The organism is Streptomyces sp. NPDC003038 (assembly GCF_040611115.1).
GTDB lineage: Bacteria > Actinomycetota > Actinomycetes > Streptomycetales > Streptomycetaceae > Streptomyces.
The window spans coordinates 1-52080 of the sequence record NZ_JBEXNN010000040.1 but is presented as its reverse complement, the minus strand read 5'-3'; the positions used below and the strand labels follow the sequence as shown (position 1 = coordinate 52080).

General features: G+C 69.0%; 35 protein-coding genes and 2 pseudogenes. 20 read left to right on the top strand and 17 right to left on the bottom strand.

Annotation, left to right across the window (positions count from 1 at the left end):
- Positions 1–615: 615 nt before the first annotated feature.
- Positions 616–960 (top strand): annotated as a pseudogene (locus tag ABZX75_RS30710) (transposase); the annotation flags it as partial.
- An 84-nt stretch (positions 961–1044) separates the two neighbouring features.
- Complete coding sequence (locus tag ABZX75_RS30705; RefSeq protein ID WP_355416265.1) at positions 1045–2037, top strand: immunity 49 family protein; 993 nt, start codon at positions 1045–1047, stop codon at positions 2035–2037.
- A gap of 512 nt (positions 2038–2549) precedes the next feature.
- On the opposite strand, the gene ABZX75_RS30700 is transcribed toward ABZX75_RS30705, so the two are convergent.
- Positions 2550–3215: a hypothetical protein gene (locus ABZX75_RS30700; protein WP_355416264.1), complete on the bottom strand. Its 666-nt coding sequence runs from the start codon at positions 3213–3215 to the stop codon at positions 2550–2552.
- A gap of 298 nt (positions 3216–3513) precedes the next feature.
- Between ABZX75_RS30700 and ABZX75_RS30695 the strand changes: the two genes are divergently transcribed.
- The 3 genes and pseudogenes from ABZX75_RS30695 to ABZX75_RS30685 all read left to right on the top strand — a co-directional run.
- Positions 3514–4722: a cytochrome P450 gene (locus ABZX75_RS30695; protein WP_355416262.1), complete on the top strand. Its 1209-nt coding sequence runs from the start codon at positions 3514–3516 to the stop codon at positions 4720–4722.
- 58 nt (positions 4723–4780) lie between these two features.
- Positions 4781–4993 (top strand): enoyl-CoA hydratase-related protein, encoded by a 213-nt coding sequence (locus ABZX75_RS30690; protein WP_355416260.1) that lies wholly within the window; start codon positions 4781–4783, stop codon positions 4991–4993.
- Positions 4933–5187: pseudogene (locus ABZX75_RS30685) on the top strand (IS5/IS1182 family transposase); the annotation flags it as partial. The gene ABZX75_RS30690 and the pseudogene ABZX75_RS30685, both read left to right, overlap by 61 nt.
- On the opposite strand, the gene ABZX75_RS30680 reads toward ABZX75_RS30685, so the two are convergent.
- The gene (locus ABZX75_RS30680) at positions 5157–5399 is read right to left on the bottom strand and encodes a hypothetical protein (RefSeq protein WP_355416258.1); all 243 of its coding nucleotides are present in this window, start codon (positions 5397–5399) and stop codon (positions 5157–5159) included. The pseudogene ABZX75_RS30685 and the gene ABZX75_RS30680 sit on opposite strands and share 31 nt — an antisense overlap.
- A gap of 174 nt (positions 5400–5573) precedes the next feature.
- Positions 5574–5810, bottom strand: a complete 237-nt coding sequence (locus ABZX75_RS30675; RefSeq protein WP_355416256.1) for an SMI1/KNR4 family protein — start codon at positions 5808–5810, stop codon at positions 5574–5576.
- 319 nt (positions 5811–6129) lie between these two features.
- Between ABZX75_RS30675 and ABZX75_RS30670 the strand changes: the two genes are divergently transcribed.
- The 4 genes from ABZX75_RS30670 (at position 6130) to ABZX75_RS30655 (ending at position 9018) form a co-directional block, all read left to right on the top strand.
- Positions 6130–6660 carry an EF-hand domain-containing protein gene (locus ABZX75_RS30670; protein WP_355416254.1) on the top strand — a complete coding sequence of 177 codons (531 nt, stop codon included), beginning with the start codon at positions 6130–6132 and terminating at the stop codon, positions 6658–6660.
- A gap of 7 nt (positions 6661–6667) precedes the next feature.
- Complete coding sequence (locus ABZX75_RS30665) at positions 6668–7285, top strand: DUF6875 domain-containing protein (RefSeq protein WP_355416252.1); 618 nt, start codon at positions 6668–6670, stop codon at positions 7283–7285.
- 78 nt (positions 7286–7363) lie between these two features.
- Complete coding sequence (locus ABZX75_RS30660) at positions 7364–8728, top strand: aminotransferase class I/II-fold pyridoxal phosphate-dependent enzyme (RefSeq protein ID WP_355416250.1); 1365 nt, start codon at positions 7364–7366, stop codon at positions 8726–8728.
- A gap of 134 nt (positions 8729–8862) precedes the next feature.
- On the top strand, positions 8863–9018 hold the full coding sequence (locus ABZX75_RS30655) for a hypothetical protein (protein ID WP_355416248.1): 156 nt from the start codon (positions 8863–8865) through the stop codon (positions 9016–9018).
- 1091 nt (positions 9019–10109) lie between these two features.
- Here the strand turns inward: ABZX75_RS30655 and ABZX75_RS30650 are convergent.
- On the bottom strand, positions 10110–10667 hold the full coding sequence (locus tag ABZX75_RS30650) for an XRE family transcriptional regulator (RefSeq protein ID WP_355416246.1): 558 nt from the start codon (positions 10665–10667) through the stop codon (positions 10110–10112).
- 455 nt (positions 10668–11122) lie between these two features.
- Here ABZX75_RS30650 and ABZX75_RS30645 point away from each other — a divergent pair, with 455 nt between their 5' ends.
- Complete coding sequence (locus tag ABZX75_RS30645) at positions 11123–14290, top strand: hypothetical protein (RefSeq protein ID WP_355416244.1); 3168 nt, start codon at positions 11123–11125, stop codon at positions 14288–14290.
- A gap of 400 nt (positions 14291–14690) precedes the next feature.
- Here ABZX75_RS30645 and ABZX75_RS30640 read toward each other — a convergent pair whose 3' ends face one another.
- From ABZX75_RS30640 to ABZX75_RS30625, 4 genes are all read right to left on the bottom strand, one after another.
- Positions 14691–15935 carry a hypothetical protein gene (locus ABZX75_RS30640; protein ID WP_355416242.1) on the bottom strand — a complete coding sequence of 415 codons (1245 nt, stop codon included), beginning with the start codon at positions 15933–15935 and terminating at the stop codon, positions 14691–14693.
- 1451 nt (positions 15936–17386) lie between these two features.
- Positions 17387–17731, bottom strand: coding sequence for a hypothetical protein (locus ABZX75_RS30635; RefSeq protein WP_355416240.1), 345 nt, complete (start codon positions 17729–17731; stop codon positions 17387–17389).
- 602 nt (positions 17732–18333) lie between these two features.
- Positions 18334–18681 carry a hypothetical protein gene (locus ABZX75_RS30630; protein ID WP_355416238.1) on the bottom strand — a complete coding sequence of 116 codons (348 nt, stop codon included), beginning with the start codon at positions 18679–18681 and terminating at the stop codon, positions 18334–18336.
- Positions 18682–19392: 711 nt separating this feature from the next.
- On the bottom strand, positions 19393–22479 hold the full coding sequence (locus ABZX75_RS30625) for a DNRLRE domain-containing protein (RefSeq protein WP_355416236.1): 3087 nt from the start codon (positions 22477–22479) through the stop codon (positions 19393–19395).
- 603 nt (positions 22480–23082) lie between these two features.
- On the opposite strand from ABZX75_RS30625, the gene ABZX75_RS30620 reads away from it, so the two are divergent.
- Positions 23083–30561: a ricin-type beta-trefoil lectin domain protein gene (locus ABZX75_RS30620; protein WP_355416235.1), complete on the top strand. Its 7479-nt coding sequence runs from the start codon at positions 23083–23085 to the stop codon at positions 30559–30561.
- A 70-nt stretch (positions 30562–30631) separates the two neighbouring features.
- Entirely contained in the window at positions 30632–31159 is a 528-nt protein-coding gene (locus ABZX75_RS30615; RefSeq protein WP_355416233.1) for a hypothetical protein, read from the top strand.
- 63 nt (positions 31160–31222) lie between these two features.
- On the opposite strand, the gene ABZX75_RS30610 is transcribed toward ABZX75_RS30615, so the two are convergent.
- The 5 genes from ABZX75_RS30610 to ABZX75_RS30590 all read right to left on the bottom strand — a co-directional run bounded on the left by ABZX75_RS30610 (position 31223) and on the right by ABZX75_RS30590 (position 36691).
- Positions 31223–31783, bottom strand: coding sequence for a DUF4913 domain-containing protein (locus ABZX75_RS30610; protein WP_355416231.1), 561 nt, complete (start codon positions 31781–31783; stop codon positions 31223–31225).
- Positions 31773–33506, bottom strand: coding sequence for a TraM recognition domain-containing protein (locus ABZX75_RS30605; protein WP_355416229.1), 1734 nt, complete (start codon positions 33504–33506; stop codon positions 31773–31775). Before ABZX75_RS30605 ends, ABZX75_RS30610 begins: the two co-directional genes overlap by 11 nt.
- A complete protein-coding gene (locus ABZX75_RS30600; protein WP_355416227.1) occupies positions 33506–34717 on the bottom strand; it encodes an ATP-binding protein in 1212 nt (403 codons plus the stop codon). The genes ABZX75_RS30605 and ABZX75_RS30600 overlap by 1 nt, the downstream gene beginning before the upstream one ends.
- Before the next feature lie 241 nt (positions 34718–34958).
- Complete coding sequence (locus ABZX75_RS30595; RefSeq protein ID WP_355416225.1) at positions 34959–35492, bottom strand: non-ribosomal peptide synthetase; 534 nt, start codon at positions 35490–35492, stop codon at positions 34959–34961.
- Between the two features lie 566 nt (positions 35493–36058).
- Positions 36059–36691 (bottom strand): SMI1/KNR4 family protein, encoded by a 633-nt coding sequence (locus tag ABZX75_RS30590; protein ID WP_355416223.1) that lies wholly within the window; start codon positions 36689–36691, stop codon positions 36059–36061.
- A gap of 93 nt (positions 36692–36784) precedes the next feature.
- Between ABZX75_RS30590 and ABZX75_RS30585 the strand changes: the two genes are divergently transcribed.
- The 4 genes from ABZX75_RS30585 to ABZX75_RS30570 all read left to right on the top strand — a co-directional run bounded on the left by ABZX75_RS30585 (position 36785) and on the right by ABZX75_RS30570 (position 45202).
- Positions 36785–37578 (top strand): IS5 family transposase gene (locus tag ABZX75_RS30585; RefSeq protein ID WP_355416266.1). Its coding sequence is split into 2 segments (ribosomal slippage): positions 36785–37117 and positions 37120–37578, totalling 792 coding nucleotides; the frame shifts between segments, so codons are not numbered across the junction.
- 312 nt (positions 37579–37890) lie between these two features.
- Positions 37891–39084 (top strand): hypothetical protein, encoded by a 1194-nt coding sequence (locus ABZX75_RS30580; protein ID WP_355416221.1) that lies wholly within the window; start codon positions 37891–37893, stop codon positions 39082–39084.
- Positions 39081–42449: a hypothetical protein gene (locus ABZX75_RS30575; RefSeq protein ID WP_355416219.1), complete on the top strand. Its 3369-nt coding sequence runs from the start codon at positions 39081–39083 to the stop codon at positions 42447–42449. The genes ABZX75_RS30580 and ABZX75_RS30575 overlap by 4 nt, the downstream gene beginning before the upstream one ends.
- Positions 42446–45202 (top strand): RNAseH domain-containing protein, encoded by a 2757-nt coding sequence (locus ABZX75_RS30570; protein WP_355416217.1) that lies wholly within the window; start codon positions 42446–42448, stop codon positions 45200–45202. Before ABZX75_RS30575 ends, ABZX75_RS30570 begins: the two co-directional genes overlap by 4 nt.
- Before the next feature lie 379 nt (positions 45203–45581).
- Here ABZX75_RS30570 and ABZX75_RS30565 read toward each other — a convergent pair whose 3' ends face one another.
- Positions 45582–45884, bottom strand: coding sequence for a hypothetical protein (locus tag ABZX75_RS30565; RefSeq protein WP_355416215.1), 303 nt, complete (start codon positions 45882–45884; stop codon positions 45582–45584).
- Positions 45885–46071: 187 nt separating this feature from the next.
- Entirely contained in the window at positions 46072–46194 is a 123-nt protein-coding gene (locus ABZX75_RS30560) for a hypothetical protein (protein ID WP_355416213.1), read from the bottom strand.
- A gap of 164 nt (positions 46195–46358) precedes the next feature.
- On the opposite strand from ABZX75_RS30560, the gene ABZX75_RS30555 reads away from it, so the two are divergent.
- On the top strand, positions 46359–49334 hold the full coding sequence (locus ABZX75_RS30555) for a hypothetical protein (RefSeq protein WP_355416211.1): 2976 nt from the start codon (positions 46359–46361) through the stop codon (positions 49332–49334).
- On the opposite strand, the gene ABZX75_RS30550 is transcribed toward ABZX75_RS30555, so the two are convergent.
- Positions 49308–49496 carry a hypothetical protein gene (locus ABZX75_RS30550; RefSeq protein WP_355416209.1) on the bottom strand — a complete coding sequence of 63 codons (189 nt, stop codon included), beginning with the start codon at positions 49494–49496 and terminating at the stop codon, positions 49308–49310. The genes ABZX75_RS30555 and ABZX75_RS30550 overlap by 27 nt on opposite strands.
- A gap of 189 nt (positions 49497–49685) precedes the next feature.
- Between ABZX75_RS30550 and ABZX75_RS30545 the strand changes: the two genes are divergently transcribed.
- The 3 genes from ABZX75_RS30545 (at position 49686) to ABZX75_RS30535 (ending at position 51407) form a co-directional block, all read left to right on the top strand.
- A complete protein-coding gene (locus ABZX75_RS30545) occupies positions 49686–50201 on the top strand; it encodes a transposase family protein (protein WP_355416207.1) in 516 nt (171 codons plus the stop codon).
- 147 nt (positions 50202–50348) lie between these two features.
- On the top strand, positions 50349–50942 hold the full coding sequence (locus ABZX75_RS30540) for a hypothetical protein (RefSeq protein ID WP_355416205.1): 594 nt from the start codon (positions 50349–50351) through the stop codon (positions 50940–50942).
- A 63-nt stretch (positions 50943–51005) separates the two neighbouring features.
- A complete protein-coding gene (locus ABZX75_RS30535; protein WP_355416203.1) occupies positions 51006–51407 on the top strand; it encodes a DUF4259 domain-containing protein in 402 nt (133 codons plus the stop codon).
- A gap of 9 nt (positions 51408–51416) precedes the next feature.
- On the opposite strand, the gene ABZX75_RS30530 is transcribed toward ABZX75_RS30535, so the two are convergent.
- Positions 51417–51776, bottom strand: coding sequence for a hypothetical protein (locus ABZX75_RS30530; RefSeq protein WP_355416201.1), 360 nt, complete (start codon positions 51774–51776; stop codon positions 51417–51419).
- Positions 51777–52080: the final 304 nt, after the last annotated feature.

Genomic DNA, 52080 nt, shown 5'->3' with positions numbered 1-52080 from the left:
AACACCCCAGGCCCTTCGTCTGGACGAAGACCGCCGACGAGATCCTCGACAAGGTCGCCGCTTACTGCCGACGAATCTCCGACTCAGGACACTAGATGCCGATAGTGGACGCGCGAACCCGGCGCGGGCACGGCCCGGAGACCAGCCCTCCGGGCCGTGCTGATAATGCGAAAGTTCAGGAGCGGGTCCGGCGATCCAGGGCGGCACCAAGGGCCCCGCTGATGGGCGGGCGGGTGAAGCCGAGGCGGATCAGTGCGATCTCTCGCTTTCGTGTCAGCACGTGACCTGCACGTCTCTCACTCCACGACAGTGGATAGACCTCGATCTCTCACCTCCATGACAGTGACCCCACTCCCTGAAACAGCCCCCCACCAGCAGCAACGCGCCAAGGCACACTGTCTCTCACACCACTGTCACCAAACCGAGAGATCGCAGACGGTGTTGCGCTGTTTGTAGGGCGGGCGGCCTGCCGCCTCGGCTGCCGCGGCGTTTGCGGTTGGCCGCCTGGGTCGACGGGGGATCTCCATCTGTCCATACGGCAGGTCGACGATCTCCAGGGAGCCACCGCAGGAGACGAGCGGGGCGCCGGGCTCGCGGTGCACCACCACAGGGTCGTTACGGGTACCGAGGCCCATCGGCCGCCCCAGGACTACGCCGGACGCGGTCCTGGCCGACAAGGCCTATTCGTCCCGCGCGATCCGCACCCATCTCCGCCAGCCCGGGATCCGGGCGGTGATCCCCCAACCCTCCGACCAGATCGCCAAGCGCAAGAAGCGAGGCCGATCCGGCGGTCGCCCACCGGCCTTCGACCGCGAGACGTACAAGCAGCGCAACGCCGTTGAGCGATGCATCAACAAGCTCAAGCAATGGCGCGGTCTGGCCACTCGATACGACAAGACCGCCGCCATCTACCTCGCCGGACTCCAGATCGCCGCCATCTTCATCTGGTCGGCGAGGTGATCCGAAAGAAAACGCTCTAGTGCTGTCAGTGCCTGTTGATAACGTGCTTCGTCCAGTCGTGGAGTTCATGAAGGGACGGGTCACATGCGGGAAGTGGCATGCCATCAGGTCGGCGAGCAGCGGTTGGCCGAGGCGCTCGACGACATCGACGGGCGGGCCTACACGCGGTGGCACTCGCTGCGGTACGGCAGCATCTCGCCGACGCTGATCCGGGCCATGGCGGACGAACTGCTCGACCATGTCGCCGCGCGAACGGTGATGGAGCCGGGGCTCGACGCCGCGGCCGGCACGGTCGCCGTCACCGCCGCGGAGTGTGTGCAGGGAGTGCTGAGCATCATGTGCTTCCCGGACGGGGACCAGGAACTCCGGTTCCCCCTCGTCGGGGAGCGGATCAGCACGGACCCGGACGACGACGAGTTCGGGGACGGGCCCATCACCTTCCGGGACGTCGTCAGGGAGGCGCCCACCGCGCGGACCTGGCTCGACATGTTCGAGATGTGTGTCGTCAGCGGGCATGTGTGGGACTGGGAGCGGGTCACCGGGCTGCTGCTGCGCGGCGACTACGCGCCCGCCATCCGTGACGGCGTGCCCTACAACCGGTACACCTCCGTCTCCAACCCCGCCGATCTCGCCGCCATGGACGCCCTGTGCCCCTATCTCACCGAGGCGGCCGGGCATCTGCCCCGCGACTGGCCGACGGTTCCGCTGCGCAAGCCCGACGCCGGGGAGCGCGCGGAGGCCGCCCGGCGGCTCGACGAGGTCGGCGACGCGCTGAGCGCGGACCAGCAGCTGCTCCGCGTACTCCTCGACGACGACCAGCACGCCTTCGAGGACGCCCTCGTCGCCCGGCTGGTCGCGTACCGGGAGAGCGTCGAGGTCGATGCCGGTGATCCCGCGCCCCGGTCCCTCCTCCCCCTCGGCACCCTCGCCCTGGCCTGCCTCGCCGTCCAGGTCCATGGGTGGGAACTCGGTGTCCGGTCCGGGTATCTGCCGTACGGTCTGCTGGGATCGCCGGACGCGACGCGCCGGGCGGCGGAGGGGAACCGGAACAACTTGGGTTACTGGGCCGCCAAGTAGGCCACCCGGGGGGCGGGGCATGGGTGTGACAGCCAAGGACGGAAGACCACCCTGCCCCACGTCGGCGACCGCCATCTGCCGGATCTCCACGCCCTGCGACCCCGGTAGCCCCGCCAGCGCCGAGCCTCAGTCCGTGTCTTTCGTGATGATCCGAAAGAGACGGCCTAGCGTTGCCCGGCCGGGGCAGCTCGGCCTACTAGGCGTAGCCGAGCTTGCGTACGGCGGAGATCTGCACGTTAACCCCAAACCGGGGGGTGCACCGTCCTGGGGCGAGGTGCTGGACTTGCCACCGGTTCGCGGCGGTGTCGATGTCGGGCAGGCCAGCACCGCTCGCCCAGAGGCACGACACCGGCCCAGCAGCGCTCGGTCGTGCGGACAGGCCGCCGTGATCCTGATGCCGCAGCTGGTGGCCGGCCTCTGTCCGCCGGCCACCAGGACCTGTTGCACCCACGCCATCGGTCGACTCCGTTACATCCGACCGGACTCCCCTTCGTCGGCCCGGGATGCGGGTGTCAGTACAGCTGGGCGGCCGAGGGCGTGAGGGCCTGCTGCCGGTCGGGGGTGGTGTAAGCGAAGTTCGCCACCGTACGGCGCATGCCCGGACGGTTGAGGGGGGTGACACGGTGGGCGGTGGTGTCGCTGCGCAGCAGGTAGCCGTCGCCCGGCCGGTGGTGGGCGCGGCGGGCGGTGCCCGTGTCGAGGGTGGTCAGGTCGGTGGTGTGGGGGGTGTATTCAAGGAGTCCGCCGTGGGCGGGGTCGTGGGGGGCTTCGATGAACAGGACTAGGGCGAGGGGGTAGTCGTCGGTGTGGGCGCCGTGGGTGTCGCCCGGCTGGTGGAGGGTGTTGAGGACGTGCCGTTCCAGCGGATCCCTGACGGCGACCGCGAGCAGGCCGGCGATCCGGCTGACCAAGGAGAGCAGGACTTCGTCGTGGTAGAGCCGCGGGATGAGTTCTGATTCGCGGACGATGACATGGCCGCCGAGCGTGGTCATGTGGCGGGGCGAGCGGTCGGTGCACTCCATGTCGAAGTCCCGGCGCACGGCGAGGGCGGCCAGACGCCCGGCCTCGTCGTCGAGGGCGGCCAGTGCCGCGGGGGGCAGCAGGGCGGGCAGCGGCAGGTAGCCATCGGCGGCGAACCGCTCGGACAGGTCAGGGGTGTACTCGGGCAGGGTCAGCACCCCACGGCCTTTCCCCGGCCCGCTCGGGGCCACGCCGATGCGCCTGCCGTGTCACCCTCGGGGTGCCGGCAGGAAGGCGAACGGAGCCCAGGTGTCGGCAGGGCGGGGTTGATGACACCCCCGGAGAGGGAGCCGAGGCCACGGTGCTGGCCTTCGACCTCCACGAAGGCCATTGTGCCCGGCTCACACCTGTTCCTCCCCGAGGGGGGATGCGCCAGGAAGGCGGGGACCTGCCGCATTGTGCATAGCGGGGCCTCGTTGGTGTGATGTCGTCGATCAACGCCGAGCCGGAGATGATGTGCCCGCTGAAGCCAAGCCCCGTCCGCCCGCCGACCTGCTGGCGGCCCGGATGCAGGACCCCTACCCGTACTTCGCCTGGCTGCGCCGTCACGCTCCCGCCCACGTCGAACGGCGTCCCGGCCGGCCCGCGGTGTGGCAGATCTCCCGGTACGAGGACGTACACGCCCTGCTATGCGACCCCCGTCTGAGCAAGGACCCGGGCCGGGTTCCCGGATACATGCCAGGGCCATCCGGGCTCAACCGGCACCTGGTCCACGCCGACCCACCGGACCACACCCGGCTGCGGACCCTGGTCAACGCGGCGTTCGTGCCCCGCCGGATCACCCTGCTGGAACCCTTCATCGCCGAGGTCGCGCACCGGCTTTTGGACCGGATCGAGCACCAGGTGCACATCGACCTGATCGCGGACTTCGCGGCGCCGCTGACGTTCCGGATGATCTGCGCGATCCTCGGCGTACCCAAACACCTCGACACGGCCGCGACCCGGGACACCTTGATGGCGACCATCGCCCCCGACACGACCGCGGACCCCGCCCGCGCCGGGAGGGATCTGCACGCGCTGCTCGACGCCCTGATCGCCGGGAAACGGGCCGGGGAGAAAAGCGGCGGCGTGGACCTGCTGGGCGCCCTCGTGCGGGCGGGCGACGAGAGCGGCGCCATGAGTGAGGAGGAACTGCGCTCCACCGCCTACCTCCTGCTGCTCGTCGGCCATGACACCACCATGAACCTGATCGGCAACGGCATCCTCGCCCTGCTGCGCCACCGCGACCAGGCCGCGCGCCTTGCCGGCCAGGACGCCGGTTCCGGTCTTCTGACCACCGCGGTAGAGGAACTGCTGCGTTACGACTCGCCTGTTCGGGACGCCACGTTCCGGTGCGCGGGCGAATCGATCCGCCTGCACGGGCAGACCATCGGCGCGGGCGAGATCGTCAGTCTCCTGATCGGGTCCGCCAACCGGGACGAGGAGCACTTCACCGACGCCGGCCGTCTCGACGTGGGACGAACGCCCAACGACCACCTCGCCTTCGGGTACGGGCCCCACTTCTGCATCGGGGCAGCCCTCGCCCGCCTCGAAGGGGCCGTCGCCTTCCCCCTGCTGCTGGAACGTCTCGGCACCGTGGAGCTGGCCAAACCAGCCGAAGAGCTGCCCTGGCGCCCGGCCCGCGTCATGCGCGGCCTCGCCGCCCTGCCCCTCGTCCGGCGATGACCCTGCCCCTGCCCGCGGATCGGAAGGACATGATGAGTACGCAATCACCAAACCGGTAGTGGTGGCCCGGCAGTGCGACGGCGTCCTGGTGATCACCCTCAACCGGCCCCATGTCCGCAACGCCGTAAACCAGGCCCTGGCCGACGCCCTCGACCACGCACTCACCCTCCTGGAGACCGACCCCGGACTCAACGTCGGTGTCCTCACCGGCGCGGGCGGCCACTTCTGCCCCGGCGCTGGCGCGTCGAACGCACCATCGGATGGATCATGAACGCCCGCCGCAACGTCCGCGACTACGAGCGCCTGCCCCAACACGGCGAAGCCCACATCAACTGGACACTCATCACCCTCATAACCAGGCGACTGACCCGCAAAGGCCCCAGCACCGACAGCTGGACAAAGAAACCCGGGACGAGCCCCGCCGGGTCCGCAACTCAGTCCGCCGCCGGGCCCGGCGCCAGCTGACGTTCAGCCTTCTCAAGCCACGTCAGATACCAGCGCGTGAAGGTCATCGGCGCACCGTTGTCGTCGAGAAGCGCCTTCAGGTCCTCGTCATCCGCCCGCTTGTCAGACCAGATTCGCCCACGCTCCGGGCCGCTGATGATCAGCCACTCACGGGCGGCGCAACCCAGCGTTGAGATCACGACCGCGCCGACACTGCGGTCCGCCGACCACATCACTGGTTCCCAGCGCTCTTCCCATGCCTCAATGGCGTCATCGAAGTCCTCGATCTCCTCGAAGTCCTCCTCCTCCGGGTGCTCGGACAGCAGCAGCTGGACCGTTTCAGGATCGGCCCCCTCACGCGGAAACGGCTCGGCCAGCCGGAACAGGCCAGCCAGCTCGGCTCCATCTCACTCCCACCGCCAGCGACCCTGAATGAGTCGTACCGGACACACCCCATATGAGGGCCCGGCACCGCCGGCGCCGACGTGGAGGAGGAAGTCGCGGTAGTCCCCGGGCAGCGACACACCCATCTGACCTTCGAGGCCGGCCAGCTCTGCCGAGGTCAAAGGGTCCTCAAGGAAGAACTTGTGCCCTATCGCCCCAAAAACGCGGTCGCCGGCTGGCGCGGCGATGAGAGCCTGCACCCGCTCCCGCACTCCCACCCATATCTACGACCGAGTCCGCTGAGCCGACCGAGCAGTGCACCCAGCCGTCGAGGTGACCGACCCCGGCAGGTCTGCCGGGGCCAGAAAAACGAGAGGCTCCGCCCGGGTGAGCGGAACCGGCGGGTTGCCCAGCGAGGGTTCTTCAGGCAGGCCCGGCCGGTGGAGCAAGGTGTGTTACACGTGAGCGTGAACGTTCGACTCGGATGGTGTAGCGGCGGTACGTCGCGCCGCGGGAAGTGATCAAGGCGGCTAGCGTCCGGTGCGAGAGGCGTCCACCTACGCATGTCCTGGAGTGATCATGAGCTCGTACGACGACAAGTTGCTCGACCGGTTCGCCACCTTCGACCGCGACGGGGACGGCTACATCACAGAAGCCGATTTCCTCGGCATGGCGAAGCGGATCACCAGCGCGTTCGGGCTGGCGGAGTCCGCCGCCAAGTCGCGGGCTCTGATGGAGGGCGCGCGGCGCTACTTCCGCGGACTGGCCGACATCGCGGACAGCGACAAGGACGGCCGGATCAGCAAGCAGGAGTTCGTGACCTCGGCCGCGGAACACCTGCACGGCAACCCCGACGGGTTCGAGGCGACCATCCGGCCCTGGGCGGAGGCCGTGATCGCGATCGCGGACACCGACAGCGACGGGCGGGTCGACATCGGCGAATGGGAGCGGATGCTCCAGGCGATGGGAGCCTCAGCGAAAGCCGCGGGCAAGGCCCGTGAGATCGACACCGATGGCGACGGCTTCGTGAGCGTGGCCGAAGTCCTGGAGGTCGCTCGGCGTTTCTACACCAGCGACAGCCCGATGCGGGAGTTCGCCGCGGCACGCTGACACATCGGTGCGACACGAGATCGATCAAGACACACCAGCCGTCACAGGAGCATGCTGGCCGGCGGTCCCGAGGCAGCTGGGCCGCCCGGCGGCTGATGCCCGCGAATACGCGGTCCACCGGCTCCTGCGGCGGTGGTGTGACGAGTACCTGCGCCGGCCGCATCCGGAGCTCGGCAGAGGCGGACCGGTCTGCCCGTACGTGCCTGAGGCATTGCGGCACGGCCGGTTGCATGCCGCGCTCTGGCCTGGCATCCCCGCCGGTCCGGACGCGGTGCTCGAGGGCATGCGGGCCTACCGCGGCTACTTCGAGCGACTGGACACCACGCAGAACCATGCCCTGCTGGTTGCCTTTCCAGCCGTGGGCGTGCGGGACGTGGGGTGGGTGGTGGAAGACTCCCAGCGCCGGCTGAAGACCGAGTTCGTCGAGCGAGGCTTGATGATCGGCGAGTTCCATCCCGGACCACCCCCCGCCCCGGGGCTGCACAACCCGAGTTTCCGGCCGCTGCACAGCCCGGTGCCGCTGCTGGCGATCCGCCGCATGGTGGGAACCGACCTGCCGTTCCTCACGGCTGACGAACACCACCTGGAGGTGTACCGGGCGCACTTCTCACGCACGGAGAAATGATCACTCGAACCGGTACTCCTTCTGGCGTACCGGCGCGCACGCTCCCGCGCACAGGGCTGCCGCTGCTATCTGTTCTTCATGGATCTTCAGCGGTGGGTGCGTGAGGCGGTCGAGGCCGTCGAAGCATGGCGAGGCGAGTTCGGACCTTTCACGCCGCACCCGGCGCAGCACGTCGGCGACGAGGACTTCGCTGAGGCATTTCGCCGGTTCAGCGTCCGGATACGGGACAACTACCCCTTCTTCCACCCCCGCTACGCGGGGCAGATGGTCAAAGCGCCGCATCCGGCGGCGGTGGTGGGCTATCTGGCCGCCATGCTGGTGAATCCCAACAATCACGCCCGCGAGGGCGGACCGGCGACCGCCGACATGGAGCGCGAAGTCGTCGCCCAGCTGGCCGCGATGTTCGCACTGCCGCAACATCTCGGCCACTTGACCAGCAGTGGCACAATCGCCAACCTCGAAGCCCTGTACGTCGCCCGGGAGATCCATCCCGGCCGCGGGGTCGCCTTCAGCCAGGACAGCCACTCCAGCCACGCCCGGATGTGCCACGTACTGGGCATGCCCGCCTACCCGGTAGCCGTCGACGAGCACGGCCGCATGGACCTCGACGCCCTGGAGACAGTTCTGCGCCGGCACAAGCCCGGCACCATCGTGCTCACAGCGGGCACCACCGGCGTGGGCGCGGTAGACCCGATCCACCAGGCGCTGGAACTGGCCGACCGCTATGGCGCCCGCATCCACGTCGACGCCGCCTACGGCGGCTTCTTCAGCCTGCTCGCCGGCTCCGAGGGCGTGGACGCACAGCCCTGGCGGGCGATCGGACAATGCGACTCGGTGACGGTGGACCCGCACAAGCACGGCCTGCAGCCCTACGGCTGCGGCGCGGTGCTGTTCAGCGACCCTGCCGTGGCCCGCCACTTCGTCCACGACTCCCCGTACACCTACTACACCCCGGCGACCCTGCACCTCGGCGAAATCAGCCTGGAGTGCTCCCGCTCAGGGGCCGCGGCCGCCGCGCTGTGGCTGACCTTCCAGGTCCTGCCACCCACACCCCAGGGACTGGGCGCCATCCTGTCCGCCTCCCGACGCGCCGCCCACCAGTGGGCAGACATCATCGAGCAGTCGCAGCACCTGCGGCTGTACCAGCAGCCAGAGCTGGACATCGTCACATTCTTCCCCGCAACCGACCCCGCCACGCTGTCCCGCATTGACGCCGCAACCCGACGGCTGGCCGAGACCGCCGCCGAGGACAACCTTCACCTCAGCCAACTACGAGTGAGCGCCGAAGCATTCACCCGACGCCACGACGTAGAACCCGATGCCGAGCACGCCAGCATCCTGCGCAGTGTCCTGATCAAGCCCGAAGCCGAAACCCATCTGAGCGTGCTGCACGACCTCCTCGGCCGGCGCGCCGCACCGATTCCCACCGGAGCCGCCTCATGAATGACACCACTGCTGTCACGATCCGTGCAGCCACGGTCGCAGACGCACCACAAATCAGCGCCCTGCTGGCCGAGGTCTTCTTCGCCGACCCGGTCGCCTGCTGACTGATCCCGGATGAAGCCGAACGCCGACGAGTGCTCCTGCGGTTCTTCCGCATCTACACCGCCGTGTCCATCGCGCACAACACCGCCTACGCCACCGACGACCTCCGATCCCGCGAGATCCGCCAGCGCCGGCACCACCCAGACGTCATCGTCGGATCCGATCAACTACACCGGGCACGAACGTGACGTGTCCCTCGAGCTCTTCCACCACGAGAACCTGAATGGCTTCCGCTCTGACTCGGCCTACTGTGCCTCACCAGCACTCCGGCGGCGGAAGCAGCGAGCGGTGGGCGACCTCCCAGCGGCCGCTCCCACTGGCGTGGGGCCATCAGGATGGCGGTCGCACCGTACCGAGCCTTCGAGGCCGCCGACACGGGCGTCGCACCGCGACAGGATTCTCTGACGTTTGCTGGGAACACAGACTGGCTCTGTCCCGCGCTATCCGGCTCACCGCACGACCGGCCCGTGCCAGGCGTCGATGACCCCAAGTCCCGGGCACGGACGGCAACGGCGGCAACGTCCCAGACATCTGGAGCGTCGACACCCTGGGCAACCGAGTGGCTCTTCGCCGGCGGGATCACATCGCTCGGCGGTGCCATCGGGTGGACGAGGACGGCTGGAGCACCTACCTCTCCATTGGATGACCGAGGCTGCTCACGTGGGACGGGCCCGTGCTCTGCGAGCAGACCGAGCAGTCGCCCGGTCTTCCGCGACCGGTGACCACGACCTGGACGCATCGGGGGCTCCATCCACTGACGCAGACCGAACGTAATGCTTCATCCGACATGCGCCCTCCTGAAGGGTGAGGAAAAGCTAGCGCCTACGAGCCGCCGCTGTCGGTCCTTTGTTCCCGTTGCCGTTGCCGTCGCCGTTGGGCCCCCTTCACCTCCCGGCGAGGCGCCGCGTTTCCCGTCCCCTTCCTTAAAACCCCGGCGGCGGGCGACGGGGCGGTGTGCCGCGTCTGCGGTACCGAAGGTCGCCCTTCCAACGGCACGCGTCCCCCCAGATCAGGGCCCCGACGACCCGAACCATCCGAACGAGCCGACCACACCCGGCGGACGACGGCGGATGACGACGCGCCAGGATCGTCACCGCCCTCCCCCGGGGTGACAAGCTCCACCGCCGCAGGCACTCCCGGGCCCCCGTCCGGCCACCATCAGCCGAGACCGCCCGGACCAAGACCCAACCCAACCCCGGGACTGTGTCCCTGAACCCCCTGAACGGCCCCCACGGCCCGTGAGCAGCACGCCCAGGACGGCCCGCCGCGGCCCCCGCGGTCAGATACTCACGTCGATGTAATCGATGTCCGTGAACTCCACCAGCAGCCCCTGCGCGCGGCTGCCTCCGTCCTTGAAGTAAACCTCCTGCAGGCCCTCGGCGGCGATCCGCCGCAACTCGGCCTCGGAGGCGCCGGCGTCCTGGGCGGCGAGCAGCCGGCCCGCGTACTCGGGTGGCAGGTGCTGGGTGATCCGCCGCATCCGCCCGTCGTCCGTGGTGCCTGGGGCTGCGGTGTATCCGAACCGTGCCCGGGTCTCGATGACCAGCCCGGTCTGCTTCGCGGCCCTCTCACGGGCCCGCTTGCGCACCAGCGGCTGCCACCGGCGCCGCACCTCCGCCTCCAGCCGGCCCGCAAGCGCGGCCTTCGGCTTCCTGATCTGGCCTTTCACATACCGCTCCACAGTGCGCTGCGAAACCCCCAACAGACCCGCCACCGCCCTGGTGGCACCCTTGTGCTGCCTCACCAGATACCGCACCCGCGCGCCCGCACTGCGCGGGATAGGCCGCGTGTCCGCCTCCCGCGCGGCCCGCTCCAAGCTGTCCCCGATGATGCCCATGGTGTTCCTCCGTTGCCCCGTCTGGGGACAGTTTCGCGGCCGGTTGCGCAGGTCAGCACCACGGCCCCGGCCATAAGCGACAGGGCCAGCCCCACGCCCGTGCGCCCGGACCAGTCCGCCCACCAGCCGCACGCCGCCAGGAGCGTTCCCGCGAGGCGCCGGTGAAGACGAGCAGGCTCAGGGCGCAGACCTGCGCCACGCTGATCCCCGCGCCGGCGGCGGTCACCCGAACGCGAACCCGCAGAGCCCGACCGCCGACTACGAGCACGTCTTGCACGACAGCGGCTTGCGGCCGTTCGTCGACCCCCTCGGGGGTCTCTGCATCACCATGCGTTGTTCTCCCACACCCCGAAACTACGCGGGGCAGACCGGGTCTTGTACGTTTTTGCGCGCGCCCGGGCCCACACCCGGCGCGCGTCCACCACGCACCATCACACCGACAGTACGGTCGGCACATGTCGACCTCCCCCGACCGGGCCCCCCGGCACCGGGCTCCCCGCTGGGCGGCGTTCCTGTGCGCGGCCGGGCTGTTCGCCGCCGGCGCCCTGTTCATGCAGTACCTGGACGACCGGCCGCACGGTCTGGGCAAGCACCGGGAGCAGCGACTACAGTTCTCCGGGCGTCGCGAGGAAGCGTGTCAGGCCGTCTATGAGATGGGCCGGCGGTGTGAGGCCACCGGCGCGCGCATCGACGCCTTCCAGCACGCTATTAGCGCCGACAGCCACTGGCTGATCCCCGCGTACAGCCTTGCCCTCCTGTCGATCTTCGGGCTGGGCTTCCTCTTCCTCTACCGCCTGGCATCGCGGAGGTTCGCCTTTCGGGCGATGCTCCTCACTCCGGTGGCCGCTGCGGCAGACCTGGCTGAGAACGCCTTTCTGCGCAGTGCCTTGCAGCACATGGCCGACGATCCCGACTACGCGTTGATGGCGGCGGCCTCGTTCGCGCTGCTGAAGTGGGCGCTCGTCGCCCCACTGACCATCACCGCGGGCTGGGTGCTCCTCACGCTGCTCGCCAGGTGCTTCACAAAGAGGGCGAAACTGCGGCTCGCCCCGAAGGGGCCGGTCCTGCCGGGAAGCCTGGCGATCGCGCGCCGGACGGCCCGGACCCGGGCCGTCGAAGGGATGCGCAAGGCGGCGCTGGTGGCAGGCTTCTGGACGATGCTGATCAGCCGCAGGTTCCGGCGGCACGGCCCGCGGCTCCCCGTACGCTTCGCCCACCGGCTCGCCCACGGCGCCGACCCACCGCCGGACGATCTGCAGATCGTCGTGCCGCCGGCCGCGCCGCACCGTTCCGCGCCTCTGGAGGACTGGACCGCGCCCATGAGCGACCATGTGCCGCCGGAGAGTGCGCACCGGCGCTGGCGGAGCCGGTCCTTCCCCCTACCCGACCGTGAGGCGGCGGAGGTCGGCATCTGCGTGTCCGGCGGCGGGATCCGCTCCGCGTCGGTCACGCTCGGCGCTCTCCAGGCCCTACGCGAGGCAGGGGTGCTGACCACGGCGCGCTATCTGGTGTCCGTGTCCGGCGGCGGGTTCACGGCCGGGGCCTTCCAGTTGGCGCTGACCAGGAGGCAGCCGCAGCACCCGCAGAAAGGTCCTCAGGCGCGGGCCGACCTGGCTAAGCCCCATGACGTGTTCGCTCCCGGCAGCCCCGAAGAAGACCATCTGCGCCGGCATGCCAGGTACCTGGCGGACAATCCACCGGAGTTCGTGCGGGCCCTGGCCGCGGCGCTGCGCGGGGTCCTGGTCTCCCTCACGCTGATGGCCCTGACGTTCACAGTGGCCGGGATCGTGCTCAACGAGTTCTATTCGCTCGTCCCCGTGATCGAGATCGAACGCTTCCGGCCGAGCGGCTTCGACCCCACCTCGGCCTCGGGTACGACCTCGGGCGTGCGGGAGCTACTCCTCCCCCGCTACGCCTGGCTGCCCATCGTCGGCCTCGTCGCGGTCGCCGCAACGGTGTCCCTGGCGGCTTCCCTGCTCCGGCCCCAAACCGGGGCCGGGTGGCCCCGGTGGCTGCGGATCTCGGTGAAGGGCATCATGTGGATGGCCCTCGGGATCGCGGTGTACGCCCTACTCATCCCCCTCGTGCTGTGGTTCTTCGCCTGGCTGGTCCAGCGACAGAGGCTGTTCCCGGAGGGGGCGCCGGGCGTGTCCCTTCTCGCCGCCCTCACTGCGGCCCTCACCTGGCTGGGCGCGATGTTCACCGCCCTGTACCAGCAGGTGAAGAAGCTCCGCCCGGACGGTGAGAAGGCGGGATGGTTCTCCGCGGGCGGCACCTCACTCCTCACCAAGGTCGGTACGGGCTGGCTCCAGCACCTCGTCGTCTGGGTGGTGCTCCTCGTGCTCGGCTTCGTCGGCCTAGCCGTGCTCTCCTGGTCCACCGTGCTGTCCGACCGGTGGCACCTGGGGTGGCGGTTGGGCCTGCCCGCCGCGCTGCTCGTCCTGGCCGTGGTACTCGACCAGACCTTGTGCAGCCTGCACCCCTTCTACCGGCAGCGGCTGGCCAGCGCCTTCGCGGTGCGCCGCGCGGTCCTTTGGGACGGTTCCGTCGGAGCTTTGCCGTACGACTACCGCGCGGAGCTGACCCGGTTGAGCACGCACGCCGAGCGGGTGAAGCCCTTCCCGCAGGTCATCTTCGCGGCATCTGCGGCCCTGTCCAGCCGCAACCGCACCGCGCCGGGCAGGCGGGCCGTGCCCTTCACTTTCGCCTCCGACTATATCGGCGGTCCCGATGTCGGCTGGGTCAAGACGTCCACCCTCGAGCAGACCTCGCACCCCTTGATCCGGCGCGACCTTACCGTCCAGTCCGCCATCGCCGTGTCGGGCGCGGCCTTCGCGTCCACGATGGGCACGCAGTCCAAGGCAGTGCAGCGGCTGCTGGCCCTGTCCAACCTGCGTCTAGGCACCTGGCTGCCCAACCCGCTCTACCTCGCCGAGGTCGCGAAGTTCGCCCCGGACTGGACGATGCCCCGACTGCCCCGGATGCGGCGACTGCGCTATCAGCTCCAAGAGCTGATCGGGCTGTACTCCGACACCAGCCCCATGCTGCTGTGCACGGACGGCGCCCACACCGACAACCTGGGGCTGGTGGAGCTGCTCCGGCTGCGCTGCCGGAAGATCTACGTCATCGACTCCAGCGGCGACGTTCCGCCGCTGGCCACCACGCTCGCCCAGGCGATCGCCCTGGCGTACGACGACCTCGGCGTCGAGATCACCTTCGACCTGCCGGATCAGAACATGCTCACGCTCGTGCCGGGCAGCGCCGAGAAGCTGAGCCCCGAGGACCCGATGTCGGCCCTCAACGCGCGCCTGTCCGCGCGGTGCGTCGTACGGGGCACCATCCGCTACCCGGAACCCATCGAGTTCTCCCCGGGGGGAGTCGAGACCCGGGAGGGCACAATCATTTTCGCCAAGGCCAGCCTGACCACCGACATGCCCTACGAGCTGCTGAGCTACGCCCTCACCGAGAAAATCTTCCCCCGCCAGAGCACCTTTGACCAGTCGTTCGATCACGACCAATTCGACGCCTACCTCTCCCTCGGCCGCCACCTCGGCGCCGCAGCCGCGGGCAGCCGGCCCGTCATGCGCGTCCAGCCGAATCTGAGTCTGCGGCACGGCCGCTAAGACCTGTTGTGAAAGTGCTGGTCGCAGCCATTCGTTGAGGGCTACGACCAGCACGGCCGCTTCGTAGCGGACGGCGAGTTTGTCGTACCGGGTGGGTGTGCACGAGGCGCCATGGAATCGAGTGAGGTGAGAGACCTTCAGCGCCGAGTTGTCGCAGCAACCTGGCTGAAGCTCGAGGGCAGTTCGGCTCGGGGGATGTCGAGTCGAGCGGTAAGCAGCCCTGACAACGTCGGGACGGACTGGCACTGCCAGACAGCCCGGGTCCGACTAGCGAGGTGGTGTCCCCCCGCCTGCACGTAAGGCCATGCCCGAAGGCCACGGCACCATCGACGTGGTGGCGGTGCGTGGGGCGTTCAGCGGCTCGTCCGGTCCGGGCCCAGGTGGGCCGGCGGGCGGAGCGTCAGTACGAGCCTTTGGGGAGGACTTCAGGCGCGATCCGTACGGGGCCGTGTCCAGCCAGTGGGCCGGGCGGGACCAGCGCGGGGCGAGCAGTGCGGCCAGCCGCTGGCGGGTACGCAGGCCGGCGCTCGCAGCATCCAGGGGTGTGGTGAGTGCCTGGTGGGTGGGCCATGACCAAGCGGCGGGCGAACCCGGAGGGCGGGCCCTGGCGCCAGGAGTCGTCTTCCGCGAGGCGGGCTAGATGCTCGCCGACGGCCCCCGCGCCGTCGCTCTCGCCGGTCCGCTGGATGCGGGCGGCCAGCAGCGGCCACGGGCGGGAGCCGACGAGGAGGCCCGCGTCCCGCTCGCCGAGTACGTCCTTGGCCAGGGACACGATCCGGGCGTGCTCGGGCGGGCGGACGCCGAGCTGGTGCATCGCCTTGTTCCGGTCACCGAGGTTGAGGTCCTTGGGGACGTCCAGGCCTTCGGTGAGCGGGCCCCAGTAGCGGCGGGCGTCCCTGCTCAAGCCCACCTCCAGTGCCGGAGCAGGCGCCGGAGTGGCAGCGGCCCACGGGTCGGGGACCTCGTCGGTGCGTGCGGCCGGGACCTCGGCGGGCGCCGGGGCCGGGGCTGAAGCGGGCGGCGCAGCGGCGGCCGGGGCTGCGGCCGCGGTGGTGACGGCGGCGATGGCCTGGTCGACGCTGACCCCGGCCGCGTGCGCGTCGGTGAGGATCCGGGCGACGTCGATGCCCTTGGCGTCGAGTCGGGCCATCGCGGAGGCGATGTCCGGCCAGGCCGGGGAGGAGTGGATCGCGTCGCGGACCAGGCCCTCGGGCATCGTGGCCTTGAGGAGGTCGGCCCACCGGTCGGTGCCCTCCGCCTTCGTCCGCGCGATGTTCGCCACGACGGCCTGGTGGACTCCGGCGGTCATGCTGCCCATCTGCGGTAGGAAGGTGCCCAGGTCGATACCGGCCTGCTGGAGTGAGACGAGCTGGCGTGCCAACTGCGGCCAGTCCGCCCCGGCCATCAGCTCGGCCAGGATGTCGTCGCCGAGGACGCCGCGCAGCTGGTCGGCCGACCAGCCCGGGGCCATCTTCTCGGCGTCCTCGCTGAGTTTCTCTTCCTTGCCGGTGAGGCGTTTTTGGGTGGCGCGGCGTACGGCGTCGGTGATGGTCATCATCAGGCGGTAGGCCATCGCGGCGGTTTGCGCCGCTTCCCCGAGTGCTTCGGCGAACGGTTCGGGCTGGGGCGGGTATCCGGACGTCATCGGTAGGGCTCCTTCGGTCGGGGTCAGCGCGTACGGGACGGGCCCGGCCGGCCGGGGTCCGGGCGCGGCGGGGTGGCACACCGGTAACGGGCGTGGCGGTCGGCAGGCCACGGTGTGGCGTGCGCACCACCCGACCGGTACGCGGCTTCGTGGCCGGTGGCGGGGCGCCGGTCAGGCCGGCTGCCTCCCGCAGCAGCACGGCGGCCTCGCCAGCGGCTTTCGCCTGCGCCCGGTACGCCTGCGCCCGGTGCCAGGAGGCTGCGGCCTCCACCGCCTCCACGAGCGCGATCAGCAGCGTGAGGACGACCGCGGCGCCGCCCCCGCGTGCGGCGCGCGGGGCCCGCTCCAAGGCCCGGGTCGAGGCGCGCCATCCGGCCCGCGCGCGGCCTTCGAGGGAGCGGGCGCCGGGGGCGCGGGCGGCTTGCTCGAAGGCGTCGGCCGCTGACTGGACGCGGTCGCGGACCAGGGCCGGGGAGTGGGCGGCGGCCACCGCCAGGAGGTCGCCGAGGGCCGCGACGTCGCCCGCGCCTTCGTCCTGCCCGGCGCGGCCCAGGAGTACGGACGCCTCCCGGATCCGGTGCTCCGCGAGCGCCCAGTCGGCCTCGGTGACGAGGGGTTCGTAGCGTTCGCGGACGCGGGGCAGGGACAGGTCGTAGGCGAGCGTGGATCCGGCGAACCAGACGGGGCGGGTGCCGCCGTCGGCACGGTCGCCGGGCAGCGCGACCGCGTACCCGACGAGGGCGCCGTCGTCGTCGCGGTGTTCACGCACGCGCAAGCCCGCGTCGCGGAGCCGGTCGAGGAAGTCGGTGTCGCCGTGGGCGAGGGCGGCCGCGGTGCGGACGGTGCGCTGCAGGGACTCCCGGGCGGTCTCCGCGAGGCCGCGGCGGGCGGCTTTCTCGGCCTCGCCGGTGACCGGCCGGCGGCGCGCGGTGCGGTCGAGCGGGGACATCTCGGTGAGGCCCCAGCGGGCTTCGAAACCGCGGGCGGCGGTGTGCATGGCGGGGATGTCGCCGCGTACGCGGGGGTGGCGGCCGTCCTGGCGGGCGAGGGTCGCCGCGATGTGGATGTGGTCGTCCGCGTGCCGTACCGCGATCCACCGGCAGGCCTGTTCGTCGCCGTGTTCGGCGATGCCCGCGGCGTGCACCATGGCGGCGGCGACCTCGCTCCATTCCGCGTCCGACAGGACGCGATCGTCAGCGTGATTACGGACCGAGACGTGCCACACGTGCTCGTCCGGCTTCGGGCCGCGCAGCGCTTCCACGGGCGCGTCCAGGAGCAGCGCCAGATCGGCGAGCGACATGCGGTCCGGTGTCCGGGCAGGGCAGGGCAGGGCAGATCCGGGTCCCAGCCGCCGACCAGGTGGGGGTCTACGTGCTCGTCGCGCTCGCCCGGACCGAAGAGGTATTCCAGGAGGTCGATCGTCGTCGAGCCGCCCTCCGCCTTCTTCGGCATCACGACCTGGGGCGCCTCTCCCGCATCACCTGGAGCGTCGCCTCATCCACCCGGGCCACCGCCGCCAACGCCGCTTCCACCACGGTGGCGGCCGACTCCGGGACGCCGGCCCCGGACGGGCCGGTGGCGGTCAGCGAACGGAGCGCTGTGACGGTCTCCCGCAGATGCACCCGGGCCGCCACCAGCTCCCTCAGCACATCCCCGGCGTCCCGCGAGACCGGCACCAGCACGTGCTGCGCGACCGCCATCACCTGCCGTCCCGCCCACGCCGCGGGCGACATCCCCTCCCGCCCCGCAGCCAGCCGGACGGCCTCCAGCTCCGCGTCGTTGAACGACAGATTCACCCGCCGTCCACGTGGCGCGGACGTCAGCCGCTCACGCCGTCGGCCCCCGCCGGAAGGCCCCTCAGTACCCATGGATAACCGCTCTCGTATAACGCCCGTCCGGCCCGCTGAATACGCCGGGCCCTTCGGGTCCAGTCAGCCCGTACTGTTCCAGTACGTACTAACTGGCTGCCAATTTCTAATGCCTGAAAAATGGTTGCAGGACCGGGCCCGCAGGCCGGGAGAACAGGCGCGCCGACACCCGACATCACCCCCACCAACGACCCCGCACCCCCGCCCCCGCACCCCGCGCCCGGAACACCCCGAAGCAACCCACACCAGCACACCACCCGCACCGCACCACCACCAACACGCCACGCGCCCCACCCCCACCCCCCGACAACACACCACCACCACCACACCCCCACAAAGGGGACTCCGCCGCGTGGGCACGTGACCGTAGAACTCGGCACTGTCAAACAAATCCCCCTCACCGAATATCTCTACACCAGACGAATTTCCGCCACAATCTCCGCTGCATAGACTTCTTCTATTTCTTGCAAGAATTCCAGGCAATCTCTTTCTCAAGAGGAAGAGAAATGCTGGCGTGAGGAGGCTGGGGGTTAGACCGACGGAGACCCGGCATAGTCGTATCGTCGGTAGCCGTGGCCATCGGCGTGCCAGTCCAGCAGGAGAGCCGCGTCGCCGACCGCCTCGTCACTGCCCGCCCTGACGCTGACGGTCGGTGTCCGGTAGCGGCCACGGTGGTTGGAGCTGGAGTCGCTGTCTTCCAGTCGCGACTCGATCTCGGCGAAGTCCCGGGCAAGGGTGGGGCGACCCGTGTGGGCGTGCTTGATCTGGAGCCGGAGCTTGGCACCGTCCAGGATGGTCGGATCGTCGATGGCGTAATAGCTCGGGCCGTCCCACTTGGCCACGGCGTAGGTGTAGACGGTCGATGGACCGGGCCGCACAGACCTCGACCGTGATCTTCCAGTTGTCCGGCCAGGGCCCGCTGTATCCGACGTCGTCGATGTCCTGTGTGCTGCTGGAGCAGCGGTACTTCAGGGTCACCGCGGCGGCGGGACCGCCGGCAACGGCTCCGGCGGTCAGGACCGAGGCCATGGCGACCACGGCCGCCTTCGGGAGAGTGATCTTGTTCATGCAGTGCTCAATGCGATCGCGCGACCACTCGACACGGCAGGTAAGAGAAGCCACCCAAAGGGGTGACCTCTCTCCCAGCTCCGACACTATGACCCAATGGATTCAGTCATGGAGGTTGGAATAAAAGCCGCCGGTGCGGCGTGGTCGGGAGCTTGGTGACCGGCTGGTTCGCTCGCAGGGCCGGCCAACGACAAGCGGCAGCCCGCATGGCAGCCGGCGACCAGCAATCCGACAACGGATCGGGCATGGACCACTCCGGCTTCATTGGCCAGTATCCCAGCGTCCCCAGCGAAGGGACGGCGATTGTTGATCGGTCCACAAGTGACACCAGCGGCGGCTCGACAAGGTCACACGGGGGCACGGAATCCGCGCAGCGCCGACCGGCCTTCGCGGCTGTCGAGCTTGCGCGGATACGGCGAGTGGCGGCGGGCGCCTGCTCGGCATACCCCTCGGACAGCAGCAGAGCGCCGCCCGGAGGGGAGCTGTGTCCCGGCCGGGCGGCGTCGTGAGCTGTGGTGCGGTTATCCGATGGTGAGGAAGGTGTTCCAGCCGTCCTCATCACGGCCGGACGCTCCGCCGAGGGTGGCGGTGCCGCCCTGGTAGAGCCATTGGTTTCCGAGGGTGTCCACGGCCCAGATGTCGGGGATGCCGTCGCCGGTGGCGTCGGGCGTGCCGAGGATCTTGGGGATGGTGGCTCGGCCCCAGCCGGTGGTGGCGTAGGTGTAGTCCTGTCCGCCTGCGGAGCTGGCGGCGTCCTTGAGGGAGACGAGGTCGACTCCGCCGTTGACGCCTGCCTTGCCCTTGCGCAGGGCGAGTCCGCGGTTGGCGTTGGCGTTGTCCCGGAAGAGGAGGTCGGGGACCTTGTCTCCGGAGACGTCTCGGACGCCGACGATGTCGCGGTCGGCCCAGACCGCGGTGGCCACCTTCTTGAAGGTGGTGAAGCTGGATCCGGTGTATCCGGAGAAGGCCCACAGCACATCGTCGGCGATGGCGAACATGTCCGCGAAACCGTCGCCGTCGATGTCCTCGGTGACGACGATCTGCCGGAGCGTCGCCGGGTCGGGTGCACCGGCAGGGAGCAGGATTTCCATGCGGCGGCCTACGTCGAACTGGCCGGTGCCGATGCCCGGGTAGACGTACAGCTTGCCGTCGGGCATCCGGGCGATGAGGTCGGTCAGACCGTCACCGGGGAACCAGTCGGTGGAGTGGCCGATCAGCGCGGGCTTGCCGTCGGTGGTCTTCCAGTAGCCGGCGGGAACAGGGATGCCGTCCTGGACGGCGCCCGGGATGAAGGCGTCGGTGTCACCTACCGCGTCGCCGGCGTAGGAGCGGAGGTTTCCGTCCTTGTCGATGGCGAAGAGGTCGGGGTGCCCGTCACCGGTCGTGTCACCGGGCTTGTCCTGGCCGGGCCGGGGCTTGACCAGGAAGTGGTAGGTGGTCTGGTCGGAGATGTTGCCGTACTGGTTGACGGTGCGGACGTAGAGAACGTTGGGCCCGGTGGTGTCGACCTGAAGCTTGATGGAGGCCAGGTCTTTCTCCCACGGGACGACCTTCTTGTCGAAGAGGGGCCGGTTGAGGCTCCACTGGTACTCGCGGATGTCCGTGGCCGGGGTGCCGTTGCCTCGGACCTCGATCCACTGGTCCGGTGTGCCGGCGGGGTTGATGCTCCACTCGGAGTAGTTATCGCCTGGGGCCGGGAAGTAGTACGAGCTGACGGCAGGGGTGTTGGGAACGGTGTGGTTGACGGTGAAGGTGCACCAGCCGCCGCCTCCGGAGTCGGCCGGACCGGAGCCGGATCCCCAGCCGTCCCAGTCGGATGTGCGCGAGAGCCAGTAGTACTTCTTCCCGGAGGTGAAGGCGTCCCAGGCGAGTTCCTTGGTGACGAATCCGTCGCTGTTGGGCCACAGCCACTCGTTGTGGATCTGCGCGCCGCTGACGGCGTCCCACACCTCGATCTGGACCTGCTTGAGGTTGCCGTCGCGGTCGGTGCCCTTGACCTGGAAGGTTATGTTCGTCTTGCCGATACCGGTGCCGGGGCTGGTGGTCAGGCAGGGGCCGCCGGGGAAGGTCTGCATGTTCGCCGCGACGGGGGTGTCGGGCGGGTTGTTGTAGACGATCTCGATGTACGGGGCGGTCTCGCCGTTGGCGATGAACTTCTTCCAGTAGTACGAGTCCGACTCGTTCGGTGCGGCGAAACCAAGCGACAGGGCGCCCCAGCCGCTGTTGGCGGCGTCGGTGACCAGACCCTTGATGTCGGGGGCGATCCAGTTGTCCGGGCAGGTGCTGTTGTAGCCGTAGCCCGCGTACTCGGTGGCGACCTTCCGGTTCCAGTAGGTCGCGTTGTTGGTGTTGTTCCACGTACTCGACGAGGTGACGAAGGGGGTCGAGTAGATGTCCATCGCCTTCTGGCTGCACGACCAGGAGTACGTCTGCAGGGCCCGCACGCTGGCGGAGAGGATGCCGGCGCCGTGGAGCTCGCTGCCGAAGTAGAAATTGAAGATGGAACGGGAAGTGCCGCCGGTCGTGGACTCGTACCCCACACGGGCTTCGTTGGTGCCGCTGGCGTTGTAGTTCTGCCCGTTGTAGAAGCTGGAGTTGCCCTCGGTCTTGTAGAGCAGTGACCAGGAGTGCTTGTGCCCCTTGAAGGAGGGGTCGATGAACACCGGGTAGGCCGTCTCGGGCGCGTTCAGCAGGGAACTGTCCGGGGTGATGGAAAGGGTGTTCTCGGCCAGGGCGGCCTTGGCGGGCTTCAGCCGCGCGCCCTCCGCCCCGGCCAGCCCGGACAGGGCGAGGGTCGAGTGCTGCTGGGCGACCTCGGTCGGCTTCCAGGCCGGCTCGTTGTCGGTGGTGGCGACCTTGCCGCTGGAATCCCACATCATCGGAGTCGGGGAACCGGCGACTTCCTCGTCCGCGGCGTTGCGTGCGCTGACCGCACCCGACTCAGCGTCCAGGCGGAAAGCCAGATCGGGTGAGGCGAGACGGTACTTCAGCTGACCGAGCAGGGGGTCGGCGGCGGCCGGCCTGTCCTTGACGACGAGGAGGTGCGAATAGCCGCCGTCCTGCGCGGTCAACACGAGGTCTATCCCGGGCCGGACGTTCTCATACAGCGCGCGCGGGCCGTCGATCACCGGCTCGGGCAGAGCGCCCGGCCAGCTGACGACGATGTCGTGGCCATCGGTATTCAGCCGGACCAGCTCGGTCCATACCTCACCTGGTGTGTCTTGCCGAAGGGCCACCCGGGTGACGGAGCGCGAAGACCGCTCCCCGGCACCGGCAGCGGTCTGCTGCTTGGAGCCAGCGCTGAACAGGACCCGGCCGTTGACAGCCTTGGCCGCGAAGCCGCCTTCCACCCGCTCCAGGCTGGTGTCGATCGCCTTCCACCGGCCGTCCACCTGGGCGCGGACGGCTGAGCTGAAAACCTGCTTGCGAAACGTTCCGTCAGGCAGCGCCCACGTCGTGGTGTTCGCACCGCGCGCCGCGGTGACCTCGACCTCCTTCCCGGACTCCTCCGCCAGACGCCGCGCCTGCGGCTCCGCGACAGGCGCGTCTTCGGCCGGCCGGGCCTGCTGCGGCTTCCCGCTGCCGGCCACGTGCACGCCGACCGGCACGGCAACGGCTACCGCCAGGAGAGCAGCGAGGCCTCCCAGGGTCCTGCGGCGCTTGAACCAACGGACTGCCGGTGCGACAACTCCGTTTTCAGCAGGTTTCGTTGGCGGACTGTCGTCCACGGATTCGCTGACAGACACAGACGTACTTCTCCCCCCTCGGGCACACACTTCGGCAGCCCTCGGTACTCACAATGATTCGGCCACCGGCCCGAAAGATGTGAAAGGCCGACTCCCCGCCTGCCTTTCACGCACAAGAGGTGCGAGCCGAGCATGAACCATTCCACCGACATCTTCACCCCCCGCGCCGCCCCAACGATCCACCAGTTGCAGCCCCTTTGTACCGATTACCACAGGGTAAACTGCCGATAAAGTGATTAAGGCCACACTCGATATGGGAACCATAGGTTTTCCGGTGCTCTGGCCGCAGAATCAGCTGGCTAATTGTCAGTTTCCTGCCGCCCGTGTGCCATCGCCCGCGGCGGCAGAGCGTGGGGGGTCCACATGTCGCCGTTGTCGGCGAACCATTTCCGCCTGCCCGGAAACAGAAAGGCCCGCGCGAAACGCGCGCGCCTCGCCGGGCGCACCGGCATCACACTCTCCGTGGTGCTGGTCGCATCTCTCCTGCCCGTCCAGGCCTGGGCCGCGCCACCGGGCGACCGAAGCGGCGTCACCCTGCCCGGCCTCCAGGAAGACCTGAAGGCAATACTCGATCAACGTGCGACCGCGCAGTTGGAGGACTGGGCACCGCCGACCTCCACGTTGCCGTCGGGGTACGAGCCCAACGCGAAGACGCCTCCGGTTGCCGACTCTGGCACCGTCCCGCTCAGCGGTGACCAGCCCATTCAGGTCGGCGACCTTCCTGTGAGCCTGGGCAAGGCCACGGGGTCTTCGACGAATCCGTCGGGAGTCTGGTCGGCGGCCATCGAGAGCCGTGCCGTGACCGAGGCCGCTGGCATGGACGGCGCCCTCATCAAGGTCACGCCTCCTGCCGACAGTGCCACTGCGATCGATGTCCACCTGGACTACGCACAGTTCAAAGACATCTACGGCACCGAGTGGGCCTCCCGTCTGAAGTTCAGGCAGTTCCCCGCGTGCATCCTGGAGAGACCGACCGACCCTGACTGCCAGCTCTCCAAGGAAGTCCCGAGCGTCAACGACCCGTCCACGAAGTCGGTCCGGGCCACCGTCGATCCGGCGACTTCCCCGGGCCAGGGTCTTCAAACGATGGCTCTCAGCGGCGGCAGTGGTCCGATGGTCCTGGCAGCCTCCGACGGTGGTTCCGGGGTGGGCGGCAGCTACAAGGCCACGTCTCTTTCCCCCTCCGGGTCCTGGACTGCGGGTGGCAGCGGCGGCGGGTTCTCGTGGACCTACCCCTTGACCGTTCCCTCGCCCCCGGCGGGTCCGGCACCCAAGATCGCGTTCTCGTACTCGTCCCAGGCTGTCGACGGGAAAACATCCGTAGCCAACAGCCAGGCCTCCTGGATCGGGGACGGCTGGGACTACGAACCGGGCTTCATCGAGCGCCGCTACCGGTCCTGCGCCGACGATCTAGAAGCCACGCCCGCCGGTGCGGCGAACAACAACAACGCCACTGACAAGAAGAAGGGCGACCTGTGCTGGGTCGGCGACAACGTGGTGATGTCGCTCGGCGGCTCCACCACCGAGCTCGTCCACGACACAGCGACCGGGAAGTGGATCCCCGCCTCCGACGACGGCTCCCGGGTCGAGCACATGACCGACACGAGCCTCACCAACGGAGCCAGGGGCGGCGAGTACTGGATCGTCACCACGCGGGACGGCAGCCGCTACTTCTTCGGCCGCCACGATGTCGACGGCGCGGGCAGCCGTGCTGTCACCGATTCGGTCCTGACCGTGCCCGTCTTCGGCAACCACCCCGGTGAGCCCTGCTACAAGGCGGCGGCCTTCGCCGACTCCTCCTGCGGCACCCAGCAGACGGCCTGGCGCTGGAACCTCGACTACGTCGAGGACGTCCACGGCAACGCCATGATCATCGACTGGAAGAAGGAGGACGGCCGCTACGCCAAGAACGAGAAGTTCAAGGAAGCGGTCACCTACAACCGCGCCGGATACCCGACCCAGATCACCTATGGTCTCCACAAGAACAACCTGTCCGGTGCGCCCTCGGCAAAGGTCGAGTTCACCGTCGACGAACGCTGCGTCGAAGAGGCCAAGTGCGACCCCGCGCGGTTCGAGTCGAAGAACTACGGGGACAAGCAGTACTGGTGGGACACACCCTCCACACTCCACTGCAAGGCCGGCGCCGACTGCTACATCGGCTCGCCGACCTTCTGGACCCGCAAGCGCCTGACCGCGGTCACCACCTCCGCTCAGCGCACCGAGGGCTCCACCGCTCTCTCCTTTGTCGACCGGTGGACCCTGACCCAGTCATTCCTCGAGCAGCGCACTGACACCTCTCCGCCGCTGTGGCTGGAGTCCATCCTCCGCACGGGCTACAGCACCGAGAGGGACACTCAGAACAAGCAGCTGAGCGCATCCCTGCCCGCAGTCTCCTTCCTTCCCAACGGCAAGGACATGCCCAACCGGGTCGCCAATCCGCCCACTCCAGACGGGAAGAAGGACGCGGCGCCAGACTTCGACCGCCTTCGGGTGGAGACCATCCGTACCGAGGTGGGCGGCGAGATCAAGGTCGCGTACTCCGCTCCCTGCGCGATCGAGGCGCCGCGCCCTCAGCCCGCAGCCAATACGAGCCGTTGCTACCCGGTCCACTGGTCACCGGACACCGGTCTTGAGAACCCGCCGCTGGCGTGGTTCAACAAGTACGTCGTCGAGAGCGTCACCGAGAAGGACCGTGTCGCCCGCCAGCCGGACGTCATCACCAGCTACGTGTATGAGGGCGATGCGGCCTGGGCGAAGGAGACCGACGAGTTCTCCAAGCCCAAGATGCGGACATACAGCCAATGGCGCGGCTATGCCTCCGTGGTGACGAAGCGAGGCGTCACCACCACGGGTGGGCACGATGCGACCGAGCAGTCTCAGACCCGGATCCGGTACTTCCGCGGCATGTCCGGTGACGCGGGCCGCGCCAAGATCACGGTCAAGGACTCCACCGGTGTCGAGGAACTCGGTGAGGACCTTCCCCAGTACCAGGGGATCGCCGCGGAGAGCACCACGTACTCGAAGGCCGGCGGCAGCGCCGTCTCCCGCGTCCTGACCTGGCCATGGCACAAACTGAGTGGCTCCCGGCCCAGGGTCGAGAACACGCCGCTGTACGCGTACCGCTCCGGTACCTCACGCACCGACAAAATCCAGTGGGTCAGCGGCGGCTCCACCCGCACGCACCGCACCCGCAACACCTTCGACAAGACACACGACGCAAACTTCGACGATTCCTACGGCCTCGTTCAGGCCGTGCAGTCCGAAATGGTCACCCCCAACGGCACCGGGGGCTGGACGACGAGCGACCAGACCTGCGCCAGCACCACCTACGTCCACAACACCACCGCACATCTGATCGGGCTGGTCAACAGCATTCGCACCACCGTCGGTGATTGCGCGCAGAAGGCCACCGGGCAGCTGCTCTCACAGACGCGTACCTCCTACGACGCACTCAACGCGTTCGGCACCGCCCCCAGCAAGGGGCTCGCCTACCAGGTCGACACCAACGACGCCGCCGGCACCGGCTGGATCACCACCGCCCGCACCGAGTACGACACGCTGGGCCGCTCCATCAAGGTCCTCGACGCGGCGGGTAACCCCGTCACCACCACCTACAGCCCCGCCACGGGTCCGGCGTTCTCGGTGACCAGCACCAACGCTCTGGGGCACACGTCCACGACCAGGAGCGACCCCGGCCGCGGCCAGCCGCTGGAGGACACCGACGCCAACGGCCGGAAGATCACAACGGCCTACGACGCCCTGGGCCGCGCCAAGGAGATCTGGACGCCCTCGCAGAAGCCGGGCACCGACAAGGCCGCCCACACCTTCAGCTACCAGATCACCGAACACGAGCCTCCGGTCGTCACGAGCGCGACCCTGGAGGACGACGGTACGTACACGCAGACCATCGCGATCTACGACGGGCTGCTGCGTCCCCGTCAGGGACAGGCCGAGGCACTGGGCGGCGGCCGCCTGATCACCGACACCCTGTACAACTCCAACGGCACCGTCCGCCAGACCAACAACAGCTACCGCGCCGACGGTAAGCCGGACAAGAACATCTTCGTCCCCGAGTCCCAGACCGCAGTCCTCAACTCCACGCAGGCCGCGTACGACGGTCTCGGCCGCCCCGTGCGGACCACCACCTTCCACGGGACGGAGGCAAAGGACTCCACCACCAACCAGTACGCGGGTGACTGGACCCTGTCCCGTACCGGCATGTCCGCCGACGGCACGACACCCCTCAAGGGCAGCCGCGCGGTCAAGACCACGACCGACGTCCTCGGCCGGACCTCCCAGATCGAGCACTACACCACCACCAACCTCGGCGTGACCAACCCGGCGTCGAACAAGACCAGCTACACCTACGACCTGCGCAACAAGCTGTCCAAGGTCACGGACACGGTCGGCAACACCTGGACCTACAGCTACGACGCTCGCGGCCGGATGACCGGCTCCGAGGACCCCGACATGGGCAAGGCGACCTTCGCCTACGACAACCTCGACCAGCAGATCTCCGCCACCAACGCCTCTGGTCAGACCCAGTACACCAAGTACGACGCCATCGGCCGCAAGACCGAACTGCGGGACGACAACGCGACCACCGGCCCCAAGGTCGCCAGCTGGACCTACGACACCCTCCTCGGTGCCAAGGGCCAGCCCGTCGCCTCCACCCGCTGGATAGGCAGCGACGCCTTCACCAGCGAGGTCACCGGCTACGACAGCGAATACCGGCCCACCGGATCGAAGATCACGATCCCGGCCACCGCGGCCACCACCGGCCTCGCCGGCACCTACTCCTACAGCGCCACCTACACCCCCACCGGCAAGGTCCAGTCGACCACCGTCCCGGCAACGGCCGGCGGTCTCGCCGCCGAGAAACTGATCACCCGCTACAACGCCGACGGCATGCCCCAGACCATGTCAGGTCTGTCCTGGTACACCGCCGACACCGTCTACAGCCCGTACGGGGAAGTCCTGCGCACCGCCACCGGCAGCGCCCCGAACCGGGTATGGACGACGAACACGATCAACCCCAACACCGGCCAGCTAACAGAATCTCAAAGCCACCGCGAGACCGCGCCCAATCTCCTCTCCGCGATTTCCTACACCTACGACACGGTCGGCAACCCCACCTCCATCACCGACACGCGGCCTGGTGGCGCCGTCGACCGTCAGTGCTTCACCTATGACGCGATGGGCCAGCTCACCAAGGCGTGGACCGGAAAGACATCGGCCTGTACGGAACCCACCGACTTGGATCCCACGCCAGCCACCCCGGGGCCTGACGGCGACGGCTTCTGGCAGGAATACCAGTTCGACGCGATCGGCAACCGCACCCAGCTCCTCGACAAGGACCCCGCCAACGGGTCCGTCCGCGAGAAGACCACCTACGCCTACGGCCTGGACATGGGCGGCGGAGTCAAGAAGCAGCCGCACGCTCTGGTCAGTGCCACGAAGACGACGACCAAGCCGGGCTCCACGGTCAATTCCCTGTCCACCTACGCCTACGACGCCACGGGCAACACCAAGACCCGCCGCATCGACGGTGACACCCAGGACCTGACCTGGGACCCCCGCAACAAACTCACCTCAGCCACCAGCCCCGGCATCGGCGCCGTCGCCGTCACCGGCCTCGCCGGCAAATGCCTCGACGTCGAAAGCGGCGCGAACCCCGACGACGCCGCAGTGCAACTGCTGACCTGCAACGAGTCCAAGCCCCAGCAGTGGCGCCTCACCGGTGACACCGTCCAGGCCCTCGGGAAATGCCTCACCGCCATAGGCGGCGAAGCCCGCCTGAAGCCCTGCGACGGCACCACCCAGCAGAAGTTCACCTACCGGGCCGACAAGACCCTCTTCAACACCTCGGCCCAACAGTGCGTCACCGTCCCCAACGACAACGCCACCGACGGCAACGACCTCGACATCTACACCTGCCACGGAACCCCTGCCCAGCAGTGGAACTTCAGCAACACCACCAACTACATCTACGACACCTCCGGTAACCGCCTCATCGAGGAGACCGGCAGCTCCCGCACCCTCTACCTCGGCGAAGCCGAGATCACCGTCAACAAGGCCGGCCAGGCCATGGACGCCGTCCGCTACTACAGCAGCCCCGGCGCCCCCACCACCGTCCGCCGCACCAACGGCAAAACCACAGGCCACAGCCTCTCCGTCCTACTCACCGACCACCACAACACCGCCACCACCAGCGTCGAACAGACCACAAACCAGCCCGTCACCCGCCGCAAGTCCGACCCCTACGGCAACCCCCGCGGCACCCAACCGACCAACTGGCCCGGCAGCCGCACCTTCCTCGGCACCGGCAACGACGACAACACCACCGCCCTCACCCACATCGGCGCCCGCGAATACGAACCCACCACCGGCCGCTTCATCTCAGTCGACCCCATCATCGACATCACCGACCCGCTCCAAATGAACGGCTACACCTACTCCCACGGCAACCCCCTCACCAACTCCGACCCCACCGGCCTCAAAGACGACAACTGCGCACACCACTCGAACTGCACCGCAAACGGCGGAACCATCACCGAAGAAGGCTCCTACGACTACAAAGAGCCGTCCCCAGCACCCAAGGGCAATGGAGGAGACAACAAAACCAAAAACAAGAACAAAAACAAGGGCTGCAGCTTCTGGTCCAAGTGCAGCCTCGACAAGAAACTCAAGGCCACCAAAGACTTCTGGAACGCGAACAAGGTAGCGATCGTCTCGTTCGCCACTGAGGTCGTTGTAGCAGGCGCATGCTTGGGAACCGCCGTCGGAGCTGGTCTCGCCACAGGCGGTGTCGGATTCGCCATAGCGGTCGGCTGCGGAGCAATAGCCGGAGCCGCAGGCGCTGCAGTCGCCAACATGATGACACCAGGCGCCGACCACAGCGTCATGGGCCAACTCAAAGACATGGGAGAAGGTGCACTCTGGGGCGCTGCGGGGGCAGCAGCAGGAGGAGCCGCCGCACCCGCCATCAAAGCAGTAGGAAAAGCCGTCGGTAACGCAGTTGGCAGGGGAACCAGCAAAGTCCGCTCCAGCGGCGGCTCCAAGAGCACGTCATGTTCAATCGGTAACAGTTTTGCCGCCGGGACCTTGGTGCTCATGGCCGACGGCACAACTAAGCCGATCGAAGACCTCCAGCCTGGCGACAAGGTACTAGCCGCCGACCCCGAGACAGGTGAAACCGCTGCAAAGGATGCAACGGCCACCATCCTGGGCCAAGGGTCCAAGAACCTCGTCGAGATCACCATTGACTCCGACGGTGCCCCCGAGACAGCCCCCGACCACATCACCGCAACAGACAAACACCCCTTCTGGGTACTCGACCTCGCCAAGTGGGAAGACGCCACAGACCTCCGGTCCGGCCAGTGGCTCCGCACCAACAACGGCGCCCGCGTCCAGATCACTGAAGTCAAGCGCTGGACAGCCCAGCTTGAAACCGTCTACAACCTCACCGTCGCAGACATCCACACGTACTATGTGCTCGCAGGCGCCACCCCGGTCCTCGTCCACAATTGCGGCAGTGGCGGCGCGGACATTGATCATCTAACCGACATAGTGGATGACGTGACAGATAAGGCCGGAGCTGGCGCAGGTTGGCGCACGCAGGGCGCCCTGCACGCCGATACCGGAAGTCCTGGCGGCCTAGATCTGGTAGCAGTTGGTGCCCGAGCGGATCTCACTGCAGGCCAGTGGGGAGGCCTTCCCTCGCTGGGCTCTGGAACTCTTCCGATTCGCGTGCCTCAGCCAGCGAAGACTGTGAGTACGGATCGTTTGTGGCACGCGGAAGTAAAGCTTTGGACTGAAGCTGCCGCCACCTTGCAAGTCCAGCCCAAACTACTTGTTGTAAGCCGCCCAATCTGCCCTGCCTGCCAGGCCTTCCTAACCCGCCGAGGTGCGACGATCACATCAGATAGAACGGCTGCCTGGTAAGAACGATGCTAGGGGCCGAGAAGTCCAACTTCTCGGCCCCATAACACATATCTTTGGAGTGGTTTTCTCAATGCAATTCCTTGGCGGGCGGGAGACGATTGCCTTCGGCTGCTCAGCATCCAATAGAATCGGGGGAGCCGTTTTCGCCGCTTGCGACAGCGAAAAGCAGGCTAACACCTTCTACCGAGTTGATTCTGCCATCAGCGCCACTTGGCGCTCATTTCGCGGATACTCCATCAGGCCACAACTCTTGAACGACGCCAGCGAGGCGAACGAACTCCTGGTTGGCAATATTCCCTCCATTCGCATCTCCCGGGAATTTGTGACGGCTTACGTTCGAATCAATCGAGCACTCTTTAAGGCTCTACAGGGTGAATCAACATCCGCCGGTGAGTTTGCATCACTCGCATCAAGCGCCGCAGAAAAACTCGACCGCACCCTTGGCCGCACTCCCGAAGTAGCCACTTTCGAGGAAGAATGCCAAGCGCAATCATCAACACTGCTCGCCGGCGGAATGGACGAAGGAAGCGCCCGGGAAATTCGCACACTGTCAGGAGTTTGGGCCCTGAAGTATCAACGATTCATCACTCCCCATTAAATTGGTCCGGAAAGCCCGGCGCAGCTGGCTGATGGCCACGGACCCCATGGTCTGTGGCCATCGTTATGACTCGGCGTGGCTCCAGGCACTGGGCACCACGGATGGCAGCCGGTGCGCGAGCTGGTGTTCGCCCTTCGTGCAGCCCTGAAAGGGCCCGGTGGAGGCGCGTAGTTCGCGTATGCACGGGTCGTAGTGGTCGCGGAGCCAGGTGCTGGGGCCGGTGTATCCGCAGGTGGCGGGGTCGGTGAGTTCCTGCCAGGCCAGCCAGAGGGCATGGATTCGGGCGATGGCAACGGGGTGCTCGGTCCATAGGTGGCACCAGCGGGCGTCGGCGGAGGCCTCGTCGAGGTATCCGGGGACGAGAACGCCTTCGACCCACTCCGCCAGGGCCCGCAGTTCTTCGTCGTACTCCGGCTGGTCGAGAAGGAGGATGAAGGGCGGGAACTGCCAGCCCTCTTCCTCGGGCACAGCCTCGCCCTTCTCCGCTGCCTCAGCGGCTGCCTCGCTCTCTTCGGCGGGGGTAGTGAGGCGTTTCACCTCGGCCGCGAGGGCCTGCACTTGGGCTTTGAGGTCTTCGATGTCCTCGATCACGGTACCCGGCGCTGCGGTGGGGCTAGCAGGCACGGCGGCCGGCCTTCTGCTCTTCGTAGGCGGCGACCGCCCGCTTGGTGATGAAGGCCTCTTCTGCGTCTTTCTCCGGGCCGATGTGCCTCATGGACTCCTCCTGGTACCAGGGGCGGAGCTGGATCTGTGCGATCGGCATGCCGGTGGCCAGGAGGAGGGCGCTGCCCTTGGGCATGGCGCGGATCTCGGCGGGTTCGAGGATCTGCTCGCGCTGTTCTCCGACGGAGGTGGATCCGCCGTCTCGGCTCTTGGAGTAGGAGCCGCGGTGGACGGTGTGCTGGCCGACGAGGGTGGCGATGTCGGCGACGAACTTCGGATCGTCGACGCCGGCGCCAATGACCTTCTTGGTGGCGGCACACCACATGGCGTCCATGCCGACCTCGCCCCAGGCCTTCACGCCCTGGCGGTAGGACTGGAGGATAACGTACGGGTTGATGCCCCTGGAGCCGAGGTGGCTGAACAAGTCGGGGAGGTCCGCGATCTTGCAGATATTCGCGGCCTCGTCGAGCACTGCGCGCATCGGCTCGGGGAGCCGACCGCCGTGGCGCTCTCCCGCTTCGGCGGCCGCGGTGAACACCGCGTCGGCGAGGGCTGCGACGACGGAGGAGGCGGGGCCACCCTTCTTCGACAGCAGGTAGAGGGTGCCCTTGGAGAGCGCGAACTCCTCCGGGTCGAACCGGGGGCGCGTCCTGTCGGGGGTCACCCACGCGAGGACCTTCTCGTCGCGCAGGCCCGACAGCGCGGTGCGAGCGTTCTGGAAAATGCCCGATTGCGTCTCTTCGGCGATGTTGATGCTGGCGTCGACCTGCTCGGCGAGCACCGGTTCGTGCCGGTAGAGGATCCGCAGGGGTGCCTTCTCGGCCGGGTTGGCGACCCAAGACAGGACGTCCTTGATGCCGGCGCCGTCGTGGTAGGCGGCACGGAACAGGCCGACCAGGAGGTCGTTGGCGGACTGGGACCAGAACGGGTCGGCGCCTTCGCTGCTGATCTGGGCGATGAAGTGGCTGGCGAGGCGCTCGGGCGTCTCGGCTTCGGCGAGCATGTCCCACCACATCGCGCGCTCGATACGGGCGACGCCTTGGGTATCCAGGGCCCAGATGTCGCCCACGCGGCCCCTCGAAGTGAGGGTGGCGGCATACACATCCGCCTTGTTGGAGGTCATCAGCAGGGCGGCAGGCGCCTCTTCGGCCACGGGGATGGCCAGTGAGGTGGACTTGCCCGCGCGCGGGGCCATGGTCGCGACGAACGTGTCCTCGTCGCTGCCCCTCAGCTCAACGCCGCTGGGCATGTGATCGCCGAGCAGGACGCCCCGGTCCGCCGGGGCGATCTCCTTCGGCGGGACGCCCTTGAGGGAGGCCCGCAGCCGGGTGGCGGTGCGGGCGGCCTGCATGGGGGCGAGGTCGCGGACCTGGTGGAGGGTGGCCATGTCACGCGGGTGATAGAACCAGCGCAGCCCGAGCTTGACCCCCCACACCAGTGCGGCGACGACGACCAGGTCGAAGAGGAACGCGCCGATGCCGGCCGCGATCGGCGAGGGCGCCCAGACGGACGACCAGTCACGGACCATGCGCAGCACGGTGTACGGGGTGAGGTCCGAGGTGACGGGCTCGATCGTGGCGAGCGTGCCGATGGCGGCGCCGGTCCAGGTCGCGGCGGAGAGGGCTACCACGCCTCCTACGAAGCAGGCTCCGGCAACCCAGTTGCGGTCGGAATCCGTCATCATCAGCGCGCGGGCCTCTTCTTGTAGTCGGTGTGGTAGAGCCGGGATTCGGTGGCGGTCAGCTCCATCGCGACCGCGATGCCGGGGCGGCTGCCGATCTTCAGGAGGTACTTGCCGCGGCCGGGGTGCACCGTGTCTCCGGCGTCGAGGCCGGTGCTGGTGGCGGAGGACCAGGAGCTGATGATGGCGCGCTCCTGTTCGGTGAGCTGGCGTTTGCCGGTGACGTGGGCCAGTTCTTCGTCGGTGGAGGCGCCGATGACCCAGGTGTCGCAGCGATCCATCAGGCCGCGCGCTTTGGCCCGGTCCTCTTCGGTGGGCAGGGATTCGACGTCCTGGGTGGAGTGGGTGACGTAGATGGTGACGTCGCCGTCGCCACGGGAGAGGCGGCCGATGGAGTCCATGGAGTCGACGAGGCCAGGGCCGGCCCGCAACGCCCGCCACATCTCGTCCATGTCGAGGACCAGGCGGCGCTGCATGAGTCCGGTGGACCGGGCGGAGTCAATGCTGGAGTAGGTGTAGGCCCAGGTGGCGATCATGCCTGCGGACAGGGTGTCCGAGCCTCGGGAACGCAGTGCGGAGATGTCGACCGACACGGCGGGCGAGTTGAGATCGAGGTCGGCGGTGGTCGGCCCGTCGAAGAGCCCTTTGAGGGGCCCGCCGCAGCGGTTGTCCAGGCCGGCGATGACGGAGCGGGTGAGGTCTTGGTAGGTGGCGTCGTGCGCGGCAAGGCGGTTCCGCAGGGCTTCAGGGGCCTGGCGCAGGACGGTGATGACGTCGGGGACGATGGGGTCTTCGCCGGGGCAGGCGTCGGCGGCGAGCTGTACGGCGCAGGTCAGGGCGGAGCGCTGGATCTCGTCGGCGGCCCGGCCGAGGCCGTGCTTGGTGGAGAGGAGGGCGCCGAGCGTTTCGAGTCGGCGGGCGTTGAGAACGTCGAGCAGGAGGTTGCGCCGCTCCCCTGGCAGGGAACGGACCGTGTGCTTGAGGGGGCCAGAGTCGAGGGGGTTGAGCTTGCCGGAGCCGTCGCCGATGCGTACGACGCTGCCGCCCAGCTGCCGGACGAGTTGGGTGTACTGCTCACGGAGTGGACCGCTGAGGTCCGGCCCGGGTTCGGGGTGGCAGACATCCGGCGCTGCGCTGGTAGCCGGTCCGGTCCTCGACCGCGAGTGGGAGCGCGGACACTGCCACCCCGATCGGGAGAACCTGCGGCAGGGCATGCTGCTCGTCGGCGGTCGCGGTGGTGGCGGGCAGGGACAGTGCCAGAGCGGCGGCAGCCGCTACCGCGGCCCGCATCGTGATCATCATTTTGCGGTTGTAGCGGCCCACACACCATCAGCAACAGTCCCCCGGCACCTGGTTCACCCCTGCTGGGGACAGCAGTTCACCGGCGAAACGGCACTGCATCCTTGTCGGCTGTAGGGGCGTGAGGAACGAACCGGCCGAGGTCAGGAGCACCCGTTATTGGATGAGCTCGATGTGGGGGTGATTCGGGGATACCGGGCACGTGTGGATCTGGAGGTCGTAGCCGCTGGCGATGTCGATCATGGTGAAGTTCGCCGGAGGGTCGCCGGGGAGGACCATGGTGGGGTGTGTCAGTTCTTCTTCAGGAGCCCAGCTCTGGCCGCCGCTAGCCCATTCGGTGGTGGCGATGGTCAGCAGGGGTTCAGCCTCGCAGTCGCATTCGGGGCAGCGCCGCGGGATGGGGTCGGTGAGGCCCCACCGGGTCCAGCCGCCGGTCTTCCAACCCGGGGCCGTGGACAGCATGTCCATGTAGCGCTCCTGGGGGGCGATCCGATAGGAGTTGCCCAGCGCTGGGCCGGCGGCAGCCTGCCACTGGCTCAGGTCTCCCAGTTGGTCCTGGAGCTCCTGGCTCAGCTCCAGGTAGTTGGGGTATTCGGTGACCGGTTCCGGTGTGAGCAGGCACGGTTCCGGCAGGTATGTTTCGAACCGGATGGCCGACGGTTCAGGCGGTGTGGCCAGGGGTTTCGTCACCGTCGCGGCCGAGCGCCAGAACAATGCCGTCTTGCGATGTTCGGGGTGATCGAAGGGACACCAAAGGACCTGGAGTAGGTCCGCGTCGGACTGTGCGGGGCGGGGAAGTACTGTGCGGGGCGGGGAAGCAGGGGTACATCGCGTACGTACAGCTGAGCGACGGGCAGCATGGCGATCGGGCCGTCGGGCCAGGGACGGCCAGCCGGGATCTGCTTCTCTGTGGCCAGTTCCTCGGGCGTCGCCCAGGGGCCTTGCGGGTCAAGACGCCGCCGCTCTTCGCATGCTCTCCGATGGCGGCGCCACGCCCGCACGTCGTCCGGCGAGAGAAGGGGTTTGGCTGTCTCCTGCTCGTGCGGTGCGTCGCAGTGCGGCCAGGGCTCGTCGGCGGGCCAGAGCAGCGGGCCGCCGACTGAGCTGTCGTGCGGTGTGGGGGATCCGGGACGGGGATGCAGCCGTGTGGCTGTGCGGGCCAACGGAGCCAGCTGCGGGAAGAGCACCGCGACGTCGAAGGGTCGTGGCGGTGTGGTGTGACGCATGCTGGCTCCCGACGGCATTAAGAGTTTGTATCAGTTGGTGCTGAGGTCACATGCCGCGGTCTGGGCGTATGCCTCGCGTGCGGGTTGGCCTGGTCCCGCGGGTGGGTACTCCAGCCACACGGGGCCGGGGTAGAAGACTGTGCTGTCCCAGCCGGCCATCTCCTCACCGATGAGGTAGCGGTACAGCCACTCGGCGAAGGTCATGGCATGTCCGACCCAGTCAGCCTCCGACCCCAGAACCACTACGCCGTCGGAGAACCCGTGGACCTGCGGGGCTACGAAGACCACGGCGCCTTGGTCGGTGGCGGCGATGGGTATGAGGCCGTCGGTGGTTCCGAAGCTGAGCTGGGGGAGTTGGCAGAAGATGCGAGGATCGTCGTCCGGTCCAGTGATGTAGGAATCCCAAGCACTCTTGGACCAGACTTCTGATGCCGAGCGGATCTCCTCGCCCAGGTTCCACCAGCCTGACGCGGGGTGGGACAGGGTGAGGTGTCCGTTGATCTGCACGGGTGCGTAGGCGTCGACGATCTGTTTGTAGTCCGCCGGAAAGGTTCTGCCGAGCTCCTCCTCCAGGCTGAGCCAGGCCGCAGGGTCGGCGTGGCGTTCCTCTCCGGGGCCGAGCATGGCGAAGACGGCCTGCAGGTAGTCGCTCATCGTGGTCATGCACCTCGAGATGCTGCCGAGAATTGTTCGTGCCAGCATCGAGCACCCCCCGTGGCGACGGACGGCCGGGGTCCTCGTTGTCATGACATGGAGATGGTGCGGCAGCTAGTGCCAGACAGGCTGTGGGAGCTTTTCGTCCGAGTGATGCCCGCGGTGCCGGTGCGCCCGCAAGGTGGTGGACGTCGGAGGGCTGACGACCGCGGAGTCCTGGCGATCCTTTTCGTTGCCACCTCTGGCTGCACATGGCGACAGCTCCCACCCATGTTCGGGGCGTCTTGGCAGACCGCCCACCGCCGATTCACGCACTGGACCGAAGCTCGCGTCTGGGCCAAGCTCCACCGCCTGGTCCTCGACGAACTGGGCGCGCGCGGAGAGCTGGACTGGTCCCGGTGTGCGATCGACTCGGTGAGCCTTCGGGCGGCAAAAGGGGGCCACTGACCGGACCGAATCCTACCGACCGCGGCAAACTTGGATCGAAAATTCACCTGATCACCGACCGGAACGGACTGCCCCTCTCCCTCGGTATCTCGGGCGCCAACATGCACGACAGCCTCGGCGTGGAGCCGCTCGTACGCGGGATCCCGCCAATCCGTTCCCGCCGTGGACCTCGCCGACGACGGCTCGCGAAACTGCACGCAGACAAGGGCTACGACTACGTCCACCTGCGCCGATGGCTCCGCAAACGAGGCATCCGCCACCGCATCGCCCGCAAGGGCATCGAGTCCTCACAACGGCTCGGCCGCCACCGATGGGTCGTCGAGAGAACCGTGTCCTGGCTCACGGGCTGCCGACGGCTCCACCGGCGCTACGAGCGCAAGGCAGAACACTTTCTGGCCTTCATCGGCATAGCCGCAGCCCTCATCTGTCACCGCCGCCTCCCCAACTGATACGACCTCTAAGTCTCATACCCGGATTCTGCCGTCTCATCAGGACACGGCGGGATCGGGCCGAGACACCCGATCGGGGCCCGCGCAGCTTCCGCGTCGCCTATGGAGCGCTGTTGGGGGCACGACGCTGCTGGCCCCGATCCGGAGGCAGCCGGACACGAGTCCGTCCGGAAGACCACCGCACCGCGCACGTCGGACCGAGATCACCGGATCGGGGGAAGGTCCCCGAACTCCCGTGCCCTCCCACAGCGCGGAGGGGTTGAGGTTGTGGCATGGGCTCGATGCGGTGCGGGGAGGACCGGGGTGTCGGCGGTGGCCGGGACGGCAGCGGCCGTTCAAGAACTCGACGGGGACCAGCGCGCAGCGCTCGACGCCTGCGTGGTCGCGGCGCTGGCCTTGAGTAGCAGTGAGGGCGAGGCACAGGGACGGATGCGGCTGCTGATGGAGTGCCATGGTCGCTACGTGCGCTCGTTCGGGGTCCTTGAGCAGGCACCGTCGTACGAGGTGTTCGCCCGTCGGCTCCGCGGAAGCCGGGTGGCCGACCTCCTGCCGGGACGGCCCCAGGGATCAGTCCTCGGCAAGCTGTGGCTGCTCGATGACGACGGCATGCCCAGCTCGGCGCTGCACCGGCTCGCGGTGGAGGCCTCTGAGCACGGCCACCAGGCCCCGGGGATCGGTGCCGACATCCGCCATCTGCACAGCCTGCTGCGGGCGGTGGGGATGCTGCCGGTGAGTACCGGGCTGTCGCGGATCTCCGGCGAGACCGTCCAGCACGCCGTCTTCCGCGCGCTGAGGGCCGCCGGCTTCGAGGCGTACACCTGGGGCCGGAAGGCGATGGTCCGCACGCCCGTCCTGACACGGCGTGATTTGTCCCGGAACACCGCGTTGGTCGAGCTGGGCGCGTACACCGGTATCTCCCCGACGCGGCAGTTCGGCGGCCTGTGGGCAGCGTGTCCGATGTGCAGATGGACGATGCGGGCCACCTACCGCCCCAACGGCGTGGTGGATGTCGAGTGTGAGGACGAGCGCCACAGCCTGCTGGGCGCCCGGTACCGGGCCGAGCCGACTGCGGTGGAGGGCTGGTGCCTGGCCCCGTACGGCGAACTGCGCACCGTGCCGGAGCTGCTGCCCGTGGAGGGCTACGTGGCGTTGCCCTACGCCCTGTGGCTGTGGGTGACGCTCCCGGGCCTGTTGGAGGTCGAGCTGCGCGACCGGCTGGTCGCCTTGGGCGCGGAGGTGCGGCTGTGGCCGTTCGGCGACGCCTATGACCTGCATGTCACTCGTCCCGGCTGGTCCAGGGCGTGGCGCGTCGACGTCAAGACCTGGGCCGACCCGTACGGGCTGGCCCAGAAGCTGCGCGAGGATCCCGAGGGGCCCGGCGAGCTGTGCTTCGTGGTGCCTGAGCACCTGCGGGGGTACCTGCCGCTGCTGCGTCGGGTGGTGCGGGGCAGCGGGGCGCGCGTGCTGACCGATGCCGACCTGGTGGCGGAGGTGGAGGGGGCGTGAGCAGGACGCTTGCCGGGGCTCTGGCCTTGGCCGAGTATCTTCTTCCCGCCCGGTTCCGCGACGGGCAGCAGGTGGTGCGCGTCGCGGACGCCCATGTCCTGCTGAGCGGGCACGCGCCGCGTGCCGTGGCGGGCTGGGAGCAGTGGTCGGAGGCGGACAAGCAGCGCCTCGGCGCGCTGTTGGGCACCCGCCATCGGGGGGAGGCGCTACTGCACCACGTCGAACGGACCGTCTACGACGTCTTCCACACCCCGGACGCTGACGACCCGCTGCCCGCTCTCTACGCGCTCGGGTACAGCGAGCGGGGGCGGGCGCTTGAAGTGCTGCCGGCTCACGGGCAGGACCCTTCGGACGTCGCCGAACGCCTGCTCGCGCCGGCCAGGCGCCGGCGACCGCTGCGGGTCGCGAGCGGATCGGGCTGGTCGGCGCCGACATCGCGTGGGCGGGTCCAGCTCGCTTTCCCCGACGAGCAGGGGGTGTACAGGCCGCCTCGGGTCGTGACCGCGCCGTCGGTGGAGTTGGTGGTGGACGCCGATGAGCTCGGCTGGCAGAGTCGGGACACCGACCAGGGCATGAAGGGCCCGGCCTTCCGCGAGAAGCAGATCGCGCTGCTGCTGCGCGGGACCATCGGTGGCGGGCAGCGCCCCTTGGAGCCCGTCGTCCTGCCGCCGGGCCGGATCCACCTGCTGAGTGCGCCCCCGGGCGTGGGCAAGAACGTCTTCGGCCGGGGGTTGGCGATCCAGCAGGCGGGCCTGGGCCGCACCACCGTGCTGGTGGTCAGCGACAACGGCGACGTCTACGGCGAGGCCTCCACCTTGCAGCAGGAGCTGGGGGCGGCGGGCGTCAAGGAGACGGCCACGCCGTTCATCGCCCCCAACAGCCGGTACAACTTCGCGCTGCGCTCCGCCGCGAAGCTGGAGGGCACCGGCGTGCCGCTGGCGCAGGCCTCGGCGAGCATCGCCTTCCTCGTCAACAACTCCGCCTACGGGTGCGCCGCGCAGGCGCAGCTCGAGGGACGCGACGCCTTCGAGGCCGGCAGGGAGCCGTGCACGGTCGCGGCGTCGGATGCTTTCGGCCAGCCGGAGCGGGCGCTGTGCCCGTATGTGTCGTCCTGCGGGAAGTTCTCCCACGTCGAGGCCGCGACGACGGCCAGGATCATCGTGACCACCCACGCCTGCTTCCAGTCTGGGATGATCAAGGTTCCGGTGGAGGTCGACGGGGAGGTCCGCACCAGCATCAGCGTGCGGGAGTTCCTTCTGCGACTGGCGTCCTATGTGGTCGTCGACGAGGTCGACGCCTACCAGGCGCGGGGGTTCGACGAGTGCGGCGTGCTGGAGCTCGCGTCCCGCTCCCGCCCAACCACGGTGCTGCGGCGCATTCGCGACAGCCTGCACCAGGCGCCGCCGCGGCTGGCGGTGGCCGTGCGCCGGCCCCTGACCCGGGCGGTGTTCCTGGCCGAGCAGCTGCTCGACCTGGTGGCCGGGGAGGAGGTCTGCACCGAGGTCGCCCAGGCGCGGGCCCTGGCCCGCGGGCAGGACCCGCGCCGGACGCGGCAGGTCCTGCAGGACCGCAAGCGCTGGTATCAGCCTCATCACTGGGACCGGCATCTGCTGGAGAACCTGATCGGGGTGGACCTTGACGCTGCGGCCACCGCCGAGCAGGCCGACTGTCTGCAGGCCTTGCTCCCGCGCGTGGCCACCCGGCCGGGCGACCGCCCTTCCTGCGCCGTCCTGCCGGATCGGCTGCTGCCCGTCCCGGGCGTGCTGGAGCGGATGCTCACGATCGACGAGGGCGGGGAGTGGCAGCTTGCCCCCCTCAAGGACGAACTGCGGGAGATCGTCTCCGCCGCGCTGCCCGCCTTCTGCGCTGCCGAGGGCGGAGCCGACGGAGCACCTGCCGAGTCCACGGTGCCGGCGCAGCGCGGGCTCGACCGGCCGGAGTCGGTGAGGGCGCTCACGCGCACCGAGGTCACCGCGGGCGTCCTGCACGCGCTGCTGATGAAGACGTGGCTGACGGCCATCGTCCACACGATGTTCAACCTGACGGACAGGGCCGGCGAACTCGCCGGGCACGGCATCGACGCGGCCTCCGAGCTCGCCGACGCGATCGGCCACCAGGGCGCCGGCACCGTCGTCCCGTTCGGGCCGCTGGGCCGCCAGCTGGGCGGGTTCCGCTTCGAGGGGCTGGACGATCCGGGTGCCCATGCGAGTTTGAAGATGGAGGTGCTGCGCGCCGACCCCCACACCGAGACGCAGTTCCTCGGCAGCATCGTCTCCCTCGCCCTCAGCGGCCGCCAGCGTACTGTCCTGGGCTTGTCCGCCACCGGCTTCATGCCGGGCGCGGCACGCATCCACCTGCTCGCTCGCCCCGACTGGGCGATGCCCGACACCCTCCGCGATGGTCTGACCATCTTCAACAGCACCCCCGTCGCCGACGGAAAGCTCTTGGCCGTCGGCAGCACCCCCTACCGCGAACGTGACCAGCGGGTCATCTCACTGGCCGCCGGCTACGCACCGGGCCTGGTGCGCGACCTGGACCGGCTTGCCGCGGAGGCGCGCACCCGGCATCGCGCGCGGGCCCTGATCACCGTCAACTCCTACCGGCAGGCCCGCCTGTTCGCCCAGACCCTGTACGACACCGCGCTCGCCCTCGGGCGGCGGCTGCGGATCTACGTCGCCGTCGCGGACACCCCCGACCTCTCTCTGCCGCCGGTCTGCGACGCGATCGGCCAGCTCACCCGCGACCGTTTCGCGGAGCTGGCGGACCTCGACGGCGAGGTGCTCATCTCGCCGCTGCCGCGCACCGAGCGGGGCTTGAACGTGCTGACCGTGTTCGAGGGCGTCGCCGTGTCGGCCATCACCCTGATCGCCATGGGTGTGCGGCCGGTCATGCCGGCCGACGACCCGCCGGTGCTGGCGGCCAGTGTCGCCGCCCGGGCTTGGCGCGACACCGTGCCCGGCGACGACCCCGCCGCCGTCCTGGCCCGGGCCCGCGCGGCGGCCGACGCGCACCTGCGCCTGAGCCTCAACGCGCCCAAGCGCTTCTCCGCCCTGCCCGACGAGCTGAAGTACGAACTCGTCGCCACCCTCCTCGGGCAGAGCGTCCAGTTGGCAGGCCGCGGACGCCGCGGGCAGACCCACGTCGAGCTCCACTTCATCGACGGCGCCTTCCACGACCCCACCTGGGGATCCGACCTGCCCACCCTGATCCGTGGGCTGCTCGATCAGTCCCCGCAGGACGACCTCGCCCAGCTCGGCGCTTCTTACGGCCACACCATCGAGGAAATCGCCGAGTACGCCCACGCCCAGCACCTGCTCCCCGCGCTGCGCGCGGGCTTTGACGCCTACCTGGGAGAGTACGCATGAGTCGCCCGCTCGACAGCGTCGCCCGCAAGCAGGCCCGCCTGCTGCAGTTCCGCACCGCTCCCGCCGACCTGGGCGAGGTAATCGCCTACCGGCCCGACGCCCCCGTCATGGACCTGGCCATGGAGCTCTCGCGCGAGTACAAGCGCAACGTCAGCACCGGTCTGGACGTGCAGCCGCCCTACCGGGCGCTGGAGTGTGTCCTGCGCGCGGCGGCGGGCACCTGGGTGCGCTGGCAGTGGAACGACGGCTGCTACGAACTCCTGTGCGCGGCGCCGATCAGCGCCGAGGACCGGTGCGACGTGTTCCGCTACTGGGCCGAAGCCGTGGTCGCCGGCCCCGACGGCCGGCGCATCGGCGAACAGCTGGCCGAACTCCTCGCCCGGGCCGAGCCCCGCTCCGCCGTCCTGCCCCCGCCGCCGAGCGCCGGCAAGCGCTCGCGCGGCTGGTGGCCGGGCGAACTCGCCCGCTGGCGCCTGGCCGAGGAACTCGCCGCCCTCGAGTGGCCCCGCAACAACGGCGCCCCCGTCCGTTTCGCCCTGTGCACCGACGGCCGCCTGGCCGCGATCGGCCACGAACTGCCCGCCGAACCCGACCGCAAGGGCATCGTGCGCCACCTGCTGCCCCGTATCACCATCGGCACCGCCGCCAGCGGGCACTCCCGGCGCCACGCGCTGACCGTGAACGCCACCACCACTCTCCTCACCACCTCCTGGAAGGGTGTCGCCACCGTCTTGCTGGCCAACCCCGACCAGCCGCTCATCGTCGCCGCGGTCACCGACGGCCCGCCATGGAAGCGCCGCCTGAACGTCCCTGCGGTCGCCGCCAGCCGCCGCCTGGCCGCCCTGCCCCGCTTGAGCGCGAACGTGCCGCCCTTCCCCGAGCACCTCGCCGACGACGCCCTGGCCGACACCGCCCCGGGGCCGGTCTGGGCCGTCGCCCCGGCCAGCGTCCGCACCCCCGGCCTGGGCCGCGGACACGGCATGGAGTTCTTCCGCCGCGTCGAGGAGGCCATCGACACCCGGTGCGAGAAGTACAGCCACCGCAGCCCCGTGTTCATCGAGTTCCCCGGCATCAAGGTGCCGCCCACCGAGAGCGGCTCACGCGTCAGCGGACCGATCCCCCTTGAACGGATCCCCGCCGCCCTGGATGCTGCCGGCGTAGGCACCCTCCTCGTCCCCGTCCTGTGGAGCACCGACGAGGTCCGCGCTCGGGTGAAGGCCGCGATCGCCGCCCAGTGGGGCCCCGGCGAGGACTGGAAGGCCGTCGAAGGCGTCGCCGAACCCGCCGTCGGCGGGCGTATCGAGGTCGTCTTCCTCCACGACAAGGCCAGTGCCCTCGGCCACGGACCGCGCACCAGCGCGGAGCGCGAGCGGGACCTGGCACAGATGCTCGCCCCCCACACCCGCAAGGACACGCTCGTCGCGGCGATCTGCGAGACCGACTGGGACCCCGAGCGCTGGTACCCGAGCGTCGAAGCCCGCGAGAAGGCCGAGAACGAGGACGGCAAGTGGCCCTCCAAGCAGGCTCTCGCGCGCCTCGCAGCGACCTCCCAGTACATCAAGCAGGCCCCGCCGCCGGTCCCCACCCACACCCGGGAGGGCAAGCCCTACAACGAGAAGTACCGCGCGAAGAAGGTCGCCTCCCGCCAGAGCGGCCTCGACAGCTCGACCGCGAACGTGCTGCGCGAGATCCTCAGCGGCGTCGGCGCCACCGACCACCGCCTCGGTGCCGCGTTCGGCAAACTGCCGCTCGAGAACTGGTGGCACATCGGCATCCACGTCCGCCGCCACGCCCAGCGCCGCACACCCGGCAAGCGCCGCACCACCGAACCGGCACCGATCACCGCAACCCTCACCGCCATGCGCCCCACCGGCGGAAAGGACGCCCCCTGGCAGGTCTGGGCCTACAGCCCCCAGGCCGGGCAGTGGCAGTCCCACAGCCCGGCCACCACCGCGCTGCACGCCTCCGACCTCGCCTGGGATGTCAGCGGATACCGCGCCGCCGCGGACGAGACACTCCAGGCCCGCGCCGCCGCGGACGTCGTCGAGCAGGCCCTCATCGCCACCCGCACCCAACTCCCCGCAGCAGCCCCCGCGGTGCTCTACGTCGACGGCGACGCCGCCGAGTACATCTGGGCGGGCCTCACCGACGAAGCCCTGGGCCAGGACCCGCCGCCCGGCATGCCCCGGCCGGCGTCCTGGCTGCCCGGCCACAGCCTCCCCCGCGCCCAGCGACCCCTGGCCACCGTCCGCGTCATCGGCGACCTGGAACGCATCGGCCGCCCCACCGGGGCCCACATGCGCACCAGCGACGGCACCTGGCGCGCCACCGACACCACCAACAGCCTCTTCCAACTCGCCGCCGACGACGGCGCCGTCACCTACCCCGACCTCCTGCTCGTCAACGTCCCCCGCACCTGGGCCGCCGGCCCCGCCGGCCGCTTCGGCAAGGACGAGACACGCTTCGACAGCGGCAGCCAGAGCAAGAACGGCTACGCCCACACCGCTACCCGGTTCACCGTCATCGCCCAGAGCCCCGACGCCGACTGCGACCTCATCGGAGCCGTCGCCGCCGTCCTGACCAACCAGGGCATCACCTCCGACGTCCGCCAAAGCACCCCCACCCCCCTCCACCTCGCCCGCAGGATGGACTCCACCCACCCCTACTACCGCCGCACTGCGGAGAGCGCCGAGGACGCCCCCGATGCCGCCGAGGACGGGAACACCGCGCAGGAGGAGAGGACCAGCCTGTAGCCAAGGCGCGCTCACCCCGACGAGGAGGCGCTTGAGAAGTTCCGGGATACCGACGCCGAGGCTGACGCCGATGCCCTCCACCATGCCCACGTCGGGGGCCGAGTCCATCTCGGGGTCGAGCGGGTCGTCGGCGTGCTGGACAAGCTGGCTTCTGTTGTGCGTCACGCCGACGTGGCCGTCCACGCGTACGTTTGGGGGAGAAGCGTCGGCAGGTGCCGCTGAACGAACTCCACACGGCGAAGCGTTTAGAGTTCGTGGCCGAGTGAGCGGCGGCGTCACACGGTGACGGGCTCGAGCTGAAGGCGACGGTAGCGGCCCGGTTGAACAGGTGCGGCCTGGAGGACCGAGGGGCGCCTTGACCAGAACAGTGAAGCCCAGATCAGCCTCCGGCTTCGCCGACGTCGCTGTCCATGGGGCGCAGTCGGTATCCACTGCCGGAGGGCTCCAGGCGGTACTGCTGGCCGAGGGCGCTGGTGCAGTCGCCGGGGGACAGCAGCTGTGATCCTTCGACCAGTGCTTCGTCGACGCCCAGGCAGCCCTTGCCGATCTCGGGGTGGTGCCACTGGATGCGGTAGGTCTGGTTGCCGAGGGATTCGAGGTAGACCCGCGGCTGGAGTGCCTCGGTGCAGGGACGCTGTACGGCGATCTCGCGGTTGGTACGGCCGTTGCGTTCCAAGGGCACCCGAACCTCCCCCGCATCGCCTGGCCCCGGCAGCACGCTGCCGGGGCCAACGCTGGCACCAGGGCCGCAGATCCCGGGCCACGGCCTCAGACGCGCATGTTCTCCGACACGCCGCCCCCGGGATGCCTCGTGTGTGGCACACGGAACATGCCGGTGTAAGTGTCCTGGTGATTGCCCGGGTGTGAGGTTACGAGGTGAGCTGGTCCAGGAGCCAGGCGGTGACTGCGCGGGCGGTTCCGGAGATGAGGCCGGTGAAGGTGGCGCGGGTCAGGGCTAGGCGTTCGCGGCGTGTTAGAGGTTTGCGGGACATGGGAACTCCAAAGGTCGTGGTCAGCGGGTGAGCGGCCGGCAGGCTCGCTGCCCACGTTCGGTGCCGCGTGAAGATCGACTCCCGGTTGCGACGAGGCGCCGACCGGCGCCGCTATCGCGGCTGTTCAGCCCGTGTTGAGGCCACGGATGGAGGATGATGGTGCGATGAGTCGCGACGCGGGGGGCGGCCCGGCCAAGCGGCCGCGGGCACTGGAGCGGGCGAGTGTGGGATGGCCCCGGGCTCTGCGGGAGTTGAAGGACCTGCTGTACGAGGTGTACCTGGCGGCGGGTGCCCCGAGCCTGGATGTGATCGCCAGGGAAATCGCCGCCGAGGACGACAGTCTGCTGGGGTTGCCGAGCCGGGATACCATCCGCCGCTGCATCAGCGGCAGCGTCCTGCCGCCGGGGCAGGCCGATGTGGTCGCTGTTGCCGTGGTACTGGCCCGCTATGCCGCTTGGGACAGGCAGGATCTGGCCGCGCGGGTGCGCGGGCTGTGGGTTGAAGCCCGAATGGCCAAGGGGGCGGGGCGGCCGATCGAGGAGTTCGACGACGAGCTCGTCCTGGCCGACCTGGAGGTCCACCCGGCCCTTGATTCCGGTGCCACCCGCGACCGGCTCAGTGTCCTGCCCGCCTACGTCCCGCGAGAATTTAACGGCCGACTGGACACACTGGTCGCCGCCGCGACGGCTGGGCAGAGCGGCATCGCGGTCCTGGTCGGTGGTTCCTCCACCGGCAAGACCCGAGCGCTGTGGGAAGCGGCTCGGAAACTTCCGGACACGTGGCGGCTGTGGCATCCCATCGCCCCGACCCGCCCTGACGCGTTGCTGGCAGAACTACCCGATATCGCCCCTCGGACCGTGGTGTGGCTGGACGAGGCCCAGGACTACCTGGGGCCGGACCCGCTCGGGGAACAAGTCGCCGCAGGCCTGCGGAACTTGCTGCACGATGTGAGGCGCGGCCCGGTACTGGTGCTCGCCACGTTATGGCCACAGCACTGGGCGACCCTAACCACACGCACCGACCAGGACCGCCACGCCCACGCCCGGCAGTTGCTGCGCGGACACAGAATCGACGTGCCGGACGTGTTCAACGACGCCGACCTCACGGCGCTCACGGCCACGGCCGGCAGCGATCCCCGACTTGTGGAGGCCGCCGAACGGGCGCCTGCCGCACAGATCACCCAGTACCTGGCCGGGGTGCCCGTTCTGATGGACCGCTACCAGACAGCCCAGGGGGCCACCAGGCACCTGATCAACGCAGCCATGGACGCGCGCCGTCTCGGCGCCGGCCCCAACATTCCGCTGGCCTGGCTCGCCGACGCCGTCCCCGGCTACTTCACCGACACCGAGTGGAACGCCACCGGCGACTGGCTGCCACAGGCCCTCGACTACGTCACCCGGGAATGCAATGGCATTCCCGGCATCCTCACCCCCGTCAAGACGGGCACTCCCCGCAACCACCGCGACCACCGTCCGACTGCCGTGAGCGAGTCCACCCCCAGGTACTCCGCCCGAGACACGGCGGGATCTCACTACCAACTGGCCGACTACCTCGACCAGTACGGCCGCCGCCACCGCGCCGACCAGGTCCCCCCGATCGATTTCTGGACTGCAGCCGCCACCCACGCCCACCCTGCGGACCTGTACGCGCTCGGCGACGCCGCAAGGAAGCGCGGGCTGTACCGGGATGCCGCCCAACTCCACAAGCGCGCTACAACCCACGGCGACTCTCACGCCCCGGCCGCCCTCGTCGACCTCCTCCACTCTCTGCACCCCACCGACCCCAAGCCTGCCCAGTGGGCCGCAGCCCACGTCAACCTCGGGGACTCTGACTCGGTGGTCTCGCTGCTGGAGAGCCTGACGGCGGCCGGAGCGGACGAGCAGACCACCGCCCTGCTTGCCCGCAACCCCGCAGCCCACGTCAGCCTCGGGGACTCTGACTCGGTGGTCTCGCTGCTGGAGAGCCTGACGGCGGCCGGAGCGGACGAGCAGACCACCGCCCTGCTTGCCCGCAACCCCGCAGCCCACGTCAACCTCCACCACCCCTATGACGTGGCCTCGCTGCTGGAGAGCCTGACGGCGGCCGGAGCGGACGAGCAGACCACCGCCCTGCTTGCCCGCAACCCCGCAGCCCACGTCAACCTCGACAGCCTCTGGAACGTGTCCGTGCTACTGAAGCACCTGACGGCGGCCGGGGCGGACGAGCAGGCCGCGGCCCTGGCCACGCGAGCCGCCGCCCACGGCGCCCTCGACGACCTCTTGGGAGTGACCATCTTGCTGGTGTGCCTGACGGCGGCCGGGGCGGATGAGCAGGCCGCAGCCCTGGCCACGCGAGCCGCCGCCCACGGCGCCCTCGACGACCTGAGCTCCGTGTCCGTGCTACTGAAGCACCTGACGGCGGCCGGGGCGGATGAGCAGGCCGCGGCCCTGGCCACGCGAGCCGCCGCCCACGGCGCCCTCGACGACCTGAGCTCCGTGGCCGCGCTACTGAAGCACCTGACGGCGGCCGGGGCGGATGAGCAGGCCGCAGCCCTGGCCACGCGAGCCGCCGCCCACGGCGCCCTCGACGACCTCTTGGGAGTGACCATCTTGCTGGTGTGCCTGACGGCGGCTGGGGCGGATGAGCAGGCCGCAGTCCTGGCCGCACGTGCTGGCACCCACGTCGCACTCGACAACCCTCACAAGGGAGGCCAACTGGCGGAAAGGCCGCGAATGGCCGTGATGTACGACCAGGCCGCGGCCCTGACCGCAGGAGCCGCTGCCCTCGACGACCTGAGCTTCGAGGGCTGGCTCCTGGCACGCCTGACGGCGGCTGGAGCAGTCGACCTGCACGACCCCTACGTGGTGGGCGCACTTCTGGACAGCGTGACGGGGGCTGGAGCAGACGAGCAGGCCGCCGCCCTGGCCGCATGGGCCGGCGCCCACGTCTCCCTCGACGACCCTCACAAGGTAGGCCAACTGGTGGAAAAGCTGCGGATGGCCGGGGCGGACGACCAGGCTGCGGCCCTGGCCGCACGCCTTCCGGCCGCAGGTCGCTTCACTCAGTTCATCACGATGATTGACGATCCGAAGCAGTTCCGATTCGGGCGAGAGCCCGATGGAAGTGCCGCTCCCTCATGGGGATGGGAGGACCTGGAATGAGCCGAAACCGTACTTCCGGGGCTCCGGCCAGACCGAGTCAACGGCCTTGCGAACCGTCCGCCACGACACGTTGTACTTGCGCTCAATCTCCCGGATCTTCATGCCGCCGCGGTGGTCGCGCCGGATCGCCGCGTACAGCTCGACCTTCGACATCTGCGGCATGACCAGGACCTTTCACCAGGAGCATCCCGATGCTGCCCTGGCAAGCACCCTGGTGACTTCAAAACTCGGGTTCTGGCTCAGGTTGTGTGATCCGTGCACTGTGAGTGACGACTGAACTCCCTGCGACGCCTCGGGAAGTTGCCTCAAAACGAGCAGTGGCATGAGTGGCTGGGCAGACAGTTCGGGGCTGTGAATGAGATCTTGCTCCGGCTGGATGAGTTGTTGTTCCCGTCGATCGCGGACGTCGCAGTGCTGTCGGTCGACGTGAACATCGCGATAGTGCGTGTTGATGTGCGGTGCACCGCCACAGGCGCCTCGTGTCCGGGTTGCGGAGGATGGTCCGCCCAGGTTCATGGCTCCTATCTGTGGTTTCCCGCTGATCTTCCGAGTGCGGGGCGAAGGGTCGTACTCCAGCTGCGGGTGCGCCGGTTCGCCTGCCGGAACGCCGGGTGCGGGCGCCGTACGTTCGTCGAGCAGATACCCGGCCTGACCCGAAGGCACGGCCAGCGGACCGAGCGGCTCCGCTCGACCCTGGCCGCGATCGGTCTCGCCGCCGAGGGCGCCACCGTCGGCGCCCCGCAGGCCGTGCAGGTCGCGGACCGGTGGCACCTCTGGCACAACCTCAGCGAGGCTGCCGAGCGGAGCATCGCCCAGCACCGCCAATGTCTGCGCGTCCTGGTCCCTCAGACGACTGAACCGACCTAGACGGAGCCCGGCCCGACAGAGGAGTCGTCCGACTCACCATGGCCGACCGGCCACCGGTTCGCCGACCGGACGCGGACAACGCATGCCACGGTCCATGCCCTGGTGGAGGCAGGGCACAGCCGCCGCGCGATCCAGCGGCAACTCGGCATGACGAGCCGAACTGTCAAACGCTACGCGGACGCTGCCACGCCGGAAAACCTCTTCACCGGTCAGTGGCAGACCAGGACCTCAATCCTCGACGAGTACAAGACCTACCTCGACGACCGCTGGAACGAAGGTCACACCAACGCCTGGAAACTATGGGAAGAAATCGTCCCACTCGGCTACCAGGGCAGCTACCAGCGCGTTCGCGCCTACCTCCGCCGGAAACGCACCTCGCCACGGCCCGTGACGGCCCGGCCGCCCTCGCCCCGGGCCGTCGCCGGATGGATCCTCCACCGCCCGGAAACCCTCTCCGAGACCGAACACCTCCAGCTGAAGAACGTCCGGGCCAACTGCCCCGAGATCGACTCACTCACCAGGCACGTACGGTCCTTCGCGAGCATGCTCACCGAGCGTCAGGGCGAGCGTCTGCCGACCTGGCTCGACGCCGTCAGACAAGACAACCTACCCAGCCTCCACACCCTCGCCGCGGGCATCGACCGAGACCGTGACGCCGTCATCGTTGACGTGCCCTTCGACGACGCCCGAGTCCCAGGGGAGGGTGAGGCCGGCGGCAAGCGAGTACTCCTCGCTTCGTGAACGTTGTGAGCGCCTGCTGAAATGCTGTCCCCCCGCACAACCAGCGACTACCAGGAGACGAGCATGGGCACGTGGGGAACCGGACCATTCGACAGTGATCTCGCTGGTGACTTCACTGACGGGCTCAGGGGGCTCGCTTCCCAACAGATCATCAGTGCTCTTGAGGGAGCACTACGGCGAGTCGCGGAATCCGGCCCTCGTATTGACGGCGGGGACGAAGCAGAGGCGGTTGCCGCTGCTGCGCTGGTCGCTGCTCAGATCCCAGGCAGCAAGGTAGTGATCTCCTCCAAGGACGGGCCTGACGAGCCGCTGCCTCAGCTGCCCGCCTCCTTGCGTGCTCTGGCTCGCCTAGCACTTCACCGCGTCCTTGGAGACGGATCCGAGCTGGCCAAGGGCTGGGTGGACAGCAGCGACGCGACTGAATGGCGCCAAGAGGTGCAGCTGATCCTTCATGCACTCGGCTAGCGCGATCACTCACAGTGCACGGATCACACAACCTGAGCCAGAACCACCACCCGTGAATAAAGCCACCAGCTCCACCAGCGCCGCCACACCCACCACAGCCGAACCGCCACCGGGCGGGTTCGGCGTGCGCAGGGCCTCGGCCAGCCGGTCGGCAACCTGCCACCCGTACAGCGGGCCGTCCTCCCCCAGCGCGGCGCGGACCTCCTCCGCGTCCATGACTTCCACCGCGGCCCGCGACCACAGACCCGGCCCGGCGTCCGGGGCCGGCACCACGCCCGAAGCCACCGCCCAGCGGAACTCCGGCCTCGGCACCCGCAGCCGCGCGGCGGCCTGGTCCTGGTCGTACACGGTGCGCAGCGTTTTGCCCATCACGGACTCCTCCCTCCTCGGCATCACCCACCCCGGGCGATGCCCGAAAGGTGCCGGTACATACCGAAAAATGTCAAGTACCCGTTGGTTAGGCGTAGTTGGGAGGTATGCACCCCTGCTGCGCCCGCGTAAGCGAGAGAAATTCACCCCTGAGGGGGACCCAATCGGCACCCGCCTGGACACGACGAAGCGGGGGCGCCCCCCGGCGGTGGGGGGCCCCCGCCGGGGGGGGACAAAACCCCCCCCGCAGAACGGGTTTTTCGCGCTGTGGGGGGGAAACAGGGGGGTGTCTAACAGATAACGG

Excerpts from the sequence above, each read along its gene's own strand:
- ABZX75_RS30645 (WP_355416244.1), top strand. The coding sequence starts at position 11,123 with ATGTCGACCTCCCCCGACCGGGCCCCCCGGCACCGGGCTCCCCGCTGG.
- ABZX75_RS30660 (WP_355416250.1), top strand. The coding sequence starts at position 7,364 with ATGGATCTTCAGCGGTGGGTGCGTGAGGCGGTCGAGGCCGTCGAAGCA.
- ABZX75_RS30550 (WP_355416209.1), bottom strand. The coding sequence starts at position 49,496 with ATGCCGCAGATGTCGAAGGTCGAGCTGTACGCGGCGATCCGGCGCGAC.
- ABZX75_RS30530 (WP_355416201.1), bottom strand. The coding sequence starts at position 51,776 with ATGGGCAAAACGCTGCGCACCGTGTACGACCAGGACCAGGCCGCCGCG.
- ABZX75_RS30555 (WP_355416211.1), top strand. The coding sequence starts at position 46,359 with ATGAGTCGCGACGCGGGGGGCGGCCCGGCCAAGCGGCCGCGGGCACTG.
- ABZX75_RS30705 (WP_355416265.1), top strand. The coding sequence starts at position 1,045 with ATGCGGGAAGTGGCATGCCATCAGGTCGGCGAGCAGCGGTTGGCCGAG.
- ABZX75_RS30570 (WP_355416217.1), top strand. The coding sequence starts at position 42,446 with ATGAGTCGCCCGCTCGACAGCGTCGCCCGCAAGCAGGCCCGCCTGCTG.
- ABZX75_RS30650 (WP_355416246.1), bottom strand. The coding sequence starts at position 10,667 with ATGGGCATCATCGGGGACAGCTTGGAGCGGGCCGCGCGGGAGGCGGAC.
- ABZX75_RS30540 (WP_355416205.1), top strand. The coding sequence starts at position 50,349 with ATGACGAGCCGAACTGTCAAACGCTACGCGGACGCTGCCACGCCGGAA.
- ABZX75_RS30640 (WP_355416242.1), bottom strand. The coding sequence starts at position 15,935 with ATGACGTCCGGATACCCGCCCCAGCCCGAACCGTTCGCCGAAGCACTC.
- ABZX75_RS30670 (WP_355416254.1), top strand. The coding sequence starts at position 6,130 with ATGAGCTCGTACGACGACAAGTTGCTCGACCGGTTCGCCACCTTCGAC.
- ABZX75_RS30590 (WP_355416223.1), bottom strand. The coding sequence starts at position 36,691 with ATGACCACGATGAGCGACTACCTGCAGGCCGTCTTCGCCATGCTCGGC.
- ABZX75_RS30615 (WP_355416233.1), top strand. The coding sequence starts at position 30,632 with ATGCAATTCCTTGGCGGGCGGGAGACGATTGCCTTCGGCTGCTCAGCA.
- ABZX75_RS30680 (WP_355416258.1), bottom strand. The coding sequence starts at position 5,399 with ATGTGGTCGGCGGACCGCAGTGTCGGCGCGGTCGTGATCTCAACGCTG.
- ABZX75_RS30535 (WP_355416203.1), top strand. The coding sequence starts at position 51,006 with ATGGGCACGTGGGGAACCGGACCATTCGACAGTGATCTCGCTGGTGAC.
- ABZX75_RS30605 (WP_355416229.1), bottom strand. The coding sequence starts at position 33,506 with ATGATGACGGATTCCGACCGCAACTGGGTTGCCGGAGCCTGCTTCGTA.
- ABZX75_RS30560 (WP_355416213.1), bottom strand. The coding sequence starts at position 46,194 with ATGTCCCGCAAACCTCTAACACGCCGCGAACGCCTAGCCCTGACCCGC.
- ABZX75_RS30600 (WP_355416227.1), bottom strand. The coding sequence starts at position 34,717 with ATGCCCTGCCGCAGGTTCTCCCGATCGGGGTGGCAGTGTCCGCGCTCC.